The organism is Streptomyces sp. NPDC007808 (assembly GCF_042868655.1).
In the GTDB taxonomy this organism is placed as follows: Bacteria; Actinomycetota; Actinomycetes; order Streptomycetales; family Streptomycetaceae; genus Streptomyces.
This window is the reverse complement of sequence record NZ_JBIAEQ010000006.1, coordinates 114,976-172,121: the sequence shown is the minus strand read 5'-3', so window position 1 is coordinate 172,121 and position 57,146 is coordinate 114,976. Positions and strand designations below refer to the sequence as shown.

At 69.6% G+C, this 57,146-nt stretch carries 50 protein-coding genes and 4 pseudogenes (2 of these 54 only partly in view); 38 read left to right on the top strand and 16 right to left on the bottom strand.

Going from position 1 to position 57,146, the window contains the following annotated elements:
- The 6 genes from ACFYNL_RS23145 to ACFYNL_RS23120 form a co-directional block, all read right to left on the bottom strand.
- Positions 1-369, bottom strand: partial view of a PDR/VanB family oxidoreductase gene (locus ACFYNL_RS23145; protein ID WP_388806522.1) — the 5' end (the start) only. The gene continues 576 nt to the left of window position 1, outside the view; the window shows 369 of its 945 coding nt (coding positions 1-369); it begins with the start codon at positions 367-369; its stop codon lies beyond the left edge, outside the window.
- Complete coding sequence (locus ACFYNL_RS23140) at positions 366-536, bottom strand: hypothetical protein (RefSeq protein ID WP_019756246.1); 171 nt, start codon at positions 534-536, stop codon at positions 366-368. Before ACFYNL_RS23140 ends, ACFYNL_RS23145 begins: the two co-directional genes overlap by 4 nt.
- Positions 533-1,603 carry a Rieske 2Fe-2S domain-containing protein gene (locus tag ACFYNL_RS23135; RefSeq protein ID WP_388806520.1) on the bottom strand — a complete coding sequence of 357 codons (1,071 nt, stop codon included), beginning with the start codon at positions 1,601-1,603 and terminating at the stop codon, positions 533-535. Before ACFYNL_RS23135 ends, ACFYNL_RS23140 begins: the two co-directional genes overlap by 4 nt.
- Before the next feature lie 395 nt (positions 1,604-1,998).
- The gene (locus ACFYNL_RS23130; RefSeq protein ID WP_388806518.1) at positions 1,999-2,895 is read right to left on the bottom strand and encodes a universal stress protein; all 897 of its coding nucleotides are present in this window, start codon (positions 2,893-2,895) and stop codon (positions 1,999-2,001) included.
- Between the two features lie 455 nt (positions 2,896-3,350).
- A complete protein-coding gene (locus ACFYNL_RS23125) occupies positions 3,351-4,328 on the bottom strand; it encodes an Acg family FMN-binding oxidoreductase (RefSeq protein WP_388806516.1) in 978 nt (325 codons plus the stop codon).
- Between the two features lie 73 nt (positions 4,329-4,401).
- On the bottom strand, positions 4,402-5,304 hold the full coding sequence (locus ACFYNL_RS23120) for a universal stress protein (RefSeq protein WP_388806515.1): 903 nt from the start codon (positions 5,302-5,304) through the stop codon (positions 4,402-4,404).
- A 402-nt stretch (positions 5,305-5,706) separates the two neighbouring features.
- Here ACFYNL_RS23120 and ACFYNL_RS23115 point away from each other — a divergent pair, with 402 nt between their 5' ends.
- The 9 genes and pseudogenes from ACFYNL_RS23115 (at position 5,707) to ACFYNL_RS23075 (ending at position 11,383) form a co-directional block, all read left to right on the top strand.
- The gene (locus ACFYNL_RS23115) at positions 5,707-6,144 is read left to right on the top strand and encodes a pyridoxamine 5'-phosphate oxidase family protein (RefSeq protein WP_388806513.1); all 438 of its coding nucleotides are present in this window, start codon (positions 5,707-5,709) and stop codon (positions 6,142-6,144) included.
- Positions 6,145-6,292: 148 nt separating this feature from the next.
- Positions 6,293-6,467, top strand: a pseudogene (locus ACFYNL_RS23110) (glycine radical domain-containing protein); the annotation flags it as partial.
- Positions 6,464-6,745 (top strand): annotated as a pseudogene (locus ACFYNL_RS23105) (4Fe-4S cluster-binding domain-containing protein); the annotation flags it as partial. The pseudogenes ACFYNL_RS23110 and ACFYNL_RS23105, both read left to right, overlap by 4 nt.
- 335 nt (positions 6,746-7,080) lie before the next feature.
- Positions 7,081-7,422, top strand: coding sequence for an ArsR family transcriptional regulator (locus ACFYNL_RS23100; RefSeq protein WP_388806512.1), 342 nt, complete (start codon positions 7,081-7,083; stop codon positions 7,420-7,422).
- On the top strand, positions 7,419-9,149 hold the full coding sequence (locus tag ACFYNL_RS23095) for a SulP family inorganic anion transporter (RefSeq protein ID WP_388806510.1): 1,731 nt from the start codon (positions 7,419-7,421) through the stop codon (positions 9,147-9,149). The genes ACFYNL_RS23100 and ACFYNL_RS23095 overlap by 4 nt, the downstream gene beginning before the upstream one ends.
- A complete protein-coding gene (locus ACFYNL_RS23090; RefSeq protein ID WP_388806508.1) occupies positions 9,146-9,475 on the top strand; it encodes a pyridoxamine 5'-phosphate oxidase family protein in 330 nt (109 codons plus the stop codon). The genes ACFYNL_RS23095 and ACFYNL_RS23090 overlap by 4 nt, the downstream gene beginning before the upstream one ends.
- Complete coding sequence (locus ACFYNL_RS23085) at positions 9,475-9,888, top strand: ATP-binding protein (protein WP_388806506.1); 414 nt, start codon at positions 9,475-9,477, stop codon at positions 9,886-9,888. The genes ACFYNL_RS23090 and ACFYNL_RS23085 overlap by 1 nt, the downstream gene beginning before the upstream one ends.
- 267 nt (positions 9,889-10,155) lie before the next feature.
- Positions 10,156-10,506, top strand: a complete 351-nt coding sequence (locus ACFYNL_RS23080) for an ArsR/SmtB family transcription factor (RefSeq protein WP_388806504.1) — start codon at positions 10,156-10,158, stop codon at positions 10,504-10,506.
- Between the two features lie 253 nt (positions 10,507-10,759).
- Positions 10,760-11,383 (top strand): hypothetical protein, encoded by a 624-nt coding sequence (locus tag ACFYNL_RS23075; RefSeq protein ID WP_388806502.1) that lies wholly within the window; start codon positions 10,760-10,762, stop codon positions 11,381-11,383.
- A 589-nt stretch (positions 11,384-11,972) separates the two neighbouring features.
- On the opposite strand, the gene ACFYNL_RS23070 is transcribed toward ACFYNL_RS23075, so the two are convergent.
- Together ACFYNL_RS23070 and ACFYNL_RS23065 are read right to left on the bottom strand one after the other, a co-directional pair.
- A complete protein-coding gene (locus tag ACFYNL_RS23070) occupies positions 11,973-12,689 on the bottom strand; it encodes a CBS domain-containing protein (RefSeq protein ID WP_388806500.1) in 717 nt (238 codons plus the stop codon).
- A gap of 38 nt (positions 12,690-12,727) precedes the next feature.
- Entirely contained in the window at positions 12,728-13,192 is a 465-nt protein-coding gene (locus tag ACFYNL_RS23065; RefSeq protein ID WP_388806498.1) for a Crp/Fnr family transcriptional regulator, read from the bottom strand.
- A 201-nt stretch (positions 13,193-13,393) separates the two neighbouring features.
- Between ACFYNL_RS23065 and ACFYNL_RS23060 the strand changes: the two genes are divergently transcribed.
- The 7 genes from ACFYNL_RS23060 to ACFYNL_RS23030 all read left to right on the top strand — a co-directional run bounded on the left by ACFYNL_RS23060 (position 13,394) and on the right by ACFYNL_RS23030 (position 20,519).
- A complete protein-coding gene (locus tag ACFYNL_RS23060; protein ID WP_388806496.1) occupies positions 13,394-14,305 on the top strand; it encodes a universal stress protein in 912 nt (303 codons plus the stop codon).
- A gap of 253 nt (positions 14,306-14,558) precedes the next feature.
- A complete protein-coding gene (locus ACFYNL_RS23055) occupies positions 14,559-15,968 on the top strand; it encodes an APC family permease (protein WP_388807285.1) in 1,410 nt (469 codons plus the stop codon).
- 31 nt (positions 15,969-15,999) lie between these two features.
- A complete protein-coding gene (locus ACFYNL_RS23050) occupies positions 16,000-17,214 on the top strand; it encodes an arginine deiminase (RefSeq protein ID WP_388806494.1) in 1,215 nt (404 codons plus the stop codon).
- Positions 17,215-17,232: 18 nt separating this feature from the next.
- Entirely contained in the window at positions 17,233-18,243 is a 1,011-nt protein-coding gene (gene argF, locus ACFYNL_RS23045; protein WP_388806492.1) for an ornithine carbamoyltransferase, read from the top strand.
- A gap of 3 nt (positions 18,244-18,246) precedes the next feature.
- Complete coding sequence (locus ACFYNL_RS23040) at positions 18,247-19,170, top strand: carbamate kinase (protein WP_388806490.1); 924 nt, start codon at positions 18,247-18,249, stop codon at positions 19,168-19,170.
- Between the two features lie 138 nt (positions 19,171-19,308).
- Complete coding sequence (locus tag ACFYNL_RS23035; RefSeq protein ID WP_388806489.1) at positions 19,309-19,755, top strand: pyridoxamine 5'-phosphate oxidase family protein; 447 nt, start codon at positions 19,309-19,311, stop codon at positions 19,753-19,755.
- A gap of 116 nt (positions 19,756-19,871) precedes the next feature.
- Positions 19,872-20,519: a response regulator gene (locus ACFYNL_RS23030; RefSeq protein WP_388806488.1), complete on the top strand. Its 648-nt coding sequence runs from the start codon at positions 19,872-19,874 to the stop codon at positions 20,517-20,519.
- A 17-nt stretch (positions 20,520-20,536) separates the two neighbouring features.
- Here ACFYNL_RS23030 and ACFYNL_RS23025 read toward each other — a convergent pair whose 3' ends face one another.
- From ACFYNL_RS23025 to ACFYNL_RS23015, 3 genes and pseudogenes are all read right to left on the bottom strand, one after another.
- The gene (locus ACFYNL_RS23025; protein WP_388806486.1) at positions 20,537-21,226 is read right to left on the bottom strand and encodes an NADPH-dependent F420 reductase; all 690 of its coding nucleotides are present in this window, start codon (positions 21,224-21,226) and stop codon (positions 20,537-20,539) included.
- Positions 21,227-21,486: 260 nt separating this feature from the next.
- Positions 21,487-22,071, bottom strand: a complete 585-nt coding sequence (locus ACFYNL_RS23020; RefSeq protein WP_388806484.1) for a hypothetical protein — start codon at positions 22,069-22,071, stop codon at positions 21,487-21,489.
- A gap of 484 nt (positions 22,072-22,555) precedes the next feature.
- Positions 22,556-23,112: pseudogene (locus ACFYNL_RS23015) on the bottom strand (SulP family inorganic anion transporter); the annotation flags it as partial.
- A 163-nt stretch (positions 23,113-23,275) separates the two neighbouring features.
- Here ACFYNL_RS23015 and ACFYNL_RS23010 point away from each other — a divergent pair.
- The 5 genes and pseudogenes from ACFYNL_RS23010 to ACFYNL_RS22990 all read left to right on the top strand — a co-directional run bounded on the left by ACFYNL_RS23010 (position 23,276) and on the right by ACFYNL_RS22990 (position 28,305).
- Positions 23,276-24,181, top strand: coding sequence for a universal stress protein (locus ACFYNL_RS23010; RefSeq protein WP_388806482.1), 906 nt, complete (start codon positions 23,276-23,278; stop codon positions 24,179-24,181).
- Between the two features lie 45 nt (positions 24,182-24,226).
- On the top strand, positions 24,227-25,249 hold the full coding sequence (locus ACFYNL_RS23005) for a zinc-dependent alcohol dehydrogenase (protein WP_388806481.1): 1,023 nt from the start codon (positions 24,227-24,229) through the stop codon (positions 25,247-25,249).
- A gap of 14 nt (positions 25,250-25,263) precedes the next feature.
- Positions 25,264-26,145 (top strand): universal stress protein, encoded by an 882-nt coding sequence (locus tag ACFYNL_RS23000; protein ID WP_388807284.1) that lies wholly within the window; start codon positions 25,264-25,266, stop codon positions 26,143-26,145.
- 144 nt (positions 26,146-26,289) lie between these two features.
- Positions 26,290-27,121, top strand: a pseudogene (locus ACFYNL_RS22995) (GAF domain-containing protein); the annotation flags it as partial.
- A 173-nt stretch (positions 27,122-27,294) separates the two neighbouring features.
- Positions 27,295-28,305, top strand: a complete 1,011-nt coding sequence (locus ACFYNL_RS22990; RefSeq protein WP_388806479.1) for a Gmad2 immunoglobulin-like domain-containing protein — start codon at positions 27,295-27,297, stop codon at positions 28,303-28,305.
- A gap of 560 nt (positions 28,306-28,865) precedes the next feature.
- Here ACFYNL_RS22990 and ACFYNL_RS22985 read toward each other — a convergent pair.
- Positions 28,866-29,966 (bottom strand): ABC transporter ATP-binding protein, encoded by a 1,101-nt coding sequence (locus tag ACFYNL_RS22985; protein ID WP_388806477.1) that lies wholly within the window; start codon positions 29,964-29,966, stop codon positions 28,866-28,868.
- Between the two features lie 896 nt (positions 29,967-30,862).
- On the opposite strand from ACFYNL_RS22985, the gene ACFYNL_RS22980 reads away from it, so the two are divergent.
- Positions 30,863-32,284 (top strand): MBL fold metallo-hydrolase RNA specificity domain-containing protein, encoded by a 1,422-nt coding sequence (locus ACFYNL_RS22980; protein ID WP_388806475.1) that lies wholly within the window; start codon positions 30,863-30,865, stop codon positions 32,282-32,284.
- Positions 32,285-32,457: 173 nt separating this feature from the next.
- On the top strand, positions 32,458-32,655 hold the full coding sequence (locus ACFYNL_RS22975) for a hypothetical protein (RefSeq protein ID WP_388806473.1): 198 nt from the start codon (positions 32,458-32,460) through the stop codon (positions 32,653-32,655).
- 123 nt (positions 32,656-32,778) lie between these two features.
- Here ACFYNL_RS22975 and ACFYNL_RS22970 read toward each other — a convergent pair whose 3' ends face one another.
- Positions 32,779-34,209 carry a glycoside hydrolase family 43 protein gene (locus tag ACFYNL_RS22970; RefSeq protein ID WP_388806472.1) on the bottom strand — a complete coding sequence of 477 codons (1,431 nt, stop codon included), beginning with the start codon at positions 34,207-34,209 and terminating at the stop codon, positions 32,779-32,781.
- 418 nt (positions 34,210-34,627) lie between these two features.
- Here ACFYNL_RS22970 and ACFYNL_RS22965 point away from each other — a divergent pair, with 418 nt between their 5' ends.
- On the top strand, positions 34,628-35,986 hold the full coding sequence (locus ACFYNL_RS22965; protein WP_388806470.1) for a glycoside hydrolase family 43 protein: 1,359 nt from the start codon (positions 34,628-34,630) through the stop codon (positions 35,984-35,986).
- 70 nt (positions 35,987-36,056) lie between these two features.
- On the opposite strand, the gene solA is transcribed toward ACFYNL_RS22965, so the two are convergent.
- From solA to ACFYNL_RS22950, 3 genes are all read right to left on the bottom strand, one after another.
- The gene (gene solA / locus ACFYNL_RS22960) at positions 36,057-37,202 is read right to left on the bottom strand and encodes an N-methyl-L-tryptophan oxidase (protein WP_388806469.1); all 1,146 of its coding nucleotides are present in this window, start codon (positions 37,200-37,202) and stop codon (positions 36,057-36,059) included.
- A gap of 26 nt (positions 37,203-37,228) precedes the next feature.
- Positions 37,229-38,632, bottom strand: a complete 1,404-nt coding sequence (locus ACFYNL_RS22955) for an NAD(P)/FAD-dependent oxidoreductase (protein ID WP_388806468.1) — start codon at positions 38,630-38,632, stop codon at positions 37,229-37,231.
- Between the two features lie 730 nt (positions 38,633-39,362).
- Positions 39,363-40,043 carry a haloacid dehalogenase type II gene (locus ACFYNL_RS22950; RefSeq protein WP_388806466.1) on the bottom strand — a complete coding sequence of 227 codons (681 nt, stop codon included), beginning with the start codon at positions 40,041-40,043 and terminating at the stop codon, positions 39,363-39,365.
- Between the two features lie 304 nt (positions 40,044-40,347).
- Between ACFYNL_RS22950 and ACFYNL_RS22945 the strand changes: the two genes are divergently transcribed.
- From ACFYNL_RS22945 to ACFYNL_RS22880, 14 genes are all read left to right on the top strand, one after another.
- On the top strand, positions 40,348-41,034 hold the full coding sequence (locus ACFYNL_RS22945; RefSeq protein ID WP_388806464.1) for a GntR family transcriptional regulator: 687 nt from the start codon (positions 40,348-40,350) through the stop codon (positions 41,032-41,034).
- A gap of 523 nt (positions 41,035-41,557) precedes the next feature.
- Positions 41,558-42,031 (top strand): RidA family protein, encoded by a 474-nt coding sequence (locus ACFYNL_RS22940; protein WP_388806463.1) that lies wholly within the window; start codon positions 41,558-41,560, stop codon positions 42,029-42,031.
- Positions 42,032-42,117: 86 nt separating this feature from the next.
- Positions 42,118-43,215, top strand: a complete 1,098-nt coding sequence (locus tag ACFYNL_RS22935; RefSeq protein WP_388807283.1) for an alanine racemase — start codon at positions 42,118-42,120, stop codon at positions 43,213-43,215.
- Between the two features lie 75 nt (positions 43,216-43,290).
- Positions 43,291-44,025, top strand: a complete 735-nt coding sequence (locus ACFYNL_RS22930) for an SDR family NAD(P)-dependent oxidoreductase (RefSeq protein ID WP_388806461.1) — start codon at positions 43,291-43,293, stop codon at positions 44,023-44,025.
- A 499-nt stretch (positions 44,026-44,524) separates the two neighbouring features.
- Positions 44,525-45,628, top strand: a complete 1,104-nt coding sequence (locus tag ACFYNL_RS22925; RefSeq protein WP_388806459.1) for an ABC transporter substrate-binding protein — start codon at positions 44,525-44,527, stop codon at positions 45,626-45,628.
- Positions 45,621-46,760 (top strand): ABC transporter ATP-binding protein, encoded by a 1,140-nt coding sequence (locus ACFYNL_RS22920; protein WP_388806457.1) that lies wholly within the window; start codon positions 45,621-45,623, stop codon positions 46,758-46,760. Before ACFYNL_RS22925 ends, ACFYNL_RS22920 begins: the two co-directional genes overlap by 8 nt.
- 3 nt (positions 46,761-46,763) lie before the next feature.
- Positions 46,764-47,660: an ABC transporter permease gene (locus ACFYNL_RS22915; RefSeq protein ID WP_388806455.1), complete on the top strand. Its 897-nt coding sequence runs from the start codon at positions 46,764-46,766 to the stop codon at positions 47,658-47,660.
- Complete coding sequence (locus ACFYNL_RS22910; protein WP_388806453.1) at positions 47,657-48,523, top strand: ABC transporter permease; 867 nt, start codon at positions 47,657-47,659, stop codon at positions 48,521-48,523. Before ACFYNL_RS22915 ends, ACFYNL_RS22910 begins: the two co-directional genes overlap by 4 nt.
- A gap of 60 nt (positions 48,524-48,583) precedes the next feature.
- Entirely contained in the window at positions 48,584-50,068 is a 1,485-nt protein-coding gene (locus ACFYNL_RS22905; RefSeq protein ID WP_388806452.1) for an NAD-dependent succinate-semialdehyde dehydrogenase, read from the top strand.
- A gap of 306 nt (positions 50,069-50,374) precedes the next feature.
- Complete coding sequence (locus ACFYNL_RS22900) at positions 50,375-51,871, top strand: aspartate aminotransferase family protein (protein WP_388806450.1); 1,497 nt, start codon at positions 50,375-50,377, stop codon at positions 51,869-51,871.
- A gap of 27 nt (positions 51,872-51,898) precedes the next feature.
- Entirely contained in the window at positions 51,899-52,978 is a 1,080-nt protein-coding gene (locus tag ACFYNL_RS22895) for a phosphotransferase (protein WP_388806448.1), read from the top strand.
- Positions 52,979-53,143: 165 nt separating this feature from the next.
- Entirely contained in the window at positions 53,144-54,316 is a 1,173-nt protein-coding gene (locus ACFYNL_RS22890; RefSeq protein ID WP_388806446.1) for an ROK family protein, read from the top strand.
- 201 nt (positions 54,317-54,517) lie between these two features.
- Positions 54,518-54,727, top strand: a complete 210-nt coding sequence (locus ACFYNL_RS22885) for a DUF2180 family protein (protein ID WP_388806445.1) — start codon at positions 54,518-54,520, stop codon at positions 54,725-54,727.
- Positions 54,728-55,848: 1,121 nt separating this feature from the next.
- Positions 55,849-57,146, top strand: the 5' portion of a protein-coding gene (locus ACFYNL_RS22880; protein ID WP_388806443.1) for an extracellular solute-binding protein. It continues 400 nt past the right edge of the window; 1,298 of the gene's 1,698 nt are visible here — the first part of the coding sequence; the start codon lies at positions 55,849-55,851; the stop codon falls past the right edge of the window.

Below are 57,146 nucleotides of genomic sequence, written 5' to 3'. Positions count from 1 at the left end.
GATCGGGGTGATGCCGATTCCACCGGCGACGAAGCGGTACGCCGAGGCCGGCACCAGCCGGAAGTGGTTGCGCGGTCCGCGGACCCGGACCTTGTCGCCCGGGCCCACCCGACGGTGCACATGGGCGGACCCGCCGCGCCCGTCCGGCTCCAGCAGCACGGCGATCCGCCACGCCGTACGGTCCGCCGGGTCGCCGCACAGCGAGTACTGGCGCTCCAGCCCCGGCCCTAGCACCACGTCGATGTGGGCGCCCGGCTCCCACGCCGGCAGCGGCTCGCCGAGCGGATGGCGCAGGGTCAGGGCAAGCACGCCCTCGGCGGCGAACTCGCGCCGCACCACGACGAGTTCGTCCTCGTGCACGTCACTCATGAAGTGCTTCCTCGCGGTTCGTGTCCTTCGGGATGCCCCAGCATCCACTCCCACATGCGCACCGGGTCCTGCGCGGTGTGCTCGGCGCCGCAGTGGCAGGTGCCGCGCAGGGTGTCGGTGCCCGGCAGCCAGTCGATGCGGTAGACCTCACCCGTCGGGCTGCTCACAGGACCTTCTCCACCGGCTTGTCGCCCTCCTCGACCAGCCGGGCGAGGATACGGCGGGCGGCCAGTCCACCGGTGTCGATGTTGATGCTCAGCTCCTGGTAGCCGTGCCGTTCGGTGCCGAGGGTCTTCTGCAGCAGGTTGAGCGCGGTGACGTCCTGCATGACGACGGTGTGGTTGTTGCCGCGCAGGAACTCGGTGACCTCGTCGTCGTCCGTCGCCCAGTCACGCGAGACAGCCCAGAAGTCGTACACCTTGCCGTCGCCGGACGGGGTGATGGCGTACGTGACCTCGGTGTGGAAGCCGTTCGGGTCACTGCCGTCCGCTTCCGGCAGCACACCGACCGGGGCGACCCGGCTGTGCAGCAGATACAGGCACGGAGCGTGGTACTCGATGTCCTGCCAGCGTGTGATCCGGCCCTGGATGCCGGTCGACCTGGCGTAGAACGGCGGGCACTCCGCGTCGTCCATGTGCCGGCTCACCCGTACGATGCCGGCGCCCTCGTCGACCTCGGTGGTGATCGGCGTCTCGGCGACCTCGGGGGTGCCGATGTAGCCGCCGTGCAGATAGGTCTCGTGCGAGAGGTCGAGGAGGTTGTCGACGAGCAGGCCGTAGTCGCAGTCGATGGGCTCCATGCCGCGCACGGTGACCCAGCCGGGGGAGTCGAGGTGCCTGGCCCGCGGGATGCTTCCCGGGTCGGCGAGTGCCGGGTCACCGATCCACACCCAGATCAGCGAGTCCTGTTCGACGACGGGGTAGGAGGCCACGCGCGCCGTCCGCGGGACGCGCTTCTGCCCCGGCACGTACACGCACGTACCTGTCGTGTCGTACGTGAACCCGTGGTACCCGCACACGATCCGGTCCCCGTCGAGCCGGGTCGGCGCCTCGGACAGCGGGTAGCGCCGGTGCACACAGCGGTCGTGCAGGACGACCGGTGTCCCCTCCTCCTGCGTGCGGTAGAGCACGAGCGTCTCACCGAGGATCGTGCGCCCGAGCAACTCGCGTCCGACCTCATGGCTGTATGCGGCGACGTACCACTGGTTCCTGGCGAAGGCGGTCATGTGCGGCATGAGCGGGTCCCGTCATCCTCGACGTCGTGTCGGAAACACCATGACAATGTCGCCTCCACCCCGGCAATAGGACTTCCGTGGGACGGAAACTCCCTGGTCAGCCGCTTGCTGCTTGCCACGTGGGATTCAGCTCGCGTCACCGCTTCGGCCGAGGCCGGATCAGGTGCCTTTCTGGTCCTGTCCTCGCGGGGTCGAATTGGGGTCGCATTGAGCGTGTTGACCGTTCCACGGGTCCATCCGCCCTCGTGCCGCGATAAGTGGCCTCGCTTCGTCACGGGGTCTTCCACAGCGGGTGGGCCATGTCGGGGATGACCTCGGTGAGGAGGAGTAACGCCCAGAGCATGCGCATGCCCTGGGCGCCGCTGCGTGTCCGGCGGTCACTTTCGCGTAGCCGGTCAGTCGTGCGGGACCACCGCGACCGGTGCCGTGGCGTGGTGGAGCACGGCATGGGTGACGGGCCCGATGCGGGCACCGAGCGGGGACTGCCGGATGCGTCGCCCGACGACGACCAGTGAGGCATCGGCCGCGGCGTCCACCAGGTGGGCGCCGGCGTTGCCCACCGCTGTCTGCTCGACGACCTCCACGCCGGGGAACTTCTCCCGCCAGGGTGCCAGGGCCTCTTCGACGGCGTTCGTCTCCTGGCGGGCCAACTCGTCGTTCAGCGCCGGATCCGCGGGCAGGCCGTAGGCGAAGTAGGGCGGCAGGCTCCAGCCGTGCACGACCCGGAGCCTGGCCGCTCGGCTGGCCGCGGCCTCGAACGCGAACGCGACGACCGCGTCGTCGGGGCGCTTGTGGTCCAGCCCCAGGACGACGTCCCGGTACGGCGTTTGGGTCGACGGACGACCGTCCGCGTCCAGCTGACGCTCGCCCTCGGCGCGCGCGTCGGAGCGTACGAGGACGACCGGCCGCCTGGTCCGTGCCGCGAGCGCGAGCCCGACCGAGCCGACCAGGAAGCCGACGACGCCGCTCAGCCCCCTGGACCCGAGGACCAGCGGATCGGCTTCGGCGGACGCGCTGAGCAGCGCAGTCACGGGAGGCTGCGCCACATGCTCCCAAGTGATCCTCAAATCGGGGTGGCTTTCGCGCAGTTGCTCAGCCGCCTCCCGCAGGACGTGCTCGCCCCAGTGCCGGTGCGCAGCGCCATCGGGCACCGGCTGGGCGTACGGCTGCCAGTCCCAGGCGTGCACCAGGCGCAGGGGCAGGCCCCGCCGCTCCGCTTCGCGGGCCGCCCACAGAGCCGCAGCCAGGCTTTCGGGCGAGCCGTCCACTCCGACGGTCACGGTACGGGGCATGAGGAGGACCTCCTTGGTGGCAACGAAGGGCCAGAAGCGGCCTGTTGTCAGGCTGTCACCCGGACGGACGCGTCAGCAGGGCCCAGTGGCCCACGGTTGAGGTGACGTAGGGCCCTGACGATCAGGCCGCCCGGGCTGGACGACCACGCCCGCCGTGAGAGGCAGGGGCAGGAGCAGCGCCTCGTACCAGTCGCCCCCAAGTGGTGGCCCGCAGGTGCAGTGCGGTCGGGAACTCCTCTGCCAGCCGGATCCCAATTTTGCACGGCCGGATCGACGCGGCCACCCACCATCCGCGCCTGACTGAGGCAGGAGGCGGCCGGGGTTGGTCCCGGCCGGCACGAGGCGAGGCGGTTCGCTGCACCGCTCAAGTGACTGCCGTCGCCAACGACGATGGTGAACTGTGCGACCTGCCCGGTCCCGACCGCGGAGCGCTCCGTGTCTCTGCCAGAAGGCCACTACACCGACAGGACGTCCATGGCCGGACGCCTCGATGCCGGCCGGGCCGGGGTGGCATGACCGAGCCGGAGGATCATCTGCGGAAACTGGTCGCCGGCCACCTGTGTGCGGACCTGTGCCCGCAGGTACGGCAATTCGAGCGGCTGGGTGTGGAAGGCTGCCATGACCCGGTGGCCGGCGGCGTGCAGCAGGACCCGCTGGAGCGCCTGACCGGCGCGCAGCCAGTCCTCCCGCGTGTCGTGCTGGGTCGTGATCAGGGCGATCAGACCCGTGCGTGCCCGCCATACCCGCGGCGCGGTGGGCCGGATCCGGGTGATGCCGAGGAAGTCCCGGCTCGACAGTGTGGTGCAGTCCGGGTGGAAGGTGCACGTCTCCAGGGGCACTCCGTCAGGGCTGCCGCCTGCCGCGCGAGTCCAGCGGGTCAGTTCAGCGGTTCGCTTCGTGTCCGCCCGCAGGGTGTCCTCGGCTGTACCGACCAGTTGCGCAAGGCGTTGGGTCTCGGAGCGGGACTCGACCGTGTACAGCTCGGCACCCTCGGATCGCGCGTGATGGCGCAGTTCGTCGACCAGTTGCTGCGGCAGGGCAGAGGACTGGAACGGCCCGCGGTGCGTGTGCCGTCGGCGCAGGGCCCAGTGCATCAGTTCCTCGTGGGCTGCCGGCTCCGCGTAGGAGCCCCAGTCCACCCGGGCCAGATGGGTCCTGTTCCAGGGGTTGGGAAAGGCCTGGACCACCGGGACGAAGCCCAGGTGCCGCATGGCGATGCGTACGTTGAACAAGGCCGCGCCGCAGCTGATGACCATCTCGCGGCTGTCCGGATCGGTGAGCGGCAGACGGCGGGTGGTGTCCGCGTGAAGGTCGAGGCCGGTGCGCCGGCCGGTGAAGAGCCACGGCTGGGTGTTGTGCACCGAGGGTGCGGTGATCGCGGCGCGTACCAGGTGAGTGGTCGCGTGATCGACGCCGGTGTGTGTTGCGTACATGGTGGATGCTGCCGTTCGTCGTCCGTCGGTGTTTCGGGTGTGGCTGAGCGGTCGGAGGTGGCCGGAGGGCGCTTCAGTCGTGGGCCACGACGGCGACGGGGCAGTTCGCGTGGTGGATCACCGTGTGGGCGATCGGGCCGGTTCGGGGGCCGAGTGGTGTCTCGCGGATCCGGCGGCCCATGACGAGCAGACTCGCGCCGGAGGATGCGTACACCAGGCGGGTGCCTGCCTTCCCCTCCGTGACCGTCTCCGAGACCTCGACATCGGGGAACTTCTCGCGCCAGGGCTGGAGCACGGCGCTGAGGAATCCGCGCCACTCCTCGTCGAGCCGGGGAGCGTCCAGGAGCCCGATCTCACCCGGGCCGAGCGAGAGAGACGAGGGGCCGGTCCACGTGGACACGGCATGCAAGGTCGCCCCACGCACCTGGGCCGCCTCGAAGGCGAACCCGATCACCTCGTCGCACGGATCGGCGAGATCGAGACCGAGGGCGACCTCGCGGTACGGCGTACGCGTCGACGCGTTGCCCTCCTTGTCCGGCATGTGCTCGTCCTCCGATTCCTCGCCCGCGCGGACGAGGACCACGGGGCAGGTCGCCCGCGCCACGACTGCCTGGGCGACCGAGCCGACGAGGAACCCGGTGAAGCCGCTCAGGCCGCGGGAGCCGACCACCAGCAGCTCGGCCTGGTCCGCAGCGCGCAGCAGCGCGGTGCTGGCGGGACCGTCCACCTGCGCGTCGGTCACGTGGACTCCCGGGCAGGTTCGAGCGATGAGCTCCCCGGCCTCCTGCAGGATGCGACGTGCGGCATGACGGCGCACGGCTTCACCCGCGTCGGAACGGCCGTTGGGCGGGCTCCAGTTCGAGGCGTGCAGCAGATGCAGCGGCAGACCGCGGCGCACCGCTTCGCGGGCCGCCCATCCGGCGGCGGCAAGGCTTTCGGCAGATCCGTCGACTCCGGCGACGATCGGATGTGACATGGGTGCCCACCTCCATTGCTTCGCACTTGGAACTCGCGCGTGCATGGCTCTCGGTCCAGGCCCTTCGGCCTCCTCTTCATCGTTGTGCCGCGTTGCGGTGGGAGGCAGGGGCCGTCCGGTCCCGCCGTGGGGCCCGGACGGCCCCGGCGCGGTGAGAGCGGTCTCCCGGACGACGGGGCGGATGGCGGGCGGGCGTATGGAGAAGGAGGCGAATCGTCATGGAGCAGCGCTCGTTCGGCTCCCGGACGGGCCGCGTCTGTCCGACGGTCGCCGATGGGGCGTAGTGGTACCGCAGCGAGGGCCGCTCTCAGGCCCAGGTGGGACCGATGGCCTCTGACCTCCGACGCCGAGGCCACGGACGATGGAGTGCGAGCGTTGCCCTGCGTGAGAGACGGACCGGCTATGTATCCCAACGATGGTTTCCGTGAACTCGGTCGGCAGGAATGTCTGGATCTGCTGGCGAAGGTGTCGGTCGGCCGCATCGTGTACACCCGGCAGGCCCTGCCCGCAGTTCTGCCGGTCAACTTCTGTCCGGCCGAGGACGGTGCGGTGTTGCTGCGCACTGCGGCTTCGGAACTGGCCCGTGCGGTCGACGGTTCGGTGGTCGCCTTCGAGGCGGACGAGGTCGACGCGGTCGCCCGGACCGGCTGGAGCGTCGTCGTGACCGGGCGGGCGGCAGTGGTGAACGACCCGGCCGAGCGCGAGCACCTGAGCAGGGTCGTTTCCTGCCCCTGGGCCCCTTCGCCCGTGGAGGTCGTCGTGCGTGTCGAGCCCGAGCTGGTCACCGGATGTGAGTTGGTCGGCGGCCGCACGCTGTACGGGGTGCGGCTCTCCGCCTGACCGGGGGCCTGCGCGGAGGGCCGAAGGGCCCGTGCAAAGGGGCCGGACGGTCGTGGTGGCGAGTTCCTGGCGGCCCTGCCCCGCACCACGAGGGGTGACGAGTCGTCGGTGAGCCGAACGCGGAGATCCCGCGCCGCCGCCATCGTGCGGCTTCCAGATGAACGACGTGCTGAACCGGGCGGCGCTTCGAGGACGCCATGGAACATCCGGAGGAGTGCCCGGACTTGACGATGCGGGTCTCAGGATACGCGGTCGACTTCGTCCGTCTGGCCCGCGAGCAGCAGCTCGACGTGATCAGCCGCACCTCTCACGGAGCACTGTGAACACCGCGACGCAGCTTGCCGCCGGACGGGTCTCGGGCCGGATCCACTCCTGGGACCTGTCCACCGGCGTGTACGGCCCGGGCACGCGGTTCGTGCTGTTCATCAGCGGCTGCCCGCTGCGCTGCCTGTACTGCGCCGATCCCGACACCTGGCACATGCGCGACGGGCGGAAGGCCACCGTCGACGAGGTGATGGTCGAGATCGGCACGTACCGGTCCATCAGCACGGCGGGCGGGGGAGTGACGCTCACGGGAGGTGAGCCCCTGCTCCAGCCGGCTCGCCGACACCGATCTGGTCCTGCTCGACATCAAGTCCTCGGCGCCCACAAGTACGACGCCCTCGGGCTGCCCTTCCCCCTGCGCGACACGGCCACGCCCGCCCCGGAGCCGACCGGGCGCGTGCGTGAGTCAGTTCCGGGAGCACGGGCTGCGGGCCCTGTGACCCTGACGGCGTGCGGTCCCAGGGACGATCATCGGCCCTTGCTTGATATAGCAGATAGCCAATTGCGTAATTTCGCAATTCGTTAGATGCTGTGTAGCCTGTACTGCAGCCGCAGGCAGAGCGTTCTGTGCGTGCCCACGAGTGGGGCGTTGTTAGGAGAAGCCGAGGGGCCGTGTCCGTTCCGCTGTACCAGGCCGAGGCCGAGTTCTCCCGGACGCTCCGGCAAGCCGCGTGGACAAGGGTGCTGGAGTCGCTCCAGGACGGGCCCGAACCGGTGCGCGGACTGCTGGCCGCGATGGAGGCGGGACCCTCCAACCTGTCGCAGCACTTGGCGATATTGCGCCCCTCCAGCATCGTCACCTGGGTGCGTGACGGCTCGATTGCCCTCGACGCATTGGCCGGCGCCGACGTCGCGGACCTGCCGCGAGCAGCACGCCGGATCCTGACCGAGTTGCCGGCCGGTCGCATGGAGCTGCTGGCCGAACTGAGGGAAGCCGAGGCCGCCGCGCGATGACCTCGGGAACCACGGCCGGTCGGGCCCGAGCCCGGATCGCGTCGCTGCTGCCCACCCGTACCGACCTGTGTCAGATGCGGCGCGATCCGCGCCGGGATCTGCTCGCCGGCCTGACCGTCGCGATCGTCGCACTGCCACTGGCGCTGGGTTTCGGCGTTTCCTCCGGGCTGGGGGCCGAGGCCGGGCTGGCGACCGCGGTGGTCGCGGGCGCGCTTGCCGCGCTGTTCGGCGGATCGAATCTTCAGGTGTCCGGTCCCACGGGGGCCATGACGGTGGTGCTGGTACCGATCGTCGGAGAGTACGGGCCGACCGGGGTGCTCGCGGTCGGGCTGATGGCCGGCGTCATGCTCGTCGCGCTGGCCGTGCTGCGAGCCGGCCGGTACATGCAGTACGTCCCCGCGCCGGTGCTGGAAGGCTTCACGCTCGGCATCGCCTGCGTGATCGGACTCCAGCAGGTCCCGAACGCGCTCGGCGTGGGCAAGCCCGATGGCGACCGTGTGCTGGTGGTGACCTGGCGGGCGGTCGAGGAGTTCACCAGGCACCCGAACTGGACCGCCGTCGGTCTCGCGGTCGCGGTGGCCGCGGTCATGCTGGCCGGGGCCCGTTGGCGGCCGACGGTTCCCTTCTCCATCCTGGCCGTGATTGCCGCTACGGCCGTCGCGCAGCTCGCCCACCTGGACGCGGTCAAGCCGATCGGTGACCTGCCCTCCGGCCTGCCCGCCCCCTCGCTCGGCTTCCTGGACCTCGTATCGCTGAGCACGCTCCTCGCCCCGGCCGTGGCGGTCGCCGCGCTGGCCGCGCTGGAGTCGCTGCTGTCCGCCTCGGTCGCCGACGGCATGACGGTCGGCCAGCAGCACGACCCGGAACGCGAGCTGTTCGGCCAGGGCCTGGCCAACATCGCCGCCCCGCTGTTCGGCGGTGTACCTGCGACCGGGGCCATCGCACGCACCGCCGTCAACGTCCGCACCGGCGCCGTTTCCCGGCTCGCGGCGCTCACCCATGCCGCGGTCCTCGCCGTGATCGTCTTCGCGGCCGCGCCGCTGGTGTCGAAGATCCCGCTCGCCGCGCTGGCGGGCGTGCTCCTGGCCACCGCCATCCGAATGGTCGAGGTCGGCTCCCTGAAGGCGATGGCCAAGGCCACCCGCTCCGATGCGCTGATCCTCGTCCTGACCGCGGTCGCCACCCTGGCCCTCGACCTGGTCTACGCGGTGATCATCGGTCTCGTCGTCGCGGGCGGCCTGGCCCTGCGCGCGGTCGCGCAGCAGGCCCGCTTCGACCAGGTGCCCCTGGACCGGGGGGACCACAGTGCCGAGGAGCACGCCCTGCTGGCCGAGCACATCGTGGCGTACCGCATCGACGGGCCACTGTTCTTCGCCGCGGCACACCGCTTCCTGCTGGAGCTGACGGATGTGGCGGACGTCCGGGTGGTGATCCTGCGCATGTCCCGGGTCAGCACCATCGACGCGACCGGTGCACTCGTCCTCAAGGACGCGGTGGAGAAACTGCAGCGGCGCGGCATCGCCGTCATGGCGTCCGGCGTACGTTCCGGTCAGCGCCAGGTTCTCGACTCCGTCGGCGCCTTGGAACTTCTGCGGCACAAGGGCCGGGAGTACGCCACCACACCCGAGGCGATCCGCGGCGCCCAGGACTACCTCAAGGGCGCAGGCGTGCTGCCCGCCGTCGCCGTCCCGGCGTCCCGGTCGGTCAGTGAGGAGGGCCGCCGATGAGTACTCCCTTTGCCACCACCCTGCGCATGGCCGAGCTCTCCGGAGCGCAGGCGCTGTGGCGGCTGGAAGGACGCACGGTGGGGCCGCTGGTGCATGTGCGGCGGGAGCAGGCCGTCGTCCGTCCGGCTCGCCATGTGGGGGAGAACGGTCGTCTGGTCGTCCGGGCACCCGCCGCGGCTGCAGCGGTGCCCGCGACGGCGACCTACCACGTGGACGAGATACACGCCGGGGCCGGCACCGTTCGGATCCACAGCCCGCATGGCACGCTGCTGCGCGTCCACCCCGGGAGGGTGACCGGTTTCCGCCTCACTCCTGGGGAGGCCTGATGGCCGCGGCACTCGGCGTCCTGCCGTACCGGCATGTGCTCACACTGCCCAACGAGCCGGCCGCAGTCCGTCTCGCCCGCGAGACCGCGCAACAGGCGCTGACCGAGTGGGGCATCGGTCTGCACCGGACCGTTGTGGACGCGGCGCTGCTGATGCTCAGCGAACTGGTCACCAACAGCGTCCGGCACGCCGCCGAGATGTCCCCGCAGATCACGGTGATGTACGCGGCGAGCGGGAGCCGCCTGGCCCTCGCCGTACACGATCGCCACCCTTACCAGCCGCCACTGCCACGAGCGGACACCAGCACCGGTGGCCTTGGCACGGTCATGGAGCTCACCCGGCAACACGGCGGCACCGCTGCCGTCCACGGCGACGCCGAAGGCAAGACCATATGGATCAATCTGCCCCTGTGAAACCCATGGTTGACTGCTGTCCATGCCCATCTGGCCGCCCCGGTTGCCGCGCACCGGGCAGAGTGCTCGGAACGGTGCACGAGTGGCACACCACGCAATGGCCGGCCCCGGACGATGACCCGCTTCGGTTCGGTTCTGGCACGGGCGATTCGGTTTGCCCTGCGTCGGAGGCGAGGATGGGTCCATGGCGTTGACGAGTGGGTGGACGCGATGCGTCGAGATACGGGCGGCAGGGCCGTTCTGTCAGGTCAGGGAGGGGACGGCACGGTGAGCACGCCGCTGTACCAGTTGAAGGCCGAGTTCTTCAAGACGCTCGGCCATCCGGCGCGCATCCGGGTCCTGGAGTTGCTCAGCGAGCGTGAGCACGCGGTCGCGGAGATGCTGCCCGAGGTGGGCATCGAACCTGCCCATCTGTCCCAGCAGCTGGCCGTGCTGCGCCGGGCCAACCTGGTGGTCAGCCGCAAAGAGGGTTCGACCGTGTACTACTCGCTGACCAGCCCGCAGGTGGCCGAGTTGCTGAAGGTGGCACGGACCATCCTGTCCGGAGTTCTGGCCGGGCAGGCCGAACTGCTCGCCGACCTGCAGGCCGCCCAGGCCGAAGCGAAACCGCCGTCGTAGTGACGGCTTCCTGACCGGCGGTCGCCTCTTGCTGGATGGACAGCGCTCTGATGGCAGGAGGCGGCCGCTTTGAGGTCCGGGATGGGCGAGTGGGACGAGTGACTCGCACCGCAGGTCCCGGGAGGAGAGGGACGTTCGGACTGTCGTCCGGGGCCTGCAGCCCCTCCGGCGTCCCCGCGGCGAGCGGGACATTGAAGGTGCAACGAGAGACGTCAACACATCGCGCGTCGCTCCCTCGGAGGGGATGAGCATCATGGCAGTCCACGACCACTCGCACCGCCACCTGGGATTCCGTTTCCCGTCCCTGCGCAGGACCGGGACGGCCCCCGCGCACGCCGGCACGACGACCGTGGCGGCGACCGCCACCCGTGCGTACGTCGTGGCGGGGCTGCGGCTGCTGACAGGGTTCGTCTTCCTGTGGGCGTTCCTGGACAAGACCTTCGGCTTCGGTTACGCCACGCAGTCCGGCAAGGGCTGGATCGATGGCGGATCGCCCACCAAGGGCTTCCTCGGCGGCGTGGCCGCAGGGCCGATGGAGTCGACCTTTCACGACTGGGCGGGGGCTGCCTGGGCGGACTGGCTGTTCATGCTCGGCCTGCTCGGCATCGGCCTCGCGCTCACCGCGGGTATCGCGCTGCGGCTCGCCGCCGTGGCGGGGACGGTGATGATGGCGCTGATGTGGATCGCCGAGTGGCCACCGGCCAAGCACCTGTCGGACGGGTCGCCGAGCATGTCCACGAACCCGATCGTGGAGTACCACGTCATCTACGCGGTCGTCCTGATCGCCCTCGCGGCCGCGGGCGCCGGCGCCACCTGGGGGCTCGGCAAGGCGTGGGCACGGTTGCCGATCGTCAGCCGCAACCGCTGGCTGCTCTGAACCCATCCGCTCGATCGGGGCACCGCCGCTCGTCCGCGGCGGTGCCCCGATCGCTTTGCCACCACTGCCGCGGGCCCATCGGTGGAACGCAGGGACCGGTCGGCCTTCCTGCCCGTGGGCACGGGTGGCAAGAGTGGGACCGGATCGCTGATCCGTCGAGGTCAGGCACCAACGGGCTCGTCGGCGGCGGTGAGCCGGATTCCCGTGACCAGGTCGGGGTGGATGCGGACCACGTAATCCATGACCTGTTTCACTCGACGATGGCGACGCTGGGGGTGAGCGCGTAGTCGGCCAGCGGGTAGGTCGGTCAGACCCGGCAGCGCGTCCGACTCCTCCTCCTGCTGTCCGCCGCGCGCACCTGTCCGCAGCTCGGCGCAGTCCGCTGCCGCCGGGCGGACGACTGTGCGGCGCGGTGGCCACGGAAAGCAAGGACGCCGACTTGCCGGAGGCATCACCGCAAGTGTGGGGCGACCAGACGGATGTGCCGGAGGCGAGGACCGGTGAGGAGCGCGCGGTCGGCCTGGCGCCGGGGCCGGGTGCCCCGTCGGCACAGGACAGGCGCACCGTCCCGGCCGCCTGCGCCTCGGGTTCACGCGGGCGAAGTGCTTTCCTCGCGTCCCGGCGAAGGTGCGGAGGCGTCGATGGAAGGGGCGACGGACGGGTCGGGACCGGACAGGTCGAAGGTCACGTCCACGACGCCCTCGACGGCCCGGACCAGGCGCGCCGCCACGGGCACCAGGGACGTGTCCCGGATGCGGCCGGTGAGCGTCACGATGCCGTCCCGCACCCCCACGCGTACGGCGGACGCCGGGGAGGGGAAGAGGTACGACACAACCTCGCGCCGTATCTGCTCGGCGATGTCCTCGTCGTCCCGCAGGAACACCTTGAGCAGGTCGGCGCGGCTGACGATGCCCTGCAGCACGCCCAACTCGTCGACGACGGGGAGCCGCTTGACCTTGGCGTGCGCCATGGTACGTGCGGCCTGTGCGAGGGTTTCGTTCGCGCGGACGGTGAGGGCTGGTGAGGTCATCAGCTCCCCGGCGGTCACCGAGCCTGCCTTGGCGAGGTCGGACAGACGCCGCAGTTGTGTGGACCGGTCGGGATCGCTGTCGCGGAACTCCTCCTTGGGCAGCAGGTCGGCCTCGGAGACGACGCCGACGACCCTGCCCTCGCCCTCCAGGACGGGCAAGGCGCTGACCTTCCACTCCTGCATCAGCCGCACGATCTCCTTGAAGGTCGCTTCGCGGCCGACGGCGACGACCCTCTGCGCCATCACGTCGCTCACGATGTGAAGTGCGCCGTCCATGATGTCTCCCCGGTGGTTTCGGTTCGTGGGTGGGCCGGTCACCGCAGACTGCCGCTGCCGTAGGGTGCGTACAGGTCCAGCAACCTGGTACGGGCGGAGCGCAGCCGGTGGGCGAGCACGTCACCCACCCACATCGCGACTGTCCGCCCCAGCTCGGGGTCGTCCGCGCACATCGAACGGACCGCGGCGGCATCGAACTCGTACGCACGCACCGGGGTCACGGCCTCCGCCCCCATGTGCCAGGAGTGCGGGGCGAACAGCCATGACCAGCCGACGAGTTGGTCGTGCCCCAGGGACTCGATCACGGCCGGCTGACGGCCCGGCACACGCATGTCGAGCTCGATCGTGCCGGTACGGATGATCCAGAAGCGGTGTGCGCGTCCGCCCTCCTCGAAGAGCCGGGTCCCCTGGGGGAACGACACCTCACGCGGGATCCGCATGAGCCGCTGCCGGTGCTCGGCGGGCAGGGCCCGCAGCATGGTGGCTGTGAGGGGACCGGACATGACGTGCCTCCCATACGTGCTCAGGGACCTACCGCTTCCAGCCTGTTCGTGCCGCGCGCCCCGAACCATGGGCCAGTGGGCCCTGGGAGGGGGCCCGGTAGGCAATCAACGAGAGCCCTTCGGCGCCCTGCGGCGGAGACGGGCGCGGTGTTCGGTGGCCGTCGGAAGAGCAGACAGGTCTGGATGCAGGAGGTGCCCACCATGGATCGATACGTCGTCGCCGGAGTCGACGGAACGGCGGCGAGTCTCGCGGCCGCACACTGGGCGGCGAGGGAAGCCCAGCGTCGCGGTGTCCCGCTGCGGCTCGTGCACGTATGGGAGTGGAGCCCGTGTCCCGCCGTCTCCGTACCACTCGGCACCACTCAGGTCGGGTGGGCCACGCAGACCCTTGAAGGCGCGGTCGGCAGTGTCCGCGCCGCGCACCCCGGGCTGCAGCTCGGCGGGCACCTGGTGAAGGCCGACTCCACGGTTGCCGCGCTGGCCGAAGAGGCCGCGGACGCGGAGCTGATGGTGCTCGGCTCCCATGGCCTCGGAGGCTTCGCCGGGTTCGTGCTCGGCTCGGTCTCCCAGCGGGTCGTCGCCAGGTCATCGCGTCCCGTGGTGCTCGTCCGCGCGGGCCAGGCCTCGGCGGGCGAACACCTGCCGGCCGTGGACGGTGTCTCACCCGAGGAGATCCCCGAAACGCCCTACCGTGACGTGGTCCTCGGCCTGGACACCCGCCGCCCCTGCGACGAACTGATCGAGTTCGCCTTCGAGTCCGCCCGCCGCCGCGGCGCCACGCTCCACGCGATCCATGTGTTCAGCGCGTCGTCCGAGCTCACCGAGGACGGCCGACCGAAGCCTCTGCCCGGACCGGAACTGCTCGCCGCACAGGAGCGCACCGTCGTCGCGACGCTGCGCCCGTGGTGCGAGAAGTTCCCAGGTGTCCCTGTCGTCGAGACCGTGGCCGAGGGCCGGGTCACCGCCGAACTCGTGCGCGCGTCGTCCGGGGCCTCCCTGGTCGTCGTGGGTCGCCGGACGCGGGGCGGCCGTCTGGGCAACCACGTCGGTCCCGTGACGCACGCGGTGCTGCATCACGTCGGCTGCCCCGTGGCCGTCATCCCGCACGACTGAATCCGCGTATCGATGTGACTCCGGAGGCGAGTGAGCCTCCGGCCACTCGGGACCAATGGGCCACGAGGGGGACTTGTGGCCACTCACCACGGTCGCCGTGTCGCAGAAGGATCACTTGTGAAGCGACTCCCTCTCGGCGACCAGCACAAGGAGCACAGTCATGTCCACGCCCCCCAGGGGATCCGAAGCCGCCGGCGGCGGCGCACCAGCCGCCCCGAAGGCGGCACTTGGCCTTCCCGCTGCCTCCGCGCTCGTGATCGGCAGTGTCATCGGAACCGGGGTCTTCGCCCTTCCGTCGGCCCTCGCCCCGTACGGGCCCATCTCGCTCGTGGCGTTCGTTGCCGTCACGCTCGGCGCGCTCGCGCTGGCCGTGACGTTCGGGGCGCTGTCGAAGCGGGTCCCGGCGAGCGGCGGGCCGTATGTCTACGCCCGTGAGGCCTTCGGTGAGTTCGCCGGGTTCCTCAACGCCTGGTCGTACTGGATCACCGTGTGGGCGGGGAACGCCGCGATCGTGGTGGCCTGGGTCGGCTATGTCGAAGTGTTCGTCAACACCGGACACAGAACCGGGGTCTCGGTCCTCATCGCCCTGATCGGCCTGTGGATCCCCGCGGCGATCAACCTCACCGGTGTGCGTAACACCGGCGCATTCCAGGTGATCACCACGGTGCTGAAGTTCGTGCCGCTGGTGTTCATGGCCACGATCGGGCTGTTGTTCATCGACCCGGACAACTTCGGAGCCTTCAACGCCAGTGGCCAGTCGGCCCTGGGTGCGATCTCGGCCGCTGCGGCCATCGCCCTGTTCAGCTACCTCGGGCTTGAGGCCGCGTCCGTGGTCGCCGGCCGCGTGCACGAGCCGGAGCGGAACGTGCCGCGCGCCACCGTGTACGGCACGCTCGTCTGCGCCGTCATCTACGTCCTCGGCACCCTCGCGGTCTTCGGCACCGTCTCGCACGCCGAACTCGGTGCCTCCACCGCGCCGTTCACCGACGCGGCGAACAACATCTTCGGCGGCACCTGGGCGGGCGACGCCGTCGCAGTGGCCGCCATCGTCTCCGGGCTGGGCGCCCTCAACGGCTGGACCATGCTGTGCGCCGAGATGCCGTACGCCGCTGCCCGCGACGGACTCTTCCCCGGGGCATTCGCCAGGCTGCGCGGAGAGAGTGGTGTGCCGGTCTTCGGCATCGTCGCCTCGACGGTACTCGCCTCGCTGATCACCGTGTTCAGCTACACGCGCTTCGAGGACGTCTTCACCAAGATCGTGCTGCTGAGCGTGCTCACCGCCGTGATCCCGTACCTGTTCTCCGCCGCCGCCCAGCTGTACTGGCTGCTGGTGCGCGGCCGGGAGAACCTGAAGCCGAGGCAGTTGACCCGGGACGTCACCGTCGCCGCGCTCGCGATGGCCTTCTCGTACTGGTCGATCCAGGGCAGCGGCTACCAGACCGTCTACTACGGGCTGTTCGTGCTGCTGCTCGGCCTGCCGGTCTACGTCTGGCTGAAGCGCGACCGCGGCGAGTACGGCGAGACGACGCCCGCGCAGCCGGTGGCCACGGTCCCGCACGCACGGGCGCCCGAGACGCCCACAACGGCCGAGGGGAACTCCCGGAGGAGGCGGAGGTACGGCACCGGCGGCTTCCCGAAGTACACACCACAGCACCACGACTGACCACGTCACTACGGCCCGAGGAAGCCCCGCCATGAACACCTTCCACGTCGACTCCGAAGTCGGCCGGCTCCGCCAGGTGATCCTCCACCGCCCCGGTCTCGAGCTGTCCCGGCTGACCCCGCGCAACGTCGATGCCCTGCTCTTCGACGACATCCTGTGGGCCAAGCGCGCCCGAGAGGAGCACGACGCCTTCGCCCAGGTCCTGCGCGACCACGGCACCCGCGTGCACTACTTCGCCGACCTGCTGGCCGCGACACTGGACGTGCCGGGGGCCCGCGACTGGCTCCTGGACCGGGTCGTCACCCCGGCGAGCGTCGGCCCCGCCCTGGTGGCTCCGGTGCGCGAGCTGTGCGCCGAACTGGACGGGGAGACCCTCGCCGGCTACCTGATCGGTGGCCTGCTCAAGAGCGACCTGCCGCTCTCCACCCCGCACAGTCTGGTGTGGAACGCCTTGGGCGCCGAGGACTTCGCGCTCGCGCCGCTGCCCAACCACCTCTTCCCCCGCGACAACTCCTGCTGGGTGTACGACCGGTTGTCGGTCAACCCGATGGCCAAACCGGCCCGGCGGCGCGAGAGCCTGCACGCGCAGGCCATCTACCGCTTCCACCCGATGTTCACCTCCGCCGCGCCCGAACCACTCCTCGACGGCGCGGTGGGCACCCTCGAGGGTGGTGACGTCCACGTCCTCGGAAACGGCGCCGTCCTGGTCGGCATGGGGGAGCGGACCACCGCCCAGGCCGTGGAGAACCTGGCCACCCGGCTCTTCGCCGCCGGCACGGCGAACAGGCTGATCGCCGTCCAACTCCCGCCCGCACGCGCCTACATGCACCTGGACACCGTGCTCACCATGGTCGACCGCGACGCCTTCACCATCTACCCGGGCCTCGCCGACTCCCTGCGCTCCTGGACGCTCACCCCCAGCACCGCCCGTGAGGTCGGTTTCGACGTGATCCCCAACTCGGATCTGGCCTCCGCTCTGGCCGAGGCCCTCGACCTGGACAAGGTCCGGATGCTCTCCGCGCCGCAGGACATCCGGGGCGCCGAGCGTGAGCAGTGGGATGACGGCAGCAACTTCCTCGCTGTCGCCCCGGGCGTGGTCGTCGGCTACGAGCGCAACGTCACCACCAACACCTACCTGCGCAAGCAGGGCATCGAGATCGTCACCATCGCCGGCGCCGAACTCGGCCGCGGCCGCGGCGGTCCGCGCTGCATGAGCTGCCCCATCGAACGCGATGCGGTCGCCTGACCGAACGGAGGAAACACCATGACCATCGACCTCCGGGGCCGCTCCTACTTGAGCGAACTCGACTTCACCGCCACCGAGATCCACCACCTTCTCGACCTCGCCGCCGACCTCAAGGCGGCGCGGCGGTCCGGCACGGAGCGACCCCTCCTGACCGGCAGACACCTCGCGCTGATCTTCGAGAAGACCTCCACCCGCACCCGCTGCGCCTTCGAGGTCGCCGCCGCCGACCAGGGCGCCGCGACCACCTACCTCGGTCCCGGCGACACGCACATCGGTGCCAAGGAGTCAATCGCCGACACGGCCCGCGTGCTCGGCCGCATGTTCGACGCCATCGAATATCGTGGCTCGGCCCAGTCGACCCTCACGGAGCTCGCCGCCCACTCCGGTGTCCCCGTCTACAACGGCCTGACCGACGCCGCGCACCCGACCCAGAGTCTGTGCGACGTCCTCACCATGCGCGAGCACACCCGCAAGCCGCTGACCGAGATCGCGTACTGCTACCTCGGGGACGCCCGCAACAACATGGGCAATTCCCTGCTGGCCATGGGCGCCCTGCTCGGCATGGACGTACGCATCGCCGCGCCCGCGGGGCTGTGGCCGGAACCCGGACTGGTCACCGCCTGCCGCTCACTCGCCGAGCGGAGCGGGGCCCGGATCACCCTCACCGAGGACGTCGAAACGGGCGTTCGCGGGGCCGACTTCCTCCACACCGATGTCTGGGTCTCCATGGGAGAGCCCTCCGAGACCTGGGGAAGGCGCATCGACCTGTTGCTGCCGTACCAGGTCAACGACAAAACACTTGCGGCCACCGGCAACCCGGACGTCAAGTTCATGCACTGCCTGCCGGCCTTCCACGACCACCACACCCGGCTCGGCGAGGAAGTACTCCGCACCTACGGCCCGGACGCCCTGGAAGTCACCGACGACGTCTTCTCCTCGCCCGCCTCCATCGTCTTCGACCAGGCGGAGAACCGGCTGCACACCATCAAGGCCGTACTCGTCGCCACCCTGGCCTCCCTGGAGGGCTGAACCATGCGCATCGTCATCGCCCTCGGCGGAAACGCCCTGCTGCACCGCGGCGAACGCCCCGACGCGGCCGTGCAACAGGCGAACATCGACCGGGTCGCCACGGCCGTCGCCACGCTCGCCCACGAGCACGAGATCGTCCTCACCCACGGCAACGGCCCGCAGATCGGCCTGCTCGCCGTGGAGAGCGCGTCCGACCCGGCCCTGAGTGCCCCTTATCCGCTGGACCTGCTCGGTGCCCAGACCGAGGGCATGATCGGCTCGCTGCTGGCCCGCAGCATGTACAACGCCCTGCACGGCCGAAAGATCGCCGCACTGGTCACCCACACCCTCGTACGGCCCGACGATCCGGCCTTCGCACGGCCCACCAAGTTCGTCGGCCAGGTGTACCCCCGGGACATCGCCCGGTCACTCGCCAGGAAGCGCGGCTGGCACATCGCCCAGGACACCACCGGCTGGCGCCGGGTCGTCCCCTCCCCGGCACCGCAGCAGATCGTGGAGACCGATACCATCCACGACCTGCTCGCCTGCGGAGCACTCGTCGTCTGCGCCGGCGGCGGAGGCATCCCCGTCACCGCGGACCGGGACACCGGCGCGCTGCACGGGGTGGACGCGGTGATCGACAAGGACCTCACCGCGGCCCTGCTCGCCGAGGAACTCAAGGCGGACTTCCTGCTCATCCTCACCGACGTGCCGAACGTCTACGCCGACTACGGCACCCCGGACCAGCAGCCCCTCCTCGACGCCACACCCGAGGACCTGCGCCGCGGCACGTTCCCCGACGGTTCGATGGGCCCCAAGACGGAGGCCGCGGCCCGGTTCGTCGAACGCACGGGCGCCCTGGCCGCGATCGGTGCCCTCGACGCGGCGTACGAGATCGTCCACGGCAGGTCGGGGACGCTCATCCGCCCGGATCTGACCGTCGGCTGAGGAGGGCCGAGCGGGGAGGCCCGACAGTGGCCGTTCTCCGGCACGGCCGGGACCGAGAGGCCGTCACGGCCCGTTCTTGTCCCGCCAAGGAACGACTCCGGCTGAAGGACTTGCTGCGTCGGGCGGAAGACGGACCGGATGACGTATCCGAACGACGGTTTCCCTGAACTGGAGCGGCAGGAGTGCCTCCGTCTGCTGGCGAAGGCGCCCGTCGGCCATATCGTCCACACGCGCCGGGCCCTGCCCGCGGTACTGCCGGTCAACTTCTCGCTCGACACCGACGGTGCGGTGTTGCTGTGCACGTCGGCGGCGTCGGGAATGGTCCGTGCGAATCGTCGGCGCGGTGGTCGCCTCGAAGCCGACGAGGTCGACGCGGCCGCTCACTCGGGTCGGAGCGCCGTCGTCACCGGCACCGCCACGATCGTGACCGACCCGGCCGGGCACGACCGGCCGGCCAGGACCCGCCCGCGCCCCTGGGCGCCCTGGCCCGATCCGGTCCTCGTCCGTATCGAACCCGAACTGGTCACCGGGCGCGAGCTGATCGGCGGTCGCACCTTGTACGGAGTGGGGATCTCAGCTTCCTGACGGCTCCGCCGAACGTTCGTGGGCCACGAGCATCCCGACGACGGTGACTGCTGCCGTGGAGGGTGGCGCCGGAGCGCGAGAGAGGGCCCTGTGCCCGCCTTCGTCGGCACCAGCGTGTGGTGTGGGCGACAGGCCTGCTGGTACGGCGTGGGGTTCGGGACCTGCTGAACGACGAGCCGGACATCACCGTGATCGGCGAGGCGGCCACCGTCGAGCAGGCCCTGGCGCGGGTTCCCGCCCTGCGTCCCCAAGTGGCGGTGCTCGATGTCCGACTGCCCGACGGGGACGGTGTGACCGTGTGCCGGGAGCTGCGCTCGCACATGCCGGAGCTGGTCTGTCTGATGCTGACCTCGTTCGATGACGAGGAGGCCCTGCTGGACTCGATCATGGCGGGGGCGTCAGGGTACGTGCTGAAGCAGATCCGGGGCTCCGACCTGGTGTCTGCCGTCCGGACGGTGGCCCGGGGTCAGTCGCTGCTCGACCCGAGCGCGACCACCAAACTGATGGCCCGGCTGCGCGGTGAGCAGACCAAGGAACCTGAACAGGATGCTCTGCCCGACCTGACCGAGCGGGAACGGGAGATCCTGGCACTGATCCGTGAGGGACTGACCAACCGGCAGATCGGCCGGCGGCTCCATCTGGCGGAGAAGACGGTCAAGAACCACATCTCCCGTCTGCTGGCCAAGCTCGGCGTCGAGCGGCGCGTCCAGGCAGCCGTCATCGCCTCGCAGGTCCGGGGCCGGGCCACGCCGGGCGGGCACTGACACCTGCGTCGGGCGTGCTAGCGGGCGCCCTGGACGTGGAAGTTGAAGTCGGTGTGGCCGAGGGCGCTGTAGAGGCGCAGCCAGATCGGCAGCAGCATCTCGGCGCCTCGGGCCGTCTCGATGCCGCCGAGGTCGATGACGCTGCTCTCGGGCCAGCCGAAGGAGACCAGCATCTCGGTGACCTGCTTCTTGGCGCCGGTGTCCTCGCCGGACACGAAGACGTTGTGGGCTCCGGAGACACGGCCGGGCTCGACCATGAGGCGGCAGTTCATGGTGTTGAGGGTCTTCACGACGAGGGCGCCAGGGAACGCACGCTGGATCTGTTCGCCGAGGCTGTCGGTGTTGACGGGATTCAGAGGGGGCGGCATCCCCAGGGAGGGGTCGAGGGGGTTGGCGATGTCGATGAGGATCTTTCCCGCCAGGTTCGCGCTGCCCGCGGCGCTCAGGACGGCGAGCGTGACAGTGCCCGCGGTGGCGTTGACGACCCTCTCGCCGAGTGTGGCGGCTTCGGCGAAGGACAGCAGTTCCACGGTGGGGTGGGCTGCGCTCCAGGTGGCGAAGGGCGGGGTGCCCATGGCATCCGGCTCGGTACGAGCGAGGGTCGCCGCGGGATCGCGGGTGCCGATGACGACCTCGTTGCCCAGAGAGGCGAGCTTGGCGGAGATGGTCCGGCCGACGACGCCGGTGCCAAAGACTGCGTAGCGCATGGGGTGGGTCCTTCCCGGCCGGGCGGTCCATCGGATCGGTCAGGTGGCCCAGACAAGCAGGTCACGATGCGGGTTCCCCTCCACTGGCCGGCGGACGACCGTGGTTCCACCCGGACGGCTTGGACGATGCATCACGGGGGAGGGGACGGGCCGGTGCTTTCCTGGCCGCTCATGGCCATCCAAGGCGGGGAGCGTGCAGCGAAGCGGGGGCCCCGGCCGGCAGGCCCGGGTGGCGGCGAACACGCGTCACCGACGGGCCGTCATGCGTGCCGGTGGCCCCGGTGCGCGTCGAACGCGGCCCAGTCCCGTTCCCACTGCGCCCATCGGCGCCGGTCCAGCCGGACGCGGGCGGCCCACCGAAGGCCCAGTACCAGGAGAGCCGCACCCACCGCGGCCGATGTACCGCTCACCACTCCTTGTGCCCTGGCTTGGGTGCGGGTGGGTGGCGCGGGGCGAACACGGTCGGATGCGTCGAGCCACACCGTCGTCCGTGAGCCGGCCTTGCGGTCCGCTGCCACCAGGGCCGTCCCGGTCCTGGAGGAGCCATCCGCCGTCCACCGCACGGTCGCACGGACGAGTTCGCCGACCGCCGCGCCGGAGAGCCGCCCCACCGTCGCCGAGGGAGCGTCCTCGACCAGTTTCGCGGTGACGTGACGCAGTCCTTGGGACTCCGTGAGCGCGGAGTGCTCGGCGGCGGCAGCCGCGGTCACACCCGCTGTCGGCGCGGCGAACAACACCGCCGCCGCCGCGGCCAGGCCGATCCAGGCTTCGGCGATGTCCGAGCGGCGCTTGAGCGGGTTGCGCCGCCAGCGCCACAGCAACACCTTGCGACACCGTTTCCGCATGCGTGCATCCCTTCGAGCGCGACGGGCAAGAACCCCATGCCCGGTACGGTGACGGACCCGCGAACCGTGGGCACAGAGGCCTATGGGCCGTAGCACTGAGGGCCGTTCGGCCCCATGAGAGGCAACGGCACGCAGATGAGCACGAGGCGCAAGACCGCAACGGATCCTCATTCGCGTCCGGTTGCCCCTCCTGGATACGTTCCTGCCGACTGATCATGGAATCAGGTGCGGGCGTCGGCTTCGGCAACCTCAAGGGACTCCCCGTCCCTCAACCGGGGACCCCGCTCGCGCCGTGGGTCTTCCCAGGCCCGGCTGACCCTTGGCACTGGTCCCGCAGCAAGCCGAACGGCCCCTGAGGTGGGGGGCCATGCGGCTCTGCACCGCGCCACCGAGTGCCGGTGAGGTTGGTTGACCCAACCGGAAGCAAGGCGCGCGGGAGGTGCCATGGGCACGTCCACCGTTGCCTCGACATCCGCCGTCAGCCCCAATTCCACCTCGCGAAGAAGCCCGAGCCGGTCGTGTCCACGCCGGTGAGCTTGGGCAGTTGGTCCACGATCATGATCAGTGCCACGCCCGCCAGGTAGCCGATCAGCACCGGGCGGGGGAGCAGATCCGCGACGAAGCCCAGCCAAAGCGCCCAGGCCACCAGACACAACAGCCCGACCGTCGCCGCGAGGGCCGCCGCCAGCGCCGCGTAGCGCCCCGGGTGACCGGCGGCCAGCGGGGCGACCACCGTTGCCGTCATCAGGGCGGTCGTCGACTCCGGGCCGACCGACAGCAGGCGTGAGGACCCGAACAGGGCGTACATGGCGAGGGCGGGGAGGATCGTCCACAGCCCGGCGACCGGCGGCAGCCCTGCCACCCCCGCGTACGCCGTCACCTGCGGAACCGGATAGGCGGCCACCGTGACGCCGGCCAGCACATCGCCCTTCAGCCACGAACGCTGGTAGCCGAGGAGTACACCGAGCCAGGCGTCAGACGGCGCCACCGTGGGGCGTACTCGCCCGAATTCTGCACGATGGGCCTCCTCACGCCGCGCATCCTCCCCATGACCCGAGTACGTGAGACATCAGGATCGCAGGTGGGGCCGTTCGGCCCTCTGCTCCGGACCCTGCGGCCTCTGCACACCCCCCGCCCCGACGGCGACGCTGACAACGGATCCCCCGCCCATAGCGCTCGAAGCGCCCATAGGAGGTACTCACCCATGTCCCGCACTGTCACCGTGGGTCTCGACGGCTCGCGCGAGAGCCTGGCCGCCGCCGAGTGGGCGGCCCGCGAGGCGAAGCTGCGCGAGCTGCCCCTGCGGCTCGTCAACGTCTGGGAGCCGGTCCCCGAACCCATGGCGCAGGCGCCCCTCCTGGGGGCCGAGACACAAGCGCACTGGAGGGAGCGGATCCCGCGGGAGGCAGCCGCCGGTCTCCGGCTGCGTCATCCGGGCGTCGAGATCACCGTCGAGCAGCTGACGGGCCGCGCGAGCGAGGTGCTGGTGGCGGCCTCGAAGGAGTCCGAGCTGCTGGTTCTCGGCTCCCGAGGGCTGAGCGGGCTCGGCGGCTTCCTGGTCGGCTCCATCGGACAGGCCGTCGTCGCGCACGCCGAGACCCCCGTGGTCCTCGTACGCGCCGGAGAACAGGCCGCCGGCGAGCACGAGATGGACCCGGCGGGCATCCCCTCCGCCGCGACCGGGTTCCGGCCCGTCGTGCTCGGCCTTGACATCGCCAGGCCGGACGACGCGGTGATCACCTTCGCCTTCGAGGAAGCCGCTCGACGGCAGACCTCCCTGCAGGTCGTCCATGGCTGGAACCTGCCGCCTCACTATGTCTCCAGCCTGCCCGCCGCTCCCGAAACAGCGGTGGAGCTGGGCCGGCAGGACGCCGCCGCGCTGGCCGCGGTGCTGGGCCCGTGGAAGGAGAAGTTCCCTCACGTGAGGGTCGTCGAGGAGTCCCGTGCCGGCAGCCCCGCGAACCACCTGGTCGGCGCCTCCCGCGAGGCTTCCCTGGTCGTCGTGGGCCGCCGGATCCGCCGCAACCCGTTCGGCATCCACATCGGCTCCGTCGCGCATGCCGTCCTGCACCACGCCATGACCCCCGTCGCCGTCGTCGCGCACGACTGACACACCCGAGAACCCCCACTCACAGCACCGAGGAAAGTAGAGATCATGAAGGCAGCGGTCGTACGAGCGTTCGGGGAGCCCTTGGTCATCGAGGAGCGCCCCGACCCGGAGCCCGGCGCCGGCCAGGTCCGCATCCGGGTGGAGGCGTCCGGGCTGTGCCACACCGACATCCACGCCGCGCACGGCGACTGGCCCGTCAAGCCGAACCCGCCGTTCGTCCCCGGTCACGAGGGCGTCGGCCTGGTCGAGGCCCTCGGTGACGGCGTCACCCACCTGTCCGTCGGACAGCGTGTGGCGGTGCCGTGGCTGGGCCGGGCGTGCGGGCGGTGTGAGCACTGCCTGTCCGGCTGGGAGACGCTGTGCGAGCAGCAGATCAACACCGGCTACGGGTGCGACGGCGGCTACGCCGAAAAGATGCTGGCCTGGGCAGACTTCGCCCAGCCGGTGCCGGAGGGCATCACCGCGGTCGAGGCCGCCCCGCTGACCTGCGCGGGCGTCACCACGTACAAGGCGCTCAAGGTCGCAGGCGTTCAGCCCACCCAGCTGGTGGCGATCTCCGGCGTCGGCGGGCTCGGCCACCTCGCCGTGCAGTACGCGAAGATCGCCGGCGCCACGGTCGCGGCCATCGACGTCACCGACGACAAGCTCGAACTCGCCCGGGAGCTCGGCGCCGACCTGACCATCGACGCCCGCAAGGAGAACGTGGGCGAGGTGCTCAAGCGGCACGGCGGGGCACATGCCGCCCTCGCGCTCGCCGTGAACGAGGCGGCGTTCACCGCGGTCAACTCCGGGCTGCGGCGCGGCGGCAAGCTCGTCATGGTCGCCCTTCCCGCGCACGGCACGATCCAGGTCCCGATCTTCGACACCGTCCTGAACGGCACCTCGGTGATCGGCTCGATCGTCGGCACCCGTCAGGACCTCGCCGAGGTCTTCCAACTCCACGCCGCCGGACGCACCAAGGTCGTCTACGAGACCCGCCCGCTCGCGTCCGTCAACGAGTCGATCGACGCGGTGCTGCGTGGCGAGATCAAGGCCCGGATCGTCTTCGATCTCGGCACGGGACGGTGAGGACGATGGAACAGATGGAACTCCCCCTGGTCGTCGGAGTCGACGGCTCCGAACCCAGCCTGCGGGCCGTCGAGTGGGCCGCCGACGAGGCCGTCCTGCGCGGCGTACCGCTGCGGCTCGTGCACGCCTTGCTGTGGGAGCGGTACGAGGGCGCCGCGCTCGCCGAGGACCTCGGCAAGCCGTCCGAACAGGTGCTGGCCGACAAGATCGTCGACGGCGCCGCCCGACGGGCGCACAGCCGCCAACCGGACCTGAAGGTGTCCACCGAGGTGGTGCCGGAGGATCCGGAGTACGCACTGGTGCGGGAGGGGCGACGCGCCTGCGCACTGGTCGTGGGGAACCGCGGGCGTGGCGGTATCGCCGAGTTCCTGCTCGGCTCCGTCAGCCTGACCGTGGCGGCCCACGCGCACTGCCCGGTGATCGTGCTGCGCGGCCGCCACGACAAGCGGACACAGCCCGTGACGCACGGGCGGGTCCTGCTCGGTGTCGGCGAGGAGGCGCACGACTCGGCGGCCGTGCGCTTCGCTTTCCAGGAGGCGGAGCGACGCGGAGCCGTCCTCGAAGCCGTACGTGCCTGGCGGTGCCCCGCACACGAGACCACCGACCACCCGCTGCTGGCAGGCGAACCCACCCGCCTGCACGAACAGCGCGCCGCCGAGACGCTGGAGGCCGCGCTGAACGAGGTGGCCGCGGAACACCCGTCCGTGCGGCTGCACCGGCGCACTGCCGAGGGTCCCGCCCGCAAGGTCCTGCTCGACGCGTCGGCCACCGCGGACCTGCTGGTCGTCGGCGCCCGGCGCCGCATGAGCACCTCCGGACTTCAGCTCGGCCGGGTCGCCCACACGGTGCTGCACCACTCCGCTTGCCCGGTTGCCGTCGTCCCAGACACGCCGTGACCATGCACCGGGCGGTCCAGCTCGGACAGGGGCGGCGAGGAGGCTTCGACCTGCAAAGCCGCCGGCCCCCGGATCCTGTGCCGTCCCGTCCGATGGGCCGTACCGTGGCACCTGACGCGACACGGTCGGTTGTCGGCACGGTGGATGGGACCTGAAGGATCAGGGGCGGGGAGTCCCGAGGAGCCCCGGGAGGCCCGGGTACGGTTGCCGCAGCTGAGGCTGGACGAGCTGCTGGAGGAACTGCAGGCCCGCTTGGACGCGGCCCGCGGAACCCGTGACCGTGTGCACAGCCTGCCGGAGGCGGTGCTCTCGGTCGGCAGGGAGCTGGACCTCGAACAGGCGCTGCGTAGCATCGTGGAGGCCGCGGCGGTCCGGGTTGACGCCGAGTACGCCGCCCTCGGCGTGATCGGTCCGGACGGCAAGCGGCTGTCGGACTTCCTCACGGTCGGCATCAGCGAGGACCAGGTCGTCCAGATCGGCAACTACCCCGAGGGCACGGCATCCTGGGCGAGCTGATCCGCCACCCGGAGCCGCTGCGGCTGACGAAGCTGTCCGAGCACCCGGCCTCGCACGGCTTCCCGTCCCACCCCCGATGAACACCTTCCTCGGTGTCCCGATCCGGGTGCGCGACCAGGTCTTCGGCAACCTGTACCTGACCGAGAAGCGGGGCGGGCAGCAGTTCGACGACGAGGACGAGTCGGTGCCGTCGACGCTGGCCGTGGCGGCCGGTGTGGCCATCGACAATGCCCGGCTGTACGAGGAGCCCCGGCTGCGCGAGCGCTGGCTGCGGGCGAGTGCAGAGATCACGCACAGCCTGATGTCCGGAGGCGAGCGCGGCGAGGTCCTCGCCCTCGTCGCCGAACGGGCCCGGGAGATCACCGGTGCGGCCCTGGCCGTGGTGGCGTTGCCCATGGCCGACACCGACTCGCTCACGGTGGAGCCGGCCATCGGACAGGAGGCCGAGGCACACCGCGGACGAAAGGCGGCCACGGCTGTGTTGGTGGTGAGGGCGGCCGTCGGCCTGATCCCGTCTCACATGCCGCCGAACGGCCCTGACCAGTACACCCATCGGCCCACCTGACCAGGCCCGTACGGCACTTGGGGCGGCTGCACCGGAGGTGTTGGCTGGAAGGTGTGGAGGAGGCTGCCATGAACACCGATATTCCCACCAGGCGTACGACCCACCGGCTGAGCCGGCCGATGGTACTGGCCGCGGCCGTCGTACTGGCCTCTTCCATGGCGACGGCATGCGGCAGCGACACCAGCTCCCCGGGCGCATCCACCGGAGGCGACCGGCCGAGCACACCGAGCGCCGGGGGCACCACCGGAGGGACGACCGGGAACGAGAGCGCCACCCCCGGCCAGGGCGCTTCCACCACGCCCAGCACTCCCGGTACGCCGAACAAGCCTGGCACACCGGCGCCGCCGGTGACGTCCGGCGGCGAATCCGAGGTGCTCACGTCGGTGTACTTCCTGCACGGGGAGAAGGTCTCGCCCGCCCCGCGCACCGTGACCGCGCCCACCACCGCGGCCGGCGCCCTGCGCGCCCTGCTGGCCGGGCCCAACCGGTACGAACGCCGCCACGGCCGCACCACGGCCATTCCCTCGGGAACGACGCTCCGCTCGGTCGTGGTCCGCAGCCACGTGGCGACGATCGACCTGTCCGGGCGGTACGACGACGGCGGCGGAAGCCTGTCGATGCAGGCCCGGCTCGCGCAGGTCGTCTTCACCGCGACGCGCTTCCCATCCATCCACAAGGTTCAGTTCGAACTGGACGGAAAGCCCGTGACGGCCTTCGGTGGCGAGGGCATCGTCCTCAACCACCCCGTGGGCCGCGTCGACTTCGAGGACCTGGCACCGCTCGTCCTCGTCGAGTCACCACTGATCGGCGACAGCATCCGCACCCCGGTCCGGGTCTGGGGCAGCGCCAACACGTTCGAGGCGATGTTCAAACTGAAGATCACGGATGCCAACGGGCGCACCGCGGCCGACGTCCATGTCATGGCTACTTCCGGTACCGGGACCCGCGGCACGTTCGACGTGACCATTCCCTACAAGGCCACCAGCTCGGGCGCCGGCACGCTCACGGCGTACTGGGAGTCACCGGAGGACGGCCGGGCGGTGATCGAGGACACGGTGCCACTGACCGTCCGTCGGTGACAGCGGGCTAGCGGATGCGGTGCGCCTGGCAGGCAAGCCGGCTTCGGCGTCGACGGCCACTCAGGTATCCGCCGGCCGGGGGCGATGAGGCGACGGCGGAGTACGAGGAAGGAATCCTGACCATCACGGTCCCGGTGCCGGAGGCTGAGGGGGCACCAGGACCATCCCTGTGCGGCACATCTGAGCGCGATTGCGCGCTGAAGCCGCACCACAGGTGCGCGGCCGGAGGCAGGACCGGCTGCGCACCTGCGCCTGTGTGCCGGGCGGGCCCCACTCAACAGCCGTCAGCCCGACGGGAGTTGTGGCTCTGCAGGCATGCCCACCACTGGCCGGGCTGCCGACCAGAGGCCGCAGTGTCACGCCCTGGCCTCGGCGAGGGCGTCGAGACCGTTCCCGTTCCTGTCGAGGACGGCGGTCGTGCTGCTGTCGGTCTCGTTTCCCTCCGGGGTTCGACCGTGGGGCTTCCCGACCCAGCCTGAGCCCGGGCGCGGCCGCGGGATCACCACGGGCCGCCCGGGCCTGACAGGGGTTGTCCGGACTCACCGCTGGTCAGTGGTGCCTCAGCTCCCGTCGGCCGGCAGCCGCAGCTGTGTACGGGCCGAGAAGAGATGGACGGCCTGCGGACGGACGGTGACGCGCAGCTGCTCCCCCTTGCCGTGGACCGGCCGACCGGGGAGGCGGACGACCACCGGGACGGCTTCCTGCCCCGCCTTGGCGGTCGCGTGGACGTAGGCGACGGCACCGGTGTCCTCGACCGCGTCGACCACGAGATCCAGTGCCGGAGTCTGAAGGTCCTCGGACGAGAGGATCTCGAACTGCTCGGGCCGTACGCCGAGCAGGATCTCCGTGGCGTCCTCCTCGCGTGCGGCCCGCGGCACGGGCACCATCAGGCCGCCCAACTCGGTGCCGTCCGTGGTGAGCGGGAGGCGGAAGAGGTTCATGGCGGGCGAGCCGACGAAACCGCCCACGAAGGCGTTGGCGGGGCGTTGGAAGACCTCCTTCGGCGTTCCCACCTGCTGCAGCACGCCATCCCTCATAACCGCCACACGGTCGCCCATGGTCAGGGCCTCCACCTGGTCGTGGGTGACGTACACCGTCGTCGTGCCCAGCCGCCGCTGCAGCGAAGCGATCTGCGTCCTGGTCTGGACGCGCAGCTTGGCGTCCAAGTTGGACAGCGGCTCGTCCATGAGGAAGGCCTGCGGCTCGCGCACGATCGCCCGCCCCATCGCTACCCTCTGGCGCTGACCGCCGGAGAGCGACTTGGGCTTGCGGTCCAGGAAGTCGCCGAGGCCGAGGACACCGGCAGCTTCCGTGACGCGGCGATGGATGTCGTCCTTGTGCCTCTTGGCGATCTTCAGGGCGAAGCCCATGTTGTCCGCCGTCGTCATGTGCGGGTAGAGAGCGTAGTTCTGGAAAACCATCGCGATGTCGCGGTCCTTGGGCGGCAGGTGGGTCACGTCCCGGTCGCCGATGCGGATGGTCCCGGAGTCGACGTCCTCCAGCCCGGCGAGCATGCGCAACGCCGTGGACTTCCCGCAGCCGGAAGGTCCCACCAGCACCATGAACTCGCCGTCGGCGATCTCCAGATCGAACGCGTCGACGGCCGGGTGGTCCATCCCTGGGAACCTCTTCGTGGCCTTGTCGAATATGACGTTCGCCATGATCTCTCCCCTCCCCGATGCTCCCTGTGCGTGCCCAGACTGCGCCCGGAACAGGGTGGGAGGCAGGGCCTCCAGGACCTTGCTGCACAGGCCGAGCGCCCCTGCGGGAAGCACTGCCGGGACCAGCAGCGGGGCCTTTCGACCCATGGCATGGCTACCTGCATGGCATGGCCGCCGTGTCCCGCGGGCTGGAAGCACGACCAAGGGAGGGGAGACAGACCTGAGCCCTGCTGCACGCCCTGGGCCGTTCGGAGCAGTCCGTCCTGGCTTGCGCAAGGGCCGTTCGTAGCCTGTGTTTCGCCCCGGACGGCTCATGCGCCGTGCCGTGTACCGGAGTTGGCTGGAAGGAGGAAGAACGTCGCCGACACGAGGGGAGTGAGGGCAGTGGGTACGAGTCTCACGCCTGAGTTCTGGGGGCAGTTTGCGGTTCTGCTGGTCGCGGCGACAGCCGTGACGATGGTTCTCACGGCGAGCCTTGATGCGCTCGCCGTCCGCCTGCTGCGCCGTCGTGCGCACAGGCCGCCGTCGGCCTACGCACCGCACCGACCTGAGCCGGCCGACCGACGCACATCAGTCCACAGCTGACGGGACCGGCGGCCCTGTCCCCGGCACCACGCCGGGCAGGAGGCCGTCCACGCACGTCGCGGAAGCCGCCGACCCCCTGGTCGACCGGGTCGAGGACCAGCTCGTCCGGCACCGGTGGGCACAGCGGCGTACGACGTGATCGACAAGGTGAGGGCATGACAGGGCGGGAGGGCCCACCCGCTTCTCGCGGATCACGATTGCGCGGTGCGCGGTCCAGAACAGCCTTGCCGCGTCCGGCCCAAGTCCTTCCCACCGCTTCTGCCATCAAGCCGCCAGCGCCGATCGGCCGCACAACGGAGGAGACCCGCGTCATGACCACTGAGGCACCGCGCCCCATGCGCTCCCGGCCCGCGCTGCTGACGTTCCTGGGCGGTGTGGGGACGGTCACCGGCAGCAAGTTCCTCGTGGAGAGCGACCACGCACGCGTCCTGATCGACTGCGGGCTCTTCCAGGGCCTCGCCGATCTGCGCAGGCGCAACTGGCGCGGCCTGCCCTGCGACGCAGCGGACATCGAGGCGGTGGTGGTCACCCACGCCCACCTGGACCACTGCGGATACCTGCCCCGGCTGGTGCGGCACGGCTTCAGGGGACGGATCGTGACCACGGAGTTCACCGCCCGACTCATGGAGATCGTGCTGCGGGACAGCGCCAAGCTGCAGATGGAGACGGCCCAGCACGCCAACGAGCACGGCTGGTCCAAACACCGGCCCGCCCGGCCGCTGTACGACGACTCGGACGTGGACAGCACCCTGAAGCTCCTCGACCCCGTGCCCACCTGTACGCCGACAGACATCGCCACGGGCACCCGGCTCACCCTGCACCCCGCCGGGCACATCCTCGGCTCGGCCTGGGCCCGCCTCACCCTGGAGGACGGTCACACCCTGGCCGTCAGCGGCGACCTCGGCCGGCCGGGCCATCCCCTGCTGCTCCCTGCGGAACCGTTCTCCGGGGCGGACGTCCTGCTGATGGAGTCGACCTACGGCAAGCGGCGGCACGAGGAGGACACCGCACGAGACCAGTTCGCGAGCGTATTGACGCGCACCCTCGCCCGTGGTGGCACCGTCGTCATCCCGGCCTTCGCCCTCGACCGCACGGAGGTCGTCCTGCACGAACTCGCAGAACTGCGCCGCGAGGGCCGGCTCCCGGCCGCTGTGCCGGTGTACGTCGACAGCCCCATGGCCCTGGCCGCCCTGGACGTCTACCGGGACGCCGTCCTCACCCGGGCCGCGGAGCTGCGCCCCGAGGTGACGGCGGCGGGCACGGCCGCATTCGGCCCCGAGCCGTTCCTCGCCGCACGATCGATCCAGGAGTCCGTCGACATCAGCCGGGCCGGCGGACCGGCCGTTATCGTCTCGGCGTCCGGCATGGCCACCGGCGGACGCGTCCTGCACCACCTGCGGCGCCTGCTGCCCGACCCGCGCAACGCCGTCGTCGTGGTCGGCTTCGCGGCCCAAGGCACCCGCGCCCGTGACCTGGTCGACGGTGCCAAGGCGTTGAAGATGTTCGGCGAGTACGTCCCGGTGCGCGCCACCGTCGCCGACGTACCGCACTTCTCAGCCCACGCCGACGCCGCTCAGATCATCGACTGGCTGCGCGGCGCGGAAGCCCCGCAGGCGACGTACCTGGTGCACGGCGAGCCCGACGCGGCCGAGGCGCTGCGCGACCGAATAGACCAGACGCTGGGCTGGACCGCCGTCGTGCCGCGTTCCGGGGAGCGGGTCCTCGTCCGGTGACGGGGCGTGCCTGCCGGTCGGACGACCCTTGCGCCGATCGGCCCAGGCGCAACGAACCCGCGCAAGGGCCGTTCCAGACCTCTGTTCGGCGCCGTCGGCTCATGTGCCCGGATCCGTGTCGGAGTCGGCTGGGAGTGAGGAGAACGACGCCGACACGAGGGGGACTGAGGACGGTGGATACGAGTCTCACCCCGGAGTTCTGGGAACGGTCCGCGGTTCTGCTGGTCGCGGCGACGGCTGTGACGTTCGTCCTCACCGCGACTCTGGATGCGCTCACTCTCCGCCGGCTGCGCCGCCGCGCGCACAGGCCGCTGGCCCACACGCGGCACGCCGTGGAGTCGGCCGATCGTGGCACGTCCGTCCACTGCTGAGCGGCGACCTCGCCGAGACCGGCGTCGCCAGCAACACGCCGATCGTCGCGTCCACCGGTCGGGCAAGGGGATGCCGGCGCTCTCGCGGAGGCGCCGGCATCCCTGTCGCTGCGGGTCAGTTCGTCACGTCGTCACGCGGAAGGTGGCGTCGCTGCGTCCTGTCGCGGTGGTGATCGGGTCGAGGCGGAGTTGGTAGGCGTAGTGGCGGATGTAGCGGTCGGGATGGTTGTACGACTGGAAGGACGACCAGTTCGCGTCAGCGAGCCCGGCGACCTGCCGGAACGTGGCGTCCGCGGCGAACTGGGCGGTGCCGTCGTTGCGGACCAACTGGAAGTCGTATCCGGAGTGCCGCAGGAAGTACCCGCGGTAGTTCACCGATTCGAAGGAGACGGTGCCGGAGCCCGCCAGACCGGGCCGCACCCGGAACTGGGCGTCGGGGCCGGTGATGTTCTGGTCGATGCGCACGTCGAAGCCGGCGTGGCGCACGTACCGGTCCTGGAAGTTGAACGACTGGAGCCGCTTGGCCGGGGTGTCGCTCCAGCGGGCGAGGACGCGGGCCTCCTCGGCGGCCGTGAGGCTCAGGATCGAGCCGTGGCGCTTCTTGTTGGCGCCCATGTTGTAGCTTCCCGACGCCGGGAGCTTGTAGCTGCCGGGGCTGGACGGGTCGGTCGTCGTGACCGGCATGTAGCCGCGTCCGGAGGAGTACTGGTCGAGGTAGAGCGCCCACTCGTTGCGGTCGCGGAACTTCATCCACATCGGGCCTTCGACCTGCGCACCGGTCAGGCCGATGCCGGAGAGGTTGCCGAGAGGGGTCCAGGTTCCGAGGATCGAGTTGCTGCCTTCGAGGGTGATCTGCCCGTCACCGGAGGCCCGCACATAGCGGTAGTCGCCGACGCCGGCCGGCATCTCGACGATCTGGGTGTCGATGAGTTCCTGCATGCCGGGGCGCTCGATGTAGATCTGCGGGGTGGAGATGGAACGGAAGTCGCTGGTGCGGGCGTAGTAGATGCGGTGCTTCTTCACGCCGTCGACCGGCTTGTTCGTCGCCCAGTACAGGACGTAGCTGTTGGAGGCCGGGTCCCAGATCGCTTCCGGCGCCCAGGCGTTGCGTCCGTCGGGGATCGCACCGGCGACGTCGAGCAGCCACGGCTCGGACCAGTTGATCAGGTCCGTCGACTCCCACACCACGAGGTTGCGGCTGCCGTTGTACACGGCGGCTTCCCAGTTCTGTCCGCAGCTGATGCACAGGTCGGTCGCGATGATCCAGTACTTGTCACCGTTCGGGGATCTCACCAGTGCGGGGTCGCGCACCCCCTTGGTACCGACCGTGGATCGAAGGGCGATTCCGCCGCCGTTGAGGTCGGTCCAGTTCAGGCCGTCCGTGCTGTACGAGAAGTAGATCTGCTGAGCGTTCGACCCCTCCCCGATGAAGTGCGTCATCAGATAGCCCGGGTCGGCCGCGGCCGCCCGGTCCGGTGTGATCAAGGCTTGGCCTGTGAAGAGCAGGCACGCGGCGAGCAGTATCGCCGACAGCCGGGCGCGAAGCGCGGACATGTCTCCTCCTGTCGTTCTGCGATGGCCACAACCGGGCGGGCGGAGGGGGCCGACTGATTCCGAGCGACGCAGAATGTCCGACATATCGAACGTCGTTCGTAAAGTCGGACAGACGGTAAGTGTGAGGAGCGTGGTGCGTCAATACCTCGGCAGTGGGAGCCCGTGGGGTCCGAAGAGGGGTCGCGGCCGGTCGGTATGGCAGTCCGCCGGAGCAGGCACGGCTGGCGTCCGGCGCGCCCCCGGCTGCACATCCGAGCCGCGTGAAGCGCGCCGAACGGTACTCGTCGGAAACATTGACGGAATCACGACGCAAACTTATGTTCTGCTCGAAGTTCCGCACGTTGTTCGTTATTTCGAACGATCGCACCCCCTCGTCACGGCGATCGGTCCAGCGGACTGGCCGAGCCCGGAGGAAGAGTTGAACAGAACCCCAAGAACGCTGCTCGCCCTACTGGCCCCGCTGTTGCTGGTCCTGCTGGGTGTCCCCGCCCTTCAGAGCACCGCGGCCGCCGCCGCCCCGCCGGCCGGGCAGGCCACGCGGTACACGATGACCGCGTTCACCAACAGCAGTGAGTCGAACCTGTATGTGTACGACTCGCCGGACGCCACCGGATTCACCCTGCAGAAAGGCCCCGCCTACACCCCCCCGTCCGGGCTGATCCGGGACCCCAGCATCTTCAAGCACACCGACGGCTACTACTACCTCACCTACACCACGAACTGGACGGGGAACACGATCGGTTTCGCACGGAGCACCGACCGGGTGAACTGGACGTTCCTGTACAACTACACGATCCCGATCAGCGGGCTGACCCGCACCTGGGCGCCCGAGTGGTTCATCGACACCGACGGCAGCGTCAACGTCATCATGTCCCTGACGTCGGCGAGCACGGCCACCCACTTCACCGCCTACAAGATCACGGCGACCAACTCCGCACTGACCACCTGGTCCGCGCCCACCCAGCTGTCCGGCATCGGCCCGAACTACATCGACACCTTCATCGTCAAGATCGGCTCCACCTACCACGCGTTTACCAAGAACGAGACGACGAAGTACATCGAGTACGCCACCGCCTCCAGCCTCACCGGCCCCTACACCATGCGGAAGACGGGCAACTGGGCCGGATTCGGGGACTGGGTCGAGGGCCCGGCCCTGGTCCAGCTCGACAACGGCGGCTGGCGCATCTACTACGACGGCTACCGCGCCGGGAAGTACTGGTACAGCGACAGCTACGACAACTTCGCCACCTGGACCACGCCCACCGAGGTGCCCGGGCTGACCGGTTTCATCCGCCACGCCACCGTGCTCAAGGAGACGGTCTCCGGCGGTGTCACCCTGCCCACCAACACCACCCGGTCGCTGCAGGCGGTCAACTTCCCCAGCCGGTACGCCGTGGTGCGCTCCGACAGCTACGGCTACATCGACCCGGTGAGCACCTCCAGCAGCACCGCCGTCAAGGAGAGCGCCACCTTCACTGTCGTACCCGGCCTCGCCGACGCCAACTGCTACTCGTTCCGTGACTCCGCCGGCCGCTATCTGCGCCACTGGGACTTCCGGGCCCGCTTCGACACCAGCAACGGCACCGACGTCTTCAACAAGGACGCCACCTACTGCGCCCGCCCGGGCAGCGCCGCCGGCTCCGTCCGCCTGGAGTCCTACAACTACCCCGGCCGCTACCTCCGCCACTACAACTACGCCCTGCGCGTGGACCTCTACCAGAACACCGACACCTTCCGCGCCGACAGCTCCTTCACGGTGGTCAGCCCCTGGGCCTGACCTGTCCGCGATGTTCTCCCGGGATCTGAGCCTGTCAGGCCCAGATCCCGGGAGCGTCTCCGTGCGTGGGCTACCTGGTCCTGAACCGGTCCGGACGCACGAAGTCCAGGCCCTCGATGGTCCGTTTGCCGAGCGCCTCGTGTGCGGCGATGTGGCCATAGCCGGTGGCCATCTTGAAACCCTTGCCGGAGAATCCGGTGGCGCAGTAGATCCTGCTGTCGGCATCCAGTCGGCCGAGAAGGGGATGCCTGTCCTCGGTGAAGAGGTCGGGGAAGGCGTCGGAGCGCACGATGGTGGGGGTGAGGCCGGGGAAGAACTCGGTGACGATCTCGGTGGCCTTCGCGACTTCCTCCCGGGTGAGTTCCCTGGGCACGGAGTCCGGGTCGGGGGTCGCCCTCGCGCGCCCGGACAGCGGTCCGTCCACCGAGGCCTTGACCGCCACACCGTCGACGGCGGGTGCGCCGTACATGGAGCGATCCTCGTACCACCGGCTGAAGACGGGGAAGTTCTCCGGTGAGAACTGCTTGCCGTCCTGGGCCAGGAACCAGGTCAGGACGATCCGATGGGTTTCCGTGACGCTCTTGAGGTGGTCGGGCATGAGCCGTCGGGACCAGCCGCCCGAGGCGACGATGACCTTCTCGAACGTCCAGGTTCTGTCGCCCGAGGTGACGACCACGCCGTGGTCGGTTTCGGTGATGCTGTCCACGGGTGTGTTCTGAAGGACGGTGGCGCCGTTCGCCCGGGCCGCCGCGACGGCGGCGCTGACGGCGCGGTCGGTGCGCAGAACGCCGGCGCGGGGGTCGTAGACGGCGCAGTCGTCGGGGCGGAGGTTGTGCTGGGGGTAGCGCTCCGCCATCTCCTCCCGGCTGAGGAGGCAGTGCTCGGCTCCGGTGACGCGGGTGGCCTCAAGGAGGCTGTTGATGTAGCTGCCGTTCGCCGTCCCGATGGACAGCCCTCCGGTAGGTGTGAGGATCTGCTGCCCGGTTTCCGCTTCGAGTGCGGCCCACAGGCTGCGGGAGCGTTCGATGATGGGGTAGTAGTCGGGCTTGCCGAGGTAGACCATGCGGAACAGGCGGGTGTCCCCGCCCACGGCACTGCGGCCGTGGGCGGGGGTGGCGGCCTCGAAGCCCACTACCGAGTCGGACAGCCGGGACGCCTGCCACAGGGCCATGCTTCCGATGCTGCCCAGGCCGATGACCGCGAGTTGTGCGTCCATGAGAGCACGTTCCTTTTCGTCTTCGTCTACTCGTGAAGTCCGGCGAGTCTGCTGCCGAATCTGGCCAGGAGTGAGGTCGTGCTGGACCCCCTGCGCTCTTCCCACCGGTCGGCGATGCCGAAGAGCCGGTACATGGCGTGAACGCCCAGCCAGCGGATGGGTTCCGGCTCCCACTTGCGTGCCCGGTAGCCGACCCAGGGAAGGGTGGTCCGTTCGGTTTCCTGCTCGAAGGCGAGCTCCACGAGAGTCCTGCCGCCGACGTAGGCTGCCGTGACGCCGTGTCCCGCGTAGCCGGTGGACGACCCGATCCCGGATGCCGGGTCCCAGTGCACGCCGCCGTTCCAGTCCCGCGTGACGCCCAGGACTCCCGACCAGGCGTGGTCCACCTCGAAGGGGATGCCGGGGAAGAAGGTGCTGAGCTTGTGCGAGATCAGGTCGATGGTGGACTGGGCGGTTGCGCCGTTGCCCCCGGTGCCGGACCCGAATCGGTAGGGGACACCGCGGCCCCCCATGGCGATACGGCCGTCCGCCGTCCGCTGGGCGTAGATGAACGTGTGCGCGGAGTCGTTGAGGCACTGGGGCCCGTCCCAGCCGATCTGCTGCCATGCCTCCTTCGGCAGGGGCTTGGTGACGATCATCGAGGAGTTGACCGGGATCAGGGTCCGGCGGCCCAGCAGTTGTCCCGAATAGCCTTCGGTGCAGATGAACGTCCTGGCCGCGGTGACGCGCCCGTCGGCCAGGGTGAGGGTCTTGCCCTCGACACTGTCCACGCGGCTGCCTTCGTAGATCCTGACCCCCATGGAGGTCAGGGTGTCGGCGAGGCCGTAGGCGAGCTTCGCGGGGTGGATCCTTGCGCAGTGCTTGTAGAAGAGCCCGCCGTGGACGGTGGTGATGTTGATCCGGCTGCGGAACTCGTCCCGGTCGAGTAGGTGGACTTCGTCGTCGGTCAGCCCGTACTTCAGGTCGGCGTCACGCCTGGTGACGAGCCGGCCCAGCCCCGCCCGAGTGTGGGCGGCGACGAGCGCGCCGCCCTTGTGCTGATCGGCATCGATGCCCTCGGCCCGGAGGATGTCCAGGACGGCGTCGACGCCGGCGACGAATTCCTGCTGCAGCGCCCGGCTCGCCTCCAGCCCGCCCCCGGCGCGGGCGAAGGTGGCACGGTTTCCCGGCGGCATCGCCGACAGCCAGCCGCCGTTGCGTCCCGATGCGCCGTAGCCCACCTGTTCGGCTTCGAAGACGGCGACCGAGAGCGACGGTTCGAGCTTCTTGGCGAAGTACGCCGCCCACAAGCCGGTGTAGCCGCCGCCGACAATGGCCACGTCGACGGAGTCCTGGCCGGTGAAACGGGGGAACGAGGGCTTCTTGTCGGCCAGTTGGGCAACCCAGAAGCCGAGCTCCCCGTTTCGGGGTGGTGCCGCAAGGGCGTTCATGGTGTGTCCTTCATCTGTCTCTGAGAGCCGCGCGGGCCGCTGCTCGAAGGCGATGCAGCCGTCGAAGGGGGGAAGCATCCCCGGTGATGTACGAGGACTCCGGACGACGCGAGGAACAGGACGGCGCCGGCGGTCTCCTCGTGAGTGGCGAGGCACTGGCACGGGATCCGCCCCTCGCGCTCGCGGCGGGTGGCCTGTGCGTCCGGGGTCGGACCTGCGCCGCAGGGGCGCCCCAAGAGCTCGGTCGACGCTGCCCAGCACCGCGTCCGCCGGCACGATCGGCGCCGGGGTGTCCATTCGCTGAACCAGGATGCCGAGCGCTGCTCGAAGCCGGGCCGCCGCCGCGCTGCTCATGATCGGCTCGCCGCTGCACCGCGGTGCAGATCACCTGGAACTCGACAGGAGTGTCGAGCGGCAGTCCGGTGACTCCGATCGCGGTGCGGGCGTGCCGTCGGTTCTCACCCGGCACCTCGATGAGCAGTTCACTTGCTGCGTCGGCGGCCTGCGACTGCACAGCGAAGTCCGGCGTGGCGGCCACGAAGACCAGCATCTGCACGATCCGGACCCGGTCCGGATCGCCCACCGTCCGCACAGGGGCAGTGAGCGCGGTGAGCGCGGTGAGCGCGGTGTGGCGCGCGAACTCCCGCGTGCTCTCCAACGCCATGTCCCGGCCGGCAACGCCCTGCCCCCGGCAGCCGGCCGTCCTCGAAGCGGGTCCTCCGCTCGGGTGTCAGGGGCGCGGCAGACCGAAGAGGACCGGGAGGTCGGCGATGTCGGTGATCCGCTCGTAGCCGAGCCAGTGCTCGTCGTGCTCCCAGCCGCGGTCGACGTACACCTTGTTCTCGATGCCCATGATGGCCGCGGAGCGGTGGTCGTACATCGGGCTCGCGGAGACGTGGACGATCTCGTCGGGTGCCACGCCGAGCTTGTCGAGCATGTACTCGAAGGCGCGGAGTCGCGGCTTGTAGACGCCCATCTCCTCGGCGCTGATGATGACCTCGAAGGGGGCCTTGAGGTTCTCCGCGAGGCGCACGGCATGGGCGGTGTCGCTGTTCGTGATGATGACCAGCGGAACTTCCTCGGCCAGGCGGTTCAGGGCCTCGGTGACACCGGGGTACGGGCCCCAGGTGGGGATGCGCTCGTACACCGCCCGCGCCTCGTCCTCGCGGTACTCGAGACCGACCTTGCGTGAGGCACGCTCCATGGAACGCGCGACGACTTGGTGGAAGGGCTGGTACGCGCCCGTGCACTCGTCGATCCGGTACGCCTTGCAGATCCGCAGGTATTCATCGGCGACCTCGGTCGGCAGTCGGTCGCCCAGGACCTCACGCATGGTGTCGTTGATGCTGAACTTGATCAGTGTTCCGTTCATGTCGAACGTCGCGAACTTGGGCTTGGCGTCGAACACCACGTCGTCCTCCTGGGGTGGCAGTGGAGCAGTCTGGGCGATCTGGTCGATTGTCGACCATCGCGGTTGGCCGATTGTCGACCAAATGATTCTCGACTGTCAATAGCGTCAGGACGAGCGCCTCGGACAGGCCGGGCGACGGCTGATCCGCTCCGGGAGGTGGGCGTGGATCGTGGAGCGGGCCGGGAGCTCTTGCTTCACCGACCGCCCGCTCGATGCTGCTCGTTGGGGAGTGGGCGCAGAAACCGGCAGGGGTATAGTCGACAAACGACCAGATGGTCGACCAAGCGCTGTGGGAGGGCACCGGGTGGACCACAAGTTCGAGTGGCAGGAGCAGCGGACGACCACGCCGGACGGCGTCTACCGCACACTGCGTGCCGCCATCCTCGATGGGGCCGTTCCTCCTGGTGGCCAGCTGCGCGAGGCGCACATCGCCGCTGATCTCGGGATCAGCCGGTCCCCGCTGCGCGAGGCGTTGACCAAGCTGGAGGAGGAAGGACTCGTCGTCAAGATCCCCTACCGGGGGGCGTTCGTGGTCGAGGTGAGCGCTCGTGAGGTCGCCGAGATCGACTCGGTCCGGCTACGTGTCGAGCCGTACGCCGCCGAGCTCTCGGCCGAAGCGCTGCGCGGTCCTGAGCGGCCCCGGTTGCTGCAAACCGTCGAGGATCTCCGCCGGGCGATGGAGAAGGGCGACATCCCGGCCAGTATCGACGCGCACCTACGCTTCCACGGGCTCTTCTACGAGCTCTCCGGGCACGGCGTCCTGCAGAGTCTCTGGAACGGCTGGGAGACCAAGCTGCGCCTCCACCTCAGCGTCGATCACCGCACCTACAGCGACGACCCGCACCAATTGGTCGTCGAGCACGAGAGGTTGGCCGCGGTTGCCCTGGAGGGCGACACCGACGCGTTCCGCCAGGAACTGGCCGCTCATTTCCCCAAGGGGCTGGGAGGCCAGGCCGGGAGTACCGGGGAACGCGCGCCCCGACATGCGTGAGGCCGTGCCGGCGTGCGTGAGGTGTTCAAGCCTGCTCGTCGTCGGCGTGCGTGAAGTGTTCAAGCCTGCTCGTCGCCGCGACCCTGCAGGCTGATTTCCTGCATCTCGACGTGGGGCGCGCCCCCGCTCCGTGCTTCTTGCCAGGGGCTCGCCGACCTCCGCTCTTCGTCGGTGACTCGCCTCGGCGTCAGGGTCGTTGTCCTGTCGTATCCGCCTGAAGGCCGGCGGCGTGGTCGTGGCCTCGACCGTCGCTTCCCGCAGTGGCGCGTGCAGTCGCGGCCGGTGTTTCGAGGCCGCGTTCGGGGCTGAAGTTTGTGTTGACAGCCCTCTCCGGGCCCCCATATGGTCGACAAACGACAATGCGGGTGGCTGATTTAAGCCACCATAAGGCGTTTTTTCGCACTGTTACTCGAGAGGAGATCCGAGTGCAGATGATCAGGATTCATGCGAAGCGGGTTCTCACGGCCAAGTGCGTGAGCCTGTGCCCCGTTCCGTCCGCGGAGGTGACGCGATGAGCCAGTCCGTGACTACGGCAGCGAACGCCGGCTCGGCTTCTGATCGGCTCCAGGCCCTGGGGCTGGCCCTTCCCGAGCTCCGTGAAAACCCGTACTACGTGGACCACCGCGCTGTGGGCCCCAGCATCTACATCTCTGGCCAACTGCCTTACCTGAACGGTGAGTTGTTGGGGCGGGGCGTAGTCGGCCGGGACGTGGAGCTGGAGACGGCACGGGAGCTCGCGCGCCATGCGGCGCTCAACTGCCTCGCCGCCGCCGTGCAGGCGGTGGGCGATCTGGACCGGGTCCGGATCGTGCAGATGCTGGTCTTCGTGGCCAGTACGCCGGACTTCGGTGAACAGTCGACCGTCGCCAGCGCGGCCAGTGAACTGCTCATCCAGGTACTGGGTGAGAACGGACGGCACGCTCGCACCGCGATCGGTGTCGCCGGGTTGCCGCTCAGGAGTCCGGTCGAGATCCAGATGGTCTGCACCGCGGTATAGGGCGCGCACGACGGCATCCAGGGGGAGTCAGCACCCGCGCTCCTCGATCTTTCCAGGCAGAACTACAAGGAGGCAGCGTGAACCGGATGCAACGAGCGCTCGACGCTCTGGTCGAGCAGATCGACACCCCCGCGCCGATCGTGCTGGTCGACGTCCTGCAGGGCAACATCGACCGCGTCCAGGGCTTCGCCGACCAGCACAACCTCAAGGTCAGACCGCACGTCAAGACGCACAAGTGCGTGGAGATCGGGCGACGCCAGATCGAGGCCGGCGCGGTCGGGATCACCGCGGGCAATGTCGGGGAGGCCGAGGTCTTCGCCGCGGCCGGGTTCGACGACATCTTCCTCGCCTATCCGATCTGGGCCGCGGGATCGAAGAAGCCCCGGATCCGCCGGCTCGCCGAGTCCGCCCGGCTGCGGGTCGGCGTCGACAACGCCGCGGCCATCGAGGCACTCGCCGACGCGATGGGAGACGAACCGGACCGGCTGCAGGTCGTGATCGAGGTCGACTGCGGCGCCCGTCGTTCCGGTGCGCCGCCGCAGGCCGCGGGCGATCTCGCGCTCGCCGCCCGCAAGCGAGGTCTGGTACCGGCGGGAGTCTTCACCTACCCCGGTCACGGCGGCACCGGCCGGGACGCTCGCCGGCGCGCCGCGCAGGACCAGGAGGCCGCGCTCACCACGGCGGTACGCAGCCTCGCCGACGTCGGGGTCACCGCTGAGGTGGTCAGCGCCGGCTCCACTCCCACCCTCGAGTTCTCCACCAGCAGCGTGATCACCGAGATCCGTCCCGGTGAGTACGTCTTCGGCGACCTGAACAACGCCCGGCTGGGCTCCTGCACGGAGGACCAGATCGCGTTGTTCGTCGCCGGCACCGTGGTCAGCGACTGGGTCCCCGGCCAGGTCATCATCGATGTGGGCAACAAGGCACTCAGCAAAGAAGGCAGCCCCGAGATCGGCTACGGCGGCATCGCCGGCACGAACGCGGTCCTGTCCAAGGTCAACGAGTACCACGGGTTCCTCCCGCTACCGGACGGCGAGTTCCGCCCCGGCGTCGGCACCGTCGTACCGGTGGTGCCGAACCATGTATGCCCCGTCGTCCTCGGTTTCGAGGAACTGATCGTCACCGACAGCACAGGCACGTCGCTGCAGAGGTGGCCGGTCGACGCCCGCGGATTCCTCAACTGACCGGCCTCAGGGGCAAGACCCCGTGCTCGAGCCCGCAACCCGACGATCGATCTCCCCCATGAAGGAGTGCCTGACATGAGACTCAACAACGTCAAGGCCCTGGTGACAGGAGCCAGCAGTGGCATAGGGCAGGCGGTGAGCTCCCACTTCCGCCGCGAGGGCGCGAGGCTGCTGCTCACCGGCCGCAAGGAGCGACTCGACAGCGCGCAGCCCGACGACCTGTACGTTGCCGGAGACCTCAACGACGAGGCGTTCGTCGAGCACTTGGCCAAGCAGGCCGCCGAGTCCCTCGGCACCGTCGACGTCGTCGTCCTCAACCACGGCCTGCAGGCCACCAGTCCGATCACCGAGATGGCCTGCGACGATGCGAGGAACGTGCTGGAGAGCAACCTGCTCAGCGCGTTCCTGGTGATGAAGCACTTCGCGCCGCTGATGCCCGAGAGCGGCGGCTCGTTCGTCTGCGTCAGTTCACGGCTGGGCATGGTCGGCATGGCCGGACAGGTCCTGTATTCCGCCGCCAAGGGGGGCCTCATCATGCTCGCCAAGGGTGCGGCGATCGAATGGGCGCCGCGCAACATCCGTGTCAACGTCGTCGCTCCGGGCCTGACCGCCACCCCGATCATCGAAGCGGCGTTCCAGAGCAGGCCCGACCCCGAGGGCCACCGCCGCGAGCGCGAGAGCACCATCCCGCTCCAACGCCTCGCCACCCCCGAAGAGGTCGCCGACGCGGTGCTCTTCTTCGCATCGTCGGAGTCGTCGTACGTGACCGGATCGGTCCTGACCGTCGACGGCGGGTACACCGCTTTCTAACAGCCCCGCTGAACAACCCCGTTGGGCATCACCGGCAGCGATGGGCTGAACCACCCGCTCTCCCTCTCGCTTTCTGCCGCGGGCGACCGCCGAATCGCGGCATGAACGATCCAGCGCGCGTCGAGCGCGCTACCTGATGAGCAACGCCGCCAGGGCCGATGGACCGCTGGCCCGCCCCTCAGCCGTAAGCCTGGCTCTGCTTCATCCCTTGCCAGAGCTCTCACGCTGCGGCCCTGGTGAGGAACGCCCTCACTCCGCCGGCCACCGCCTGTCACGGCTCCAGCCGCCCCCCACCCCTCACCGGTTCCTCCAGCAGGCTTCGCTCCGACGACACGGTCGCCGGGGAATTCGATCCACGGCGAACACGCGCCCGAAGCGGCGTTCGGCAACGCAAGCGGGCGATGCACCGTCCGCCTTTGCCACCCTCCACCACCCAGTACCCGCGAGGTAAAGCCCCGCACAGCTGGTCCCACGCGTCCCCAGATGAAGGAGTATCGCCATGAGTGATGCCCAGATCGGTCGTAGAGCGCTCCTGCGCGGAGCAGGCGGCCTCGCCGCGCTCGCCGCTCTTCCCTCCCTCGCCGCCTGCGGTACCGGCACCAGCCGGTCCGGGGCGGGCAGCGGTGGCAAGGGCGGCAAGACGGTGGTCGTCCGTGACAGCGGCGGTTCCTATGGCGCGGCTCTGCAGAAGGCGATCTACACGCCGTTCACGCAGGAGACCGGCATCCAGGTGAAGGTGTTGAACCTGGACGACGCTCCGCTGCTGGCGCAGATCAAGCAGGGCCGCCCGCAGTGTGACTTCATCAACAACTCGATGATGTCGCACACCAAGTACGTCAAGCAGGACGCGTTGGAGGCGCTGGACCTCGACCGGATCAAGAGCGTGAAGAGCGCGAAGATCCCCGAGGCCCAGATCACTGAGTATGCGATCGGCCACGCCTTCTACGGTCAGTGCATCGGGTACCGCACGGATGCCTTCGGGGGCAAGAAGCCGCAGTCGTGGGCGGACTTCTGGGACACCAAGGCGTTCAAGGGCTCCCGGGCGATGGTCCATCCGGACGGTGACCTGCCGGAGCTTGAGTTCGCGCTGCTGGCCGACGGCGTGCCGATCGACAAGCTGTATCCGCTGGATGTGGACCGTGCGTTCAAGGTGCTGACCCAGTTGCGGGGCGACATCAAGAAGTTCTGGGACAGCGGACCGCTTCCGGGTGTGCTGCTGAGCCGCGAGGAAGTGACGATGTCCACCGTCTGGGACGGCCGTCTGGCCGATCTGGAGAAGCAGGGCGTCCCGGTCACCCGGCAGCTGAGCGGCATGCGCCGCCAGTTCTCCGGTTATGCCATCGCCAAGGGCGCGGCCAATCTGGATGCCGCCTACCTGCTGATGGACTTCTCGCTGCGTGCGGAGAGCCAGGCCAACCTGGTCAAGTTCTTCCCGTCGAACCCGTCGTCTCCCGTGGCCTACGAGAAGCTCACCGAGGAGCAGCGGAACGCGTCCGCGGGTGCGCCGAAGTACTACGACAAGGGTTTCGACACGGACATCGACTGGTGGCTGAAGAACGAATCGGCCGTCACCAAGCGCTGGTTGGAGTGGGCTCGTGGCTGATTTCGGTGTCGCCGCACCGTCCGTCAAGGTGGCCGGCAGCAAGCCGGCCACCGCGACCGGCAAGTCGCTGTCGGTGGTGGCCCTGCGCAAGACCTACGGGGATGTGGTCGCTGTCGACGAGGCGTCGATGGAGATCGCGGCCGGGGAGTTCGTGACGTTCCTGGGCTCTTCGGGGTCGGGCAAGACGACGACGTTGATGATGATCGCCGGGTTCTGCGAACCCGACTCCGGCACCATCACCGTCGGGGACCGTGATGTGACCCGGCTCGCCCCGCAAAAGCGCAACCTCGGTTTCGTCTTCCAGCAGTACCTGCTCTTCCCGCACATGACGGTCGCCGAGAACGTCGCCTTCCCGCTCACCCTGAGGGGAGTGGGCAAGGACGAGATCCGCCGCCGGGTGGGGGAGACGCTGGAGATCGCGGGCCTGTCGCGTTTCGGTGGGCGTAAGCCGCGTGAGCTGTCCGGTGGTCAGCAGCAGCGTGTCGCCCTGTGCCGGGCGCTGGTCTACCGCCCGCCGGTCATCCTCATGGACGAACCCCTCGGCGCCCTGGACAAGAAGCTCCGCGACCAGCTGCAGGTCGAGATCAAGACCATCCAGCAGGAACTCGGCCTGACCGTCATCTATGTGACGCATGATCAGGAAGAGGCGCTGGTCATGTCGGACCGCATCGCGGTGATGCGCAACGGCCTGATCGAGCAGTTCGATACCCCCCGCGAGCTGTTCGAGCGGCCCAGGACGCCGTTCGTGGCGGACTTCCTCGGCGCGGCCAACTTCCTGCCCGGCCGCATCGACAAGCACACCGACGAACACACCCTCGTGCGTCTGGACAGCAATGGCGGCCTGGTCAAGGCGCGCCGCCACCAGCTGCCTTCCGGCGCGCAGGTGAAGGTCGCGGTGCAGCCGGGCCGGCTGCGGGCGTGTGCCGCTGACGACGGATTTTGTACCGGCACGGTGGAAACCGCCACCTACGTGGGCACCCTGGTGCGTGCCGGGGTGCGCATCGACGGCGGTCAGGCGCCGCTGCTGCGCCTGGAGGTACCGGCAGGGCGTGGCCCGGTGGCCGGGGAGCGGGTCGGGATCACCGTCGACCCCGACGACGTCAACCTCTTCCCCGAAGAAAAGGCGGGGTGAGCCATGGCCGCCACCCTCACCGCGGGGGCCCCCGCCCGCCCGCGCAAGCTCCTCGCATCACGCCGGACCCGGGTCGGGATCTTCTACGCGCTGCCGGTCGTCGTCTACCTGCTGGTGCTGTTCGTCTACCCGATCTTCTCCACGCTGCTGCTGAGCCTGAAGGATGCCGACGGCTCCTTCACCCTGCACTGGTACGCCGACGCCCTGACCGGCGTCAACCTCTCCGTCCTGATCACCACCCTGCGGATCTCCGCCGAAACAGCCGTACTCAGCCTGGTGTTCGGCTTCGTGCTGGCCCAGGCGATCTCCCGGCTCAAGCCCATCCTGGCCGGTCTGGCGATGCTGGTCGTGGTCGTCCCGCACTTCGTCAGCGCCCTGGTGCGCACCTATGGCTGGATCATCATGCTCGGTGACAAGGGCCTGGTGAACGAGACCCTCACCGCGATGTCGGTCCCCGGCACGCCGTTCCAGCTGCTCTACAACGAACTCGGCGTCGTCATCGGCACCACGTCGATGATGCTGCCCTACACGGTGCTGCTGCTGTACGGGGTGATGCGCGGGGTGGACCGCCGCCTGCTGGCGGCCGCTTCCAGCATGGGCGCGGGCAAGGTGACCATCTTCCGCCGCATCTACCTGCCGCTGGTCGCCCCCGGCCTGGCCAGTGCCGGACTGCTCAGCTTCATCCTCTCGCTGGGCTACTACATCACCCCCGCCCTGATGGGCGGCCCCAACCAGACGATGATCGCCACCCTCATCAACCAGCAGGTCACCAAGGAGAACCAGTGGAACGGGGCGGCCGCCCAGGGCGTGATCCTGCTGGTCCTCACCCTGGCCGGACTGCTCCTGGTCAAGGCCGTCAGCTCGCTGGGCGCCAGCCGTAAGAAGAGGAGCGCCACATGATGGAGCTGCGCAAGTCCCTCGCCGGACGCATCGCCCTCACGGCCGTCGCCACCGTGATCCTGCTGTTCCTGGCGCTGCCGATCGTGGTCATCCTCGTCACCTCCTTCAGCAACAACGCCTTCGCCTCCTTCCCCCCGGAGACGTGGACGCTGAACTGGTACAAGGCCCTGTTCGCCGACGGCAGCAAATGGCCCGCCGCGCTCTCCCTGTCCGCCCTGGTCGCCGCCCTGAGCACCGTCTTCTCCCTGATCATCGGCGTGACCGCGGCCACCGCGCTGGTCCGCAGCGAACTCCCGCTGCGCTCGGCGGTCTTCGCCCTGGTCCTCGGCCCCCTGGTGATCCCCCAGATCGTCACCGCACTCGGCCTGTTCCTGCTGTTCGAACCGGCGGCGATGCTGGGCAGCCCGATCGCCATCGCCCTCGGCCACACCGTGCTCGCCGCACCGATCGCGGTACTGATCCTGATCGCGACCCTGCGCGGCATCGACGAACGCCTCGAAGACGCCGCCGCCAGCATGGGCGCCGGCCGCCTCACCATCGCCCGGCGCATCACCTTCCCCCTGGCCGCGCCAGGAATGATCGCCGCGGCGATCTTCTCCTTCATCACCAGCTTCGACGAGTTCTACATCTCCCAGTTCCTCTCCTCCGTCGACACCGTCACCCTGCCCGTGCAGGTCTACAACTCCCTCACCTTCGAGATCGACCCCAGTGTCACCGCGGTCAGCGCCATCCTCATCGCCTTCGCGATCCTCGCTCTCGGCCTCGTGGCCCTGGTGCGCTGGCTCGGCTCCGGACGACAGGACTCCCTGCTGTCGGTCGAGAACACCGTCGGCGTCGCCAACCCCGGAGGCGAGGCCGTATGACCATCCACGGATCGTGCTCCTTCACCACCCCGTCCTGCGATCAGCGAAAGAGGCACGCGCATGACTGACACGCTCACCGTCCCCCCGGGGGAGTCGGCAGCTCTGGAATCCGTCCCGCGTGGCTTCCTCGCCCGTGACTGGCAACCCGCCGCCGACGGTCGCACCTTCGAGGTGCGCAACCCCGCGACCGAGGAAGTCATCGCCACCGTCGCGGACTGCGGTGCGCAAGACGCGCTCACAGCACTGGACGCGGCGGCCGCGGCCGCCGACCAGTGGGCCCTCACCAGCCCGCGGGGCCGGGCGACCGTCCTGCATCGGATCACCGACGCCCTGACCGAAAACCGAGAGCGTCTGGCCCGGATCATCACGTTGGAGATCGGCAAGACGATCACCGAAGCCCGGGGCGAGGTCGACTACGCGGCGGCCTACTTCCGCTGGTACGCCGAGGAGGCGGTCCGCCCCCATGCACGCAGCACACCCTCCCCGGACGGCATGAGCCACATCATCACCGTCGCCGAACCGGTCGGGCCCTGCCTGCTGATCACTCCGTGGAACGTGCCGCTGGCGATGGCGGCCCGCAAGGTCGCCGCCGCCCTGGCCGCCGGCTGCACCGCCGTGCTCAAACCGGCCGCGCTCACCCCGCTGTCCTCCCTGGTGCTGGGCGAGCTGGCACGCGACGCCGGTGTGCCCGCGGGTGTCCTGACCGTGATCACCAGCAGCGACGCTGCAGCGGTCACCGGTGCTCTGCTGGCCGACCCTCGGCTGCGCAAGCTGTCCTTCACCGGATCCACGCCGGTCGGCAGGCTGCTGCTTCAGCAGAGCGGTGCCCGGGTGCTGCGCACCTCGATGGAACTGGGCGGCAACGCGCCGTTCCTGGTCTTCGACGACGCCGACCTCGACCTCGCGGTCCGCGAAGCGATGATCGCGAAGATGCGGCTGGGCGGCCAGTCCTGTGTCGGCGCCAACCGGTTCCTGGTCCAGGAGGGCATCGCCGACGCGTTCGCCGCAGCGCTGGCCGAACGCATGGCCGCCATTCGGGTGGGCTCCCCGGAGCTGGAGGACACCGAGCTCGGTCCGCTGGCCGACCACCGTGCGGTGGACAAGGTTCGCCACCTCGTCGAGGACGCCGTGGCCCATGGTGCGGTCGTCATCGGCAAGGCGGACATCCCCGAAGGGCCGGGCCACTTCGCCGCCCCGACCGTGCTGGACCACGTGCCGGCCGACGCCGCGATCATGCACGAGGAGGTCTTCGGGCCTGTCGCCGCAATCCACCGGTTCTCCACGGAGGCCGAGGCCATCGCCGTTGCCAACAACACCGAACACGGGCTCGCGTCGTACGTGATGACGTCCCACATCGACCGCGCACGTCGGGTCGCCGCCCGTCTGCAGGCCGGCATGGTCGGCATCAACCGCGGCCTGGTCTCGGAGGTCGCGGCGCCCTTCGGCGGGATCAAGCAGTCGGGTCTGGGCCGCGAGGGAGGACCCGAGGGCCTCCACGAGTACCAGCAGCTCAAGTACCTGTCGATGCCCGGCTTCAACACCTGAGCAAGGCGGACTCCAGCCCAGCAGTTCCCGCCGCGTGAGCCTGCCTCGCAGTGCCTGGTCAGCGACGGCAGGGGGCGGGGCGTACAGCAGCAGCTGGGCAGGAGTCCGGAGCGTGCGTGGCCGGCGAGTGCGACGGGTTCCGAGGCATCGCGGACCGTGCGGGCAATGCCGGCTGTGCGGGCAATGCCGGCCGTGCCAGGTACAGCTGTGGCCCTCTTCCTCCCGGACCACCGCCCTGCCGGGCCCCCTCGCACTCCACCGCGGGCGAGAACAGGCGGTGGCGCAGCCGAGAGCAGCACCGCGCCGATGACCGTCCAAGCATGTTCCACCCTCGGCGGGGGTTGCCCCGCCCGCACTCGCCGGATAAGTTTCAGGCTGGAACTGAAACAAATGCAGTCGGTCGCGCTCAGAAGTCGCGACGAGACGCCCGCCACGAAGGAAGGGGATCCGCTGATGACGTCCGCACTGGGCCGAGCCCTGGCCAACTACCCCAACAGATTCGACCCCGCAGACCTCGGCGGACTGCCTGAGCGACTGCGGTCCACCGTCAAGCGGCGAAACGACGTGCTGGGCCCCGGTTACGCGCTGAACTACCGGGAGCCGGTCGAGTTCGTCTCGGGCCGCGGCGCCCATCTGTTCGACCGGGAGGGCAACGACTACCTCGACGCCTACAACAACGTGCCGTGTGTCGGCCACGCGCACCCTCACGTGGTCGAGGCCGTGTCCCGCCAGCTGGCGGCGGTCAACACCAACACGCGCTACGTGCAGGAATCACTCGTCGACTACGCCGAGCGCCTTCTCGCGACCATGCCCGAAGACCTGGCGAAGGTCAGCTTCGCGTGCAGCGGGTCGGAGGCGAACGACCTGGCCATGCGCGTGGCTCGCTTCCACACCGGCGGCGAGGGAATCGTGGTGTCCCGCTGGGCCTACCACGGTCTCACTCGCGAGGTCGCGAGCTTCTCGCCGTCGCTCGGCACCGGGTCACCGCTGGGGCCGAACGTGCGGCTCATCGATGCTCCTGATCCGCGACTCGTCCCGCCCGGCTCATCCCTTGCCGACCACATGCGAAGCCAGGTGCGCGGCGCGATCGACGACCTCGAACGCCACGGCTACCGGCTCGCGGCGCTGATCACCGACTGCGCGCACTCCAGCGACGGCATTTACACCGATCCCGTCGGTTACCTGCGTGACATGGTCGAGGAGGTGCACGCCGCGGGCGGCGTGTACATCGCCGACGAGGTCCAGTCGGGATTCGCCCGGCTCGGAGAGTCGATGTGGGGGTTCAGCCGCCATGGGGTGCTTCCGGACATCGTCACGATGGGCAAGCCCATGGGCAACGGCATGCCGATCTCCGGCGTGGTGTTCAGGCCCGAGGTGTGCGACGAGTTCGGGCGGAACGTTCGTTACTTCAACACCTTCGCGGGAAGTTCGATCGCGGTTGCGGCCGGCGCCGCGGTCCTGGACGTCTTCGAAGCGGAGAACGTGCGGCAGCGAGTCCTCGACAACGGCAGGACGCTTCGAGCCGGCCTTGAGGAGATCACTCGCGAGTCTCCCCACGTCGCGGAGGTCCGCGGCAGCGGTCTGTACGTGGGCATCGAGATCGTGAAGGACCGGGAGTCGCTGGAGCCCGATCGGGTCCGCGCCGACCGCGTCATCAACGACATGCGCGAGCGCCGCGTCCTCATCAGCGGCACCGGGGAAGCAGTCAATGTGCTCAAGATCCGGCCGCCGCTGGCCTTCGACTCGACCGACGTGACGCGATTCCTCGAAACGTTCGCGGAGATCGCCGAGACGCGCCTGTAGCGGGCCGCAAGCCGAAGGGACCGAACGGTGAACACCTCGCCCCCCGCACGTGCCGTCCAGCAGTTGTTCGAGGAGAGCGGCCTGGCATCGTCCCACGAGCCCATCGAGACGAACTCGGTCGACGCCCTTCTCGCCCGGCACTACCGGCTGAGCGGACATCTTGAGCGGCTGGCCACCGAGAAGGACGACACGTTCCGACTGCGGACCGGCACGGCCGACCACCTCGTCAAGGTTTCCCCGCCCGACGAGGCGGTGGCGGTCGTAGCTCTGCAGACGGCTGTGATGCGCCACCTCGAAACGGAAGCACCTCAGCTCCCCGTCCAGCGGGTCAAGCAGACCGCCGAAGGCGGCGACGACGTACCGATCCAGATGAGGGACGGCCGAGTCCGCGTGCTGCGCGTCTTCGACTTCGTCGAAGGTGCCGTCCTCGCGCGGACGGACCCAGAACCGCACCAACTCGCCATGGCCGGGCAGATGCTCGGGCGAGTGGATCTGGCTCTGCGGTCGTTCAGGCACCCGGCGGACGAGCGGCGCCTGGTGTGGGACCTGCGACACTTCGACCAGCTGCGCGAGCTCATCGAGTACACGCCCGCCACCGCGCACCGTCGGCTGGCACGAGAGGTGTTCCGCCTTTTCCGCGAGGCCGTGGTGCCGAGGCTGGGTGACCTGGAGACCCAGGTGATCCATGGTGACTACAGCCCCTACAACGTCCTGGTCGATCCGCGGGCAGACGGTTTCGTCACGGGCGTCATCGACTTCGGTGACAGCATGCGCAGCGCGTTGATCTTCGATCCCGCTGTGTCTCTCGCGAACCTTCTCGGCCGGACGCCGGTGGATCCATGGCGTGAGGCATGCAGCTTCGTCGCGGGGTACGAGCGGGCCCGGCCGATCAAGGACACCGAACTCCCGCTTCTGCCGGTTGCCGCGCTGGCACGCCTCACACTTCGCGCGCTGGTCACCCATTGGCGCGCGGAGCGAGTGCCGGAGCGTCGCGACTACCTGCTGGAGCACGCCAGGGACGACTGGGTCAACGTGGAGCGGGCCATGGCCGTCGCCATGGAGGAGGTCGTGGCCCGCTTGCTGAGCACCCGTGATGACACGCCTTGAGCGGCGCCGGCGAGAGGGCACTCCTCGGCGTCCGGCGCGGCCTTCCTGGCCGCACTCGACGAGATCGCCCACCGGCAACCGCACCGCACGAACCCCGCCTCGGTGCTCGGCGAATCCGCGGAGGCCACCGGGTCGGGCTGCGTGCGGTCTCGCTAAGGTCATGAGGTGAGCAGCATCAACCCCACACCACGCGACTACAACAAGGCAAGTGTCCTCGACGTGGTTCTCTCCCATGCGCCGTTGACCCGGAACAGACTCATGGAGCTCACGGGGTTGAGCAAGGCGACGGTGTCGCGGGCCGTCGAGGAACTGCGCTCCGACGGGTTCGTCGTGGACGGGGGAGTCGACGCCGTCGCCGGGCGTGGCCGTCCGTCGACGTACCTCGATGTGCCCGAGACGGCCGGACACGTCGTGGGCGTCGGCTTCGGCGCCCTGACCACCGGCGTGCTGGTGACCGACCTGCGCGGCCGTGAGATCGGACAGGTGATCGTTCCGACGGTCGAGCACCACGACGTCCCCGCTGCCGGCCGGTGGCTGGTCGACCTGATCACGCGGACCAGCGCATCCGCCCGAGGGCCACTGCGTCAGGTCGTCGTCGCACTGCCCGCCCATGTCCGCGACGGCGCCGAGGTGTTCCGGCCTGCCGATCCGATGAGGATCTTCTCCGGCAGAGACCTCCACCGAACCCTCGAAACGCTCCTCGGTGCTCCGGTGACCTTCGACAGCGACGCGAACGCGTCCTTGCTGCAGGTACTCGGGGACGAGCCGGGCATCCGCAACGCCGCCCTGTTCAGCGTCAGCAGCACGCTGAGCTTCGCCTCCTGCAGCGACCGCGAACTGGCTCGGGGACGTACTCCCGCGTTCGGCGACATCGGATCCCTGCCGGCGAACGTCGGCGACCGCACCCTGGACGGGCTGCTGAGCACCGCGGGGCTTGCCAGGCTCGCTCGTGAACACGGGCTGGACGCCGAGCGCGTCGAGGACCTGTGGCTCACATCTCAGGACCCTCGCGCCCGTGCGGAGATGCTCAAGCCGTTCACGACGGCCGTCGCGACCGCCGTGAGCATCGTCGCCGTGACCCTCGATCCCGAATCCGTCTACTTCGTCGGCCGGTTGCGCCCCTTGGTGGACGAGGTGCTCCCCGATGTGCGCGAGCGACTCGACCGCAGCCTGCCGGCCGTGCCGCGGATCACGACCGTCTCCCAGGTTCTGGGACTCTCGGTGGCACGCGGCGCGGTGCGCGCCTGCCTGGCCATGTCCCACAACCGCCTGCAGGACGCGCTGCTCAAGGCGCGCGCTCAGGGGCCGAAGAAGGAACAGGCTGCGCCGGCATTCTGATCCGGGCGGGAGCCCCGACCGCTCCGCTGTCGTCGGTCGGCGCGAGCGCGCATCTCTCACGGCGCGATCGAGTCTCAGTCTTGACAAAGTCTAAACTAGCGGCCTACTTTCAAGCTCCTTGAGTAGGTGTGCGTGACCTGGTCGGGTTTGTGCATGTTGGCCGGCTGCCGCACCTGTCCCTTACTGACATCGGAGTTGGACATGAGGTGCTACGACTGCCTCCAGGAGGCGCGCAACGACATCACCGGCATCGGCGTGTGCTCGCGCTGCGGCTTGGCCGCTTGCGAGAACCACGCCCGCGTCCGTCAGGTGAAGGTCACCCGCCAGCTCGGTATGGGTGCTTCGTCCGGCCGTATCCCGGCACGCAGGGTGGTGTGCCACACCTGCGACATGGCCGAGACGTCGCACTGACCCGCATGGTGCGCTTATCGCGCGGCATCACCGGTCGCCGAAGAACGCGCGCTGTCCTCCCGAGCACGCGTTCTTGGCCTGCCCGGACGCCGCCCCGGAACACCGGCGCGGCGTCCGGGCCTCAGTCGTGGTCCGCCGCCACCACCCGGATCACGCGCTCCGCCTCGCCTTGGTTCACGCCGTCCGGCCCAGGCCGTTTCGACCCTGAAGCCATGCGGAGCCCCCACGGCCCGGCGAGCGGCACCTCCAGCCCCACGGCGGGCCGGCACCCACCAGTCGGCAGGCGGTCCCGCTTCATCCAGCGGGGGCCGCTGGAACGGCTGTTGGGCAGGGCGACCGGGATCGCCCGACGCGTCCGATGAGACCTGACGCGTCCGATGAGACCCGACGCGTGTGATGAGACCCGACGCATCCCATGAGGCCTGACACTCCGATGAGATGAGACGCCTCCGAAGAAGCGCGATCAGGTCCCCGGCCGCGAGCGGTGCGCCGTGAGCGCCGCGAACCGTGCGGATCGGCGTACTCGGTCGAGTTGGCGGGCGCAGTCGCCGATGTCGACGGCGCGGGCCGCACCCGAGACGCGGAGTCGGCCGCAGAGCGTTCGCGATACTCGTGCCGGGCCTTCTGGCCGGTGTGCCGGGTCGCGATGCCCGGGCGCTCGACCGCGGGAGTGCACTGACCAGTCATCCCATCTCTTCGTCGCAGAATGAGCCGCGGCAGAGGAGCGTCGACGCGCCTCGCGAACGGCAGCCGAGTACGCGGAACGGCGTTGGTCTGTGCGGCGTGGGTTCCGGCGTCTGGGATTCCCGTGAGGTGGGGGAGAGAGGTCCCTCGAAGCGCTTCGATGCTCGTCGGAGTAGTAGGGGACGTCAAAGGACCCGCGTCGTTGAGTCCGACACGGCATGTGGTGAGTCCTTTCCTGTGGCTCGGTGGAATCTTGTGAACCGACCCTTGTGCGCCCGCATGCCTTCACTTAACCTCGCAGCGGTATCGAAGCGCTTCGATTACGTGACGCATCGCAGTAATGGGATGTTTTCCCTCAGCTCGGCCAGTTCCGGTCCCGACACCGCAGCCGACGGCCCGCCGCCGGGTGTCCAGGTGTGCCATGAAGGGTTGACGCAATGACGCCGAACGCCTCCTCCGCCTCCTCTGCCTCCTCGGCCTCCTCAGGACCCAGCCGGAGAAGCTTCCTCGCCTCCACGGCGATCGCCACAGCGGCGGTGGCCGGGGGGATGCCGCTGCTCGCCGCGTGCGGCGGTTCGGAGAGCGGGGCGCGCGAGGGGGCCACGTCGGGCAAGGCCGCCGACAAGCTGCTCCCGACCTATGTGGCCAGCACGTTCGCCGATCCGGACCTGCCGTCGAAGAACGGTTCGGCGGCCGGGTACACCGGCAAGGTCGACCTCGCGGCGCTGAAGGCCTCCGTCCCGGAGAAGCTCGGCACCGGCGCCCCCTTCAAGATCATGTCCCCGCTCTGGGGCGCCCCGCCGAAGCCCCGGAACCCCTATTACACGGCTCTCGACACCGCGGCGGGCACCAAGATCACCTGGCAGAACCAGGACGGCAACACCTACGGCGAGAAGCTCGGCGCCGTCCTCGCCTCCAGTTCCATACCCGACATGGTGGTCGTGCCGGGCTGGGAGCTGGGCGGCAAGATCCCGAACGCGGTCACCGCCAAGTTCATGGACCTCGGCCCGTATCTGGCGGGTGACAAGGTCAAGAAGTACCCGAACCTGGCCGCGATCCCGTCCGACGCCTGGCGCATGAGCATCTTCGGCGGCGCGCTGCGCGGCATCCCGATGCCCGCCGCTCCCACGACCTTCATCGTGCCGTACTACCGCAAGGACATCTTCGACAAGAACGGTTGGTCCGTCCCCAAGTCGGCCGACGAGTTCCTCGGTTGGGCCAAGGACGTCACCAGCGCCAAGGCCAAGGTGTACGCCTGCGGTGACATGAGCTGGAGCGCACAGGCGTTCTTCGGCGTCCGCCCCGCAGGGACGCTCGGCTGGAACATCGAGGACGACGGCAAGGTGACCTACCGCGTCGAGCACCCCGAGTTCCTCGAAGCCCTGGAGTGGGTCCGCAAGCTGTTCGCCGCCGGTGCGGTCCACCCCGACGACAAGGCGCGCTCCGGCGACCCGAGCCAGCGATTCACCGCCGGACAGATCCTGGTCTTCAACAGCGACATGTCCGCCTGGTACACCAAAACCGCCGAACAGGCCCAGTCCAACCCGGACTTCCAGATCGAGGGCATGGACTACTTCGGTGCCGACGGCGGCGACCCGACGCTGTACGCCGGCCAGCCCGCCGGCATCTGGTCGCTGATCCGCAAGGGCGCCTCGAAGGAGACGGTCGAGAACGCGCTGGCCGCCGCCAACTTCGCGGCCGCGCCCTACGGAACCAAGGAGCGGATGCTCGTCGA

Bases quoted from the DNA above. Each gene is read 5' to 3' on its own strand.
- ACFYNL_RS23135 (WP_388806520.1), bottom strand. From the start codon at position 1,603: ATGCCGCACATGACCGCCTTCGCCAGGAACCAGTGGTACGTCGCCGCA.
- ACFYNL_RS23130 (WP_388806518.1), bottom strand. From the start codon at position 2,895: ATGCCCCGTACCGTGACCGTCGGAGTGGACGGCTCGCCCGAAAGCCTG.
- ACFYNL_RS23125 (WP_388806516.1), bottom strand. From the start codon at position 4,328: ATGTACGCAACACACACCGGCGTCGATCACGCGACCACTCACCTGGTA.
- ACFYNL_RS23120 (WP_388806515.1), bottom strand. From the start codon at position 5,304: ATGTCACATCCGATCGTCGCCGGAGTCGACGGATCTGCCGAAAGCCTT.
- ACFYNL_RS23115 (WP_388806513.1), top strand. From the start codon at position 5,707: ATGTATCCCAACGATGGTTTCCGTGAACTCGGTCGGCAGGAATGTCTG.
- ACFYNL_RS23095 (WP_388806510.1), top strand. From the start codon at position 7,419: ATGACCTCGGGAACCACGGCCGGTCGGGCCCGAGCCCGGATCGCGTCG.
- ACFYNL_RS23090 (WP_388806508.1), top strand. From the start codon at position 9,146: ATGAGTACTCCCTTTGCCACCACCCTGCGCATGGCCGAGCTCTCCGGA.
- ACFYNL_RS23085 (WP_388806506.1), top strand. From the start codon at position 9,475: ATGGCCGCGGCACTCGGCGTCCTGCCGTACCGGCATGTGCTCACACTG.
- ACFYNL_RS23075 (WP_388806502.1), top strand. From the start codon at position 10,760: ATGGCAGTCCACGACCACTCGCACCGCCACCTGGGATTCCGTTTCCCG.
- ACFYNL_RS23070 (WP_388806500.1), bottom strand. From the start codon at position 12,689: ATGGACGGCGCACTTCACATCGTGAGCGACGTGATGGCGCAGAGGGTC.
- ACFYNL_RS23065 (WP_388806498.1), bottom strand. From the start codon at position 13,192: ATGTCCGGTCCCCTCACAGCCACCATGCTGCGGGCCCTGCCCGCCGAG.
- ACFYNL_RS23060 (WP_388806496.1), top strand. From the start codon at position 13,394: ATGGATCGATACGTCGTCGCCGGAGTCGACGGAACGGCGGCGAGTCTC.
- ACFYNL_RS23050 (WP_388806494.1), top strand. From the start codon at position 16,000: ATGAACACCTTCCACGTCGACTCCGAAGTCGGCCGGCTCCGCCAGGTG.
- argF (WP_388806492.1), top strand. From the start codon at position 17,233: ATGACCATCGACCTCCGGGGCCGCTCCTACTTGAGCGAACTCGACTTC.
- ACFYNL_RS23040 (WP_388806490.1), top strand. From the start codon at position 18,247: ATGCGCATCGTCATCGCCCTCGGCGGAAACGCCCTGCTGCACCGCGGC.
- ACFYNL_RS23035 (WP_388806489.1), top strand. From the start codon at position 19,309: ATGACGTATCCGAACGACGGTTTCCCTGAACTGGAGCGGCAGGAGTGC.
- ACFYNL_RS23025 (WP_388806486.1), bottom strand. From the start codon at position 21,226: ATGCGCTACGCAGTCTTTGGCACCGGCGTCGTCGGCCGGACCATCTCC.
- ACFYNL_RS23020 (WP_388806484.1), bottom strand. From the start codon at position 22,071: ATGCGGAAACGGTGTCGCAAGGTGTTGCTGTGGCGCTGGCGGCGCAAC.
- ACFYNL_RS23010 (WP_388806482.1), top strand. From the start codon at position 23,276: ATGTCCCGCACTGTCACCGTGGGTCTCGACGGCTCGCGCGAGAGCCTG.
- ACFYNL_RS23005 (WP_388806481.1), top strand. From the start codon at position 24,227: ATGAAGGCAGCGGTCGTACGAGCGTTCGGGGAGCCCTTGGTCATCGAG.
- ACFYNL_RS23000 (WP_388807284.1), top strand. From the start codon at position 25,264: ATGGAACTCCCCCTGGTCGTCGGAGTCGACGGCTCCGAACCCAGCCTG.
- ACFYNL_RS22990 (WP_388806479.1), top strand. From the start codon at position 27,295: ATGAACACCGATATTCCCACCAGGCGTACGACCCACCGGCTGAGCCGG.
- ACFYNL_RS22985 (WP_388806477.1), bottom strand. From the start codon at position 29,966: ATGGCGAACGTCATATTCGACAAGGCCACGAAGAGGTTCCCAGGGATG.
- ACFYNL_RS22980 (WP_388806475.1), top strand. From the start codon at position 30,863: ATGACCACTGAGGCACCGCGCCCCATGCGCTCCCGGCCCGCGCTGCTG.
- ACFYNL_RS22970 (WP_388806472.1), bottom strand. From the start codon at position 34,209: ATGTCCGCGCTTCGCGCCCGGCTGTCGGCGATACTGCTCGCCGCGTGC.
- solA (WP_388806469.1), bottom strand. From the start codon at position 37,202: ATGGACGCACAACTCGCGGTCATCGGCCTGGGCAGCATCGGAAGCATG.
- ACFYNL_RS22955 (WP_388806468.1), bottom strand. From the start codon at position 38,632: ATGAACGCCCTTGCGGCACCACCCCGAAACGGGGAGCTCGGCTTCTGG.
- ACFYNL_RS22935 (WP_388807283.1), top strand. From the start codon at position 42,118: ATGCAACGAGCGCTCGACGCTCTGGTCGAGCAGATCGACACCCCCGCG.
- ACFYNL_RS22930 (WP_388806461.1), top strand. From the start codon at position 43,291: ATGAGACTCAACAACGTCAAGGCCCTGGTGACAGGAGCCAGCAGTGGC.
- ACFYNL_RS22925 (WP_388806459.1), top strand. From the start codon at position 44,525: ATGAGTGATGCCCAGATCGGTCGTAGAGCGCTCCTGCGCGGAGCAGGC.
- ACFYNL_RS22915 (WP_388806455.1), top strand. From the start codon at position 46,764: ATGGCCGCCACCCTCACCGCGGGGGCCCCCGCCCGCCCGCGCAAGCTC.
- ACFYNL_RS22910 (WP_388806453.1), top strand. From the start codon at position 47,657: ATGATGGAGCTGCGCAAGTCCCTCGCCGGACGCATCGCCCTCACGGCC.
- ACFYNL_RS22905 (WP_388806452.1), top strand. From the start codon at position 48,584: ATGACTGACACGCTCACCGTCCCCCCGGGGGAGTCGGCAGCTCTGGAA.
- ACFYNL_RS22900 (WP_388806450.1), top strand. From the start codon at position 50,375: ATGACCGTCCAAGCATGTTCCACCCTCGGCGGGGGTTGCCCCGCCCGC.
- ACFYNL_RS22885 (WP_388806445.1), top strand. From the start codon at position 54,518: ATGAGGTGCTACGACTGCCTCCAGGAGGCGCGCAACGACATCACCGGC.